Genomic DNA, 56,660 nt, shown 5'->3' on the forward strand with positions numbered 1-56,660 from the left:
GAAACAGCTTATGGAGAAAGCCTGGGAGCATATAGAAGAAATCGAAGAGCTTGGCGGAATGACGAAAGCGATCGAAACAGGACTTCCGAAGATGAGGATCGAGGAGGCAGCAGCGAAAAGGCAGGCAATGATAGATTCAGGTAAAGAATCGATCATCGGAGTGAATAAGTACCGTTTGGATAAAGAGGATGATATTGAAACACTCGATATTGATAATACAGCTGTAAGGCAAAAACAGATAGAGAGAATACAGAAGTTGAAAGAAGAGAGAAACGAAGAGGAAGTTGTTAAAGCGCTGGACGCATTGACGAAAGCCGCGGAAACGGGCGAAGGAAACCTTCTTGAAAAGGCTGTAGAGGCTGCACGGGTAAGAGCCACGCTTGGTGAAATCTCTGATGCAGTCGAAAAAGTATCAGGCAGACATAAAGCGACTATAAGGAGTATCAGCGGCGTGTATAGCTCAAATTTTTCGAATGAAGACGAAATTTCAGTCGTACAGGAAATGACGGAGGAATTCTTGGAGAATGAAGGGAGAAGGCCTCGTATCCTCATTGCCAAGATGGGTCAGGATGGGCACGACAGAGGTGCGAAAGTAATCAGCACGGCCTTTGCCGATCTGGGATTTGATGTTGATATCGGTCCGCTGTTTCAAACACCGGAGGAAACAGCTCTTCAAGCGGTCGAGAATGATGTTCATGTCATCGGATTCAGTTCACTTGCAGCCGGCCATAAAACCCTCTTGCCGCAGTTGGCGGCCGAGCTCAGAAAACTTGGAAGAGAGGACATACTCATTGTAGTAGGAGGCGTCATTCCGGCAAAGGACTATGAATTCCTGCTGAACAACGGTGCGTCGGCCGTATTCGGGCCGGGCACGATCATTCCGGTCGCCGCACAGAAAGTGATAGAGGAGATTTACGAAGTACTCGGTTATGAGGAAGTGACCGAATAATGGACGCACAACACCCGGAGAAAAAGAGGAGATTTGTGAAGAAAAACCAGGATCCGATTTCCATCCCAACATTGAAGGAAGGGATTCTGAATGGAAATCGCAACTCACTGGCAAAGGCCATCACCTTAATTGAAAGCAATGCCGCCCATCATTATGAATGCGGGCAAGAGCTTCTCGGGGAAGTGATGCCCCATACAGGGAACAGCCTCCGGATCGGTATCACGGGAGTCCCGGGGGCCGGAAAAAGCACATTTATCGAGGCGTTTGGAGAGATGCTGTGCAACCAGGGGCATTCTGTAGCGGTTCTTGCAATCGATCCAAGCTCTTCCTTATCCGGGGGCAGCATTTTAGGGGATAAAACAAGGATGGAGCAGCTGTCAAAGAACCCGAGAGCCTTTGTCAGGCCGTCACCGACAGCGGGAACGCTCGGAGGTGTTCACCGTAAAACGAATGAAACCCTGCTTTTGTGCGAGGCGGCCGGTTACGACATCATCATCATTGAAACTGTAGGTGTCGGGCAAAGTGAAGTCATGGTCAGACAAATGGTTGACTTCTTCCTTTTGCTCGCCATCACCGGAGCGGGAGATGAGCTGCAAGGGATGAAAAAAGGCATCATGGAACTAGCCGATGCTATGGTCGTCAATAAAGCGGATGGAGACAATAAGCCACTCGCCGAAAAAACGAGACGGGAACTCAACCAGATTCTCCACTTTCTCGTACCGGCGACAAAAGGATGGACTTCAAAGGCATATACATGCTCAGCCCTTGAGAATAGAGGTCTGATTGAGTTGTGGGGTGTCATAAAAGAATTTGAGAAGACTACAAAAGAAATTGGCAGTTTTCAGGACAGGAGGACCTTTCAAAAGAAAGAATGGTTCTACACCATGCTAAAAGACCGTATCCTATCAGATTTCTTCCTCGATGAAAAAATAAAGCCTGCCGTTCCGCATATGGAAGAAAAGGTGAAAATCGGTGCCCTTACCACTTCGAAGGCAATCGAGGAGCTGCTACATCTTTACAGGCAGTCTTGATACTGTTAATTAGTTGAAGTCAATGCCTAAGTTCCAAGATATTCTATGGATTTATTGAAAAATTGCAGATGATTAGAGAGGACATAATTTATTACTCTCTATTTTGGATCTCTACAAAACTTTATCTTAACTCGTTCCAGCTGTAGATTGGAGTGCAAGACGAAGACTCCTGCGGGGAAAGCGAGACTGGTGAGACCCCGCAGGAACGCAGTGACGAGGAGGCTCACCAACCGCCCGCGGAAAGCGAAGTCTTGCACGGAAATCACCAATGGTATTAACAGAACTATTTTATAAAGCATTCAATTGTTTACGAGAACAATCATTTTCAATTGAAAATAAAGGCCAAAACTTGTTATGATGGTGGTACATCAAACTTCGTGAACAGTGGAGAATGATAAAGAACAAAGAGCAGTGAAAAGGAGAGTCCAACAATGGATATGGATTTCAATTTATTTATGAACGATATCGTCCGCCAGGCCCGTCAGGAAATGGAGACATCTGGTTATTCACAAATAACAACAGAAGAAGAGGTGGACCAAGCTTTCGCTAAGCCTGGTACGACACTTGTCATGATCAACTCAGTTTGCGGATGTGCCGGGGGCATTGCCCGTCCTGCAGCGGCTCATGCCATTCATTACGATAAGAGACCGGATCAATTGGTTACAGTGTTCGCAGGCCAGGATAAAGAAGCAACGGCTAAAGCGCGCAGTTATTTTACCGGCTACCCGCCATCCTCACCATCTTTCGCTTTATTAAAAGATGGTAAGCTTATGACGATGGTAGAAAGACATGAAATCGAAGGTCACGATCCAATGTCGGTTGTGAACAAACTGCAATCCTACTTTGACGAATATTGTGAAGAAGTGTAATAAATAGACAAAAAACCTGTCAGCGCATTCTCTGGCAGGTCTTTTTTGTTAATGCTTCTATATGGTATTCTTAAAGAATCATTTTAACTGTTAGGAGAAAGAAGCATGTTCCGTATAGGATATCGAACACTTAAAACCGGGATCGGGACTGCCCTGGCGATCAGTATCGCCCAACTGTTTCAGCTTGATAATTTCGTATCAGCGGGAATTTTGACCATCCTTTGCATTCAAAACACAAAGAAAAAATCCGTGCAGGCATCCTCCAGCCGCTTTATCGCTTGTGTAATCGGGATGTTATTTTCTGCAGCATTCTTTGAATTCATTGCCTACCACCCGATTGTTATCGGTCTCTTGCTTCTCGTCTTCATCCCTGTAACGGTTTCACTGCGGATAAAAGAAGGAATCGTTACAAGTTCAGTCATCATCCTCCATGTGTATTCCGCGGGAAATGTAACACTGGGACTCTTCAGGAATGAGATGGGGATCATTGTGATCGGTATCGGCATCGCACTGATTATGAACCTGTATATGCCGAGTGTGGAAAATAAACTGGCTGAGTATCAGGAAAAAATCGAAGAGAACTTTTATAAAATTTTTTGTGAACTGATCAACCATCTTAAAACCAATCGCAGTGACTGGGATGGAAAAGAAATCACCGAAACAGAAAATTTATTAAAAGAAGCAAAAACCCTTGCTTTCAAAGATGTGGAGAACCATTTTCTTCGTCATGAAGACTTGTATTATCTTTACTTTAAAATGAGGGAGAAGCAGTTCGAGATTCTGCAGCGTATTCTCCCGATTGCTGCCTCGATCTCGATAAGAGTCGAGCAAGGTAAGAAAATAGCCCAATTTCTGGAAGAGTTGAGCCAGCATATACACCCAGGTAATACCGCACTTTTTTACCTGAAGAAACTATATGATTTAAAAGTGGAATTTGAGCAAATGGATTTGCCGAAAACTCGGGAGGAATTCGAAGTACGTGCGGCCCTTTATCAGTTTGTGCAGGAGATGGAACAGTATCTGTTGATAAAAAGCTCCTTTAAAGGCATTCAAAAGAATGAGAAAAGCAAAAGAGAAGTACACTACACCTAAGATCGAATATAAAGGGTGATACGAGCAATGCGCATACTTCTTGCCATTTTGCTGATGGCTTCTCCAATCTGGCCGCTGGGTAGAAATCCCCTGCCCGGGGATCCGTTTCTCATCGTAAATAAAGAAACCAACCAGCTGGCTTTTATCAACGATGGAAAGATTGCCGGTACATATGGCGTAGCAACCGGCAAAACCACCGACTTAACACCAGAAGGCCTTTTCAACGTAACTGTCAAAGCGAAAAATCCATATTATCGCAAGAAAAACATCCCGGGCGGCGACCCCAGGAATCCGCTGGGGTCAAGGTGGATCGGTTTTGATGCGGAAGGAACGGATGGAAGGATTTACGGCGTCCACGGCACAAATCAGCCTTCAAGCATAGGGAAGTACATTTCCAACGGATGCATCAGGATGCTGAATGAAAATGTAGAATTCATCTATGACAGGGTGCCCATAGGCACGAAGATTTTAGTGGTGAAAACATCAAAATCATTTCAGGAATTAGGGAAGGAATATGGTGCATTGAAATAAAAAAAGGATTTGCTCTTCGACAATGTCGGCGGGCAAATCCTTTTTTTGTTTAGCTCCCAGCTTATAGTAAAAATGTTAGGCCAGCCATTATTGTGGAGGCAATCATCGCAAATAACATTAAATATACAACAATCTTTTGCATCTTTTTATTACCCAATAGAATCTCTCCATTCTTTCAGTAGAACATAGAATTGTTTTATAAGAATATTTTATCGTTTATACCTCGAGAATACAACCTGTCCCTTTTAAGAAAACGCTTTAATAATTCGTTAAATAAGGAGGATTTTCGACATCCCGAATCGAATTATTAGAGAGTGGGAAGCAGAACATAGTTAGGGGATGGTAAGAATGAACAAAGTGGATCACATCGGGATAGCGGTATCATCAATTGAACAAGTTCTTCCATTTTATGAACAAACGCTTGGATTGAAGCTGCTGAAACTTGAAGAGGTTGCATCCCAGGGAGTTAAAGTGGCATTTATTGATGGAGGAAATATTAAACTCGAATTACTGGAACCACTACATAAAGAAAGTCCCATTGCGAAATTCATCGAAAAAAGAGGCGAAGGAATTCATCACGTTGCTTTCGGAGTACAAGGAATCGAGGAACGAATCCGGGAATTGCGTGACAAAGGTGTGAAAATGATCAATGAAACCCCGAAACAAGGGGCAGGCGGTGCGATGGTCGCCTTCATGCACCCAAAATCATCAAATGGCGTGCTGTACGAACTTTGTGATAAATCATACATCAAGGAGGATCATGCATAATGGATATTTATGAAAAGATTAATGAATTGTATGACCGCAGAAGAGAAGTAGAACTTGGAGGCGGGGACGCAAAAATCGATAAGCAGCATGAGAAGGGGAAGCTGACAGCAAGGGAAAGAATTGACATCCTGGTAGATCCGGGGAGCTTCGTTGAATTGAACCCATTCATTGAGCACAGATGTTCGGATTTTGGGTTGAATGGAGTGAATGGACCAGGGGACGGGGTAGTCACCGGATATGGGAAAGTAGGCGGGAAGCCAATTTATCTATTTTCTCAGGATTTCACCGTATTTGGAGGGGCACTTGGGGAAATGCATGCGAAGAAAATTGCCCATGTCATGGATTTGGCCGTCAAAAACGGTGCACCTTTTATCGGATTGAACGATTCAGGAGGGGCGCGTATCCAAGAGGGAGTGGTCTCACTTGACGGTTACGGACATATCTTCTACCGTAATTCCATCTACTCCGGAGTGATTCCCCAAATTTCAGTCATCATGGGGCCTTGTGCAGGCGGAGCCGTGTATTCCCCTGCGATTACGGATTTTGTATTCATGGTCGATGATACAAGCCAGATGTTCATCACAGGTCCCAAGGTGATCGAAACCGTTACGGGGGAGAAAATCAGTTCTGAAGACCTGGGTGGTGCGAAGGTCCACAATACGATAAGCGGAAACGCACATTTCAGAGGAAAGACTGAAGAAGAGGTCCTTCTGGAGGTGCGCAGGCTATTAAGTTATTTACCGCAAAATAACGAGGAAAAGCCTCCTCGCCTTGAAGCATCCGAAGAAGATGATTACCGGGCCGATTTAACGGACCTCATCCCTTTCGATGCAATCCGTCCATATGACGTCCGTACAGTCATCAATGAAATCGTGGACGAAGACAGCTTCATGGAGGTTCAAAAGGAATTTGCCAAGAATATCGTGGTAGGCCTGGCCCGCATAAAAGGTGAAGTGGTAGGACTAGTTTGTAATCAGCCGAAGTTCATGGCAGGAGGATTGGATATTGATTCTTCCGATAAAGCGTCCAGATTCATCCGTTTCTGTGATTCCTTCAATATCCCCCTCATTACATTTGAAGACGTTACAGGCTTCTTCCCGGGGATCAAGCAGGAGCACGGAGGGATTATCCGCCACGGTGCCAAAATCCTATACGCCTATTCAGAAGCTACCGTGCCAAAGATGACGGTCATTTTAAGGAAGGCATACGGAGGGGCTTATGTGGCTCTTAACAGTAAGTCGATCGGTGCCGATCTAGTATTTGCCTGGCCGAATGCAGAAATTGCCGTCATGGGTCCGCAGGGAGCTGCAAATATCATCTTTGCACGGGAAATTGCCGGTAGCGAAAACCCTGAAGAGCTTCGTGAGCAGAAAATCGAAGAATATCGTGAAAAGTTCGCAAACCCTTACGTGGCAGCGTCCCGCGGAATGGTTGATGACGTCATCGACCCGCGCGAAACGCGCATCAAGCTTATCCAGGGTCTTGAAATGATGAGAAACAAAAAAGAAGAAAGACCTGCGAAAAAACACGGCAACATCCCTCTTTAAGGAAGTTTATTTGTCCGGTTATCACATTCACGATATACTAGAACAGTGAATACATATTGTGGAGGTCTATCGAATGATAAATCAAGAACGTTTATTGAATGAATTTCTCGAATTGGTTCAAATCGATTCGGAAACGAAAGATGAAGCAGAAATTGCAAAGGTATTGACGAAAAAGTTTACAGACCTGGGTGTCGATGTGTATGAAGATGACACCATGGGTGTGACCGGACATGGTGCTGGCAACCTGATCTGTAATCTGAAAGGAAACAAAGAAGGCGTCGATACAATTTATTTCACTTCTCATATGGATACGGTTGTTCCTGCCAAAGGGGTCAAACCAACGGTCAAAGAAGACGGTTATGTTTATTCAGACGGAACGACGATTCTAGGAGCGGATGATAAAGCAGGACTTGCAACGATGCTTGAAGCGATCACTGTCTTGAAAGAACAGGATATTACTCACGGCGATATCCAATTCATCATAACTGTAGGGGAAGAGTCAGGCCTTGTAGGTGCAAAAGCTCTGGATTCTTCTCTTGTAAAAGCTAAATATGGATTTGCCCTGGATTCTGATGGTAAGGTCGGTAATATTATCGTTGCCGCTCCTACCCAGGCAAAAATCCTTGCAACGATCTTCGGTAAAACCGCTCATGCTGGGGTTGCACCAGAAAAAGGTGTTTCCGCCATTACGATTGCGGCTAAAGCGATCGCTAAAATGCCGCTTGGCCGCATCGATGAAGAAACAACGGCCAATATTGGACGTTTTGAAGGCGGTAAAGCAACAAACATCGTTTGCGAGCAAGTTGATATTTTAGCGGAAGCACGCTCATTAGTCCCTGAAAAAATGGAAAAACAAGTAGAAAAAATGAAGAGTGCATTTGAAACAGTTGCAGAAGAAATGGGCGGAAAAGCTGAAGTTGAAGTTCAGGTAATGTATCCAGGATTCAAATTCAGTGACGGAGACGAAGTCGTTGAAGTTGCCAAACGTGCTGCCAAGAAAATCGGGCGCCCGAGTGAACTGCTGACAAGCGGAGGCGGAAGTGATGCAAATGTCATCGCAGGCTTCGGTGTACCAACCGTAAACCTAGCAGTAGGATACGAAGAGATTCATACAAAAAATGAAAGAATGCCGGTGGAAGAACTGAATAAACTTGCTGAAATGGTCGTAGCGGTCATCCAGGAAGTAGCTGAATAAGAGAAAGAGCCCGTTAACAGTCATAACTGTTAACGGGCTCTTATTTTATAAATCAAACTCTTAAACGCTCCAAACTTGTTTAAATATGGTACATTAGAAGTAACATAAACAAAGAGTTGAGAGGGGACATCACCAATGATGACAAAAGTAGTCGTTTTCCATGCCGGCAGGGAAGAGTATGCACTGCCGATAGAACATGTCGTTTCAATCGAAAAACTTGGTAACATAAACCCGATTCCACACCTGCCTTCATACGTTCTCGGTTTAGTTAAAGTTAGAAATGAACTTATCCCGGTAATGGATCTGGCCTCCATTCTATACAATCAAACATTAAACACCGAAGAAGGATTATTCTTGATTGTAGTACATACTGAAACCCTTCAAATCGGACTCTTGGTAAAAGAAGCAAAAGAAATCCTTGAAGTTGCAGATGCCTCCATTACAGACGTCGGCCTGCTTGCTTATTCAAAGACCAAATATTTCAATGGTGTGATCAATCTGGAAAATCGTATGATCACAAAGATTGATCCGGAGGTTTTAGTGGACAGCCTGGAAGGTATTAAAGAAATAAAGGAATATGTTCACAATCAAAAAATCTCACAAAACTAATGAAATGAAAGACGCGATAGCATGAATTCACATTATCCCAAGAATGGCAGAGTCATTCTTCACGTCGATATGAATAGCTTTTACGCATCGGTTGAAATGGCTTTCGACCCCAGCCTTAAAGGAAAGCCTTTGGCGATTGCCGGCAACCCCAAGGAGAGAAAAGGCATTATCGTTACATGCAGCTACGAAGCAAGAAGCTTCGGGGTAAAAACGACTATGCCTCTTTGGGAAGCCAAGAAACTCTGCCCCAACCTGATCATAAAAACTCCTAATTTCGATCGTTACCGGGCTGCATCGAAAGGTATGTTCGATATTTTAAGACAATACTCTGACCTAGTAGAGCCGGTTTCCATCGATGAAGGCTATATGGACATTACAGATTCATATGAAAAAGGCACCCCGCTGGAAATAGCATCCTCCATTCAAAACCAAATTAAGAATCAATTGGACCTCCCTTGTTCTATCGGGATAGCTCCCAATAAATTTCTTGCAAAAACCGCTTCAGATATGAAAAAACCCATGGGGATAACTGTTCTTAGAAAACGGGATATACCCATGAAGCTATGGCCGCTCCCAGTAATCGAAATGCATGGAGTCGGTTCGAAAACAGCTGAAAAGCTGAACGGTATTGGTCTGAAAACGTGTAAAGATTTAGCGCAGGCAAACGATATCCAGCTTAAATCCTTATTGGGAATCAACGGGCTGCGTTTAAAAGAACGTGCAAATGGCATTGACAGAAGAGTGGTCGACCCTGATTCGATTTATGATTATAAGAGTGTAGGGAATTCGACAACCCTCCCAAAGGATACCACGAATCAAAGTGAACTCCTTTCCACCATTGACAGGCTATGCGCCAAAGTATCCCAAAGATTGCAGCAGAAGGATGTTGTAGGGATGACAGTCCAGATCATGATACGTGATAAATACCGGAAAACCATTACAAGGAGCAGGAAGGCGGAAAACCCTGTCATAAAAAAAGAGGACCTCTTCCTTTACTCCAAGGAATTGTTTGTCAAACACTGGAATGGAGATCCCGTCCGGCTCCTTGGAGTGACCGTACAGGATTTAATGGAGAAAAATGAAGCAACAGAGCAGCTGGATCTTTTCTCTTTTGAAAGCGCCGCAAAAGACGAGCCGTTATACAACGTCCTTTCTCAATTGCAGGAAAAGTTCGGTAAGGATTCCATTTCTAAGGGAGTTAAAGGGAAAGGGAAGAAAGCTTCCTATGACTCAAAGCAGGATACAAGTTTTAATAAGGACTTTTTAAGGGATTAATGGGCATTCTAACATATGGAGACGATCAAGTAAGGGATCAGAGAAACGGATTATTTGCATCGGCAGCGTATTCTTGTTAGATTGAAAGGGATTGTCTACCGTGTTTAAGAAATAATAAATGATTTCTATAAACAACAAAACTCGCACAGAAAGGACGTTGACTGAAATGTCTCAGCAAGAAATCGGTGTTATTGGATTAGCAGTAATGGGAAAAAACCTTGCATGGAATATTGAAAGCAGAGGATATTCTGTGTCTGTTTATAATCGTTCCCGTGAAAAAACGGATGAAATGGTAAATGAATCAAACGGAAAGAAGATTGTCCCTACATACACAATTGAAGAATTCGTAAATTCCCTGGAAAAACCGAGAAAAATACTTCTTATGGTAAAAGCGGGTAAAGCAACGGATGCCACAATCGATCAATTGAAACCTTTCCTTGAGAAGGGAGATATCCTGATTGATGGAGGTAACACATTTTTCGAAGATACAAGAAGACGCAATCATGAATTAAGTGAATCCGGTATTCACTTTATCGGCACAGGTGTATCAGGCGGGGAAGAAGGGGCATTAACCGGCCCGTCAATCATGCCTGGCGGTCAAAAGGAAGCCTATGAGCTTGTGGCTCCAATCCTGAAAGATATCGCTGCTAAAGTAAACGGTGAAGCTTGTACAACTTATATCGGTCCCGATGGTGCGGGTCACTATGTGAAAATGGTCCATAACGGAATTGAATATGGTGATATGCAGCTGATTGCAGAATCTTATTTCCTTATGAAAAACGTTCTCGGACTAAGCGCAGAAGAACTTCACGAAGTTTTCGCTGAGTGGAATAAAGGAGAACTGGACAGCTATCTGATTGAAATCACAGCCGATATCTTCACGAAAAAAGATGATGAAACAGGCAAGCCGATGGTCGATGTCATCCTTGATAAAGCCGGTCAAAAAGGTACTGGTAAATGGACAAGCCAAAGTGCCCTTGATCTAGGGGTAGCCCTGCCAATCATCACAGAGTCCGTATTCGCACGCTTTATTTCAGCTATCAAAGATGAGAGAGTCAAAGCGAGCAAAATATTAAAAGGTCCTGACACATCTGCTTTCACAGGTGATAAAGAAGCTCTTATTGAATCCATCCGCAAAGCCCTTTATATGAGCAAGATTTGTTCATATGCTCAAGGATTTGCTCAAATGCGTTCAGCTAGCGACGAATATGACTGGAACCTTCAATACGGTGATATCGCAATGATTTTCCGGGGAGGCTGCATCATCCGCGCTCAATTCCTTCAAAAGATCAAGGAAGCCTATGACCGCGAATCAAGTCTGGCAAATCTATTATTGGATCCTTACTTCAAGGAAATCGTGGAAAGCTATCAGTACGCGCTTCGCGAGGTCATCTCTGTTGCCGTTCAAAACGGTGTACCGGTACCTGGCTTCTCAGCGGCGCTTTCTTATTACGACAGCTATCGTACTGAAACACTGCCTGCCAATTTGATTCAGGCGCAGCGTGACTACTTTGGTGCGCATACGTATCAGCGTGTCGATAAAGAGGGTACATTCCATACGGAGTGGATGAAATAAGAATACAAGCAAAAGCCCCGCTGATTCAGCGGGGCTTTTTGTATGATTTATAACACTTTCATTAGCATTGTTCTACATCTAAATTGGCGATTGGCCACCAGTAATATCCATCTTTCGCCAATAGATTATCGGCAGCCTTAGGTCCCATCGAACCTGAATCATAGTTAGGGAACTGTTCATCACGCGTCGTTTCCCATACTTCTGAAATTTTATCAACGAACGCCCAGGATAGTTTCACTTCATCCCAGTGAGTGAAATTAGTGGCGTCACCACGCATGCAGTCATGCAGAAGTTTTTCGTATGCTTCAGGTGTATTCATTCCATCTACACTTGTATTGGCAAAATTTAATTTAACCGGCGTCGTTTCAATGTTCTGGCCGGATTTCTTCACATTCAGATGAAGGGTGATGCCTTCTTCCGGCTGAATGTGTATAACCAGCAGGTTCGGCGCTAATGGCTTGTCTGTATTATAATAAAGGTTCATCGGGATATCTTTGAATTGAATCACGATTTTCGTCGACTTGGTAGCCATACGCTTCCCTGTCCGGATATAGAACGGCACACCTGCCCAGCGGAAATTATCAATCATCAGTTTACCGGCTACATATGTTTCAGTATTGGAATAGTCGTCCACGTTTTCAGCTTCACGATATCCATCCACAGTTTGATCTTTTGAAGTGCCCGGTCCATATTGTCCGCGTACAAAATAATCCTTCACTTCTTCTGATTCAAATGGACGAAGAGCTCTCAAAACACGGACTTTTTCACTTCTGATTTCGTCGGTTGTCAATTTGATAGGCGGTTCCATGGCCAAGAGAGCAACCATTTGAAGCATATGGTTCTGCACCATGTCTCTCAGCGCGCCGCTTTTTTCGTAATATCGTCCGCGTTCTTCAACACCCAATTCTTCAGAAGAAGTCACCTGGATGTTTGAGATATACCGATTATTCCATAACGGCTCGAACATTGCATTGGCAAAACGGATCACTTCGATATTTTGCACCATCTCTTTACCAAGGTAGTGGTCGATACGATAGATTTGATCCTCTGTAAAGGATTCACGAATTTGACTGTTCAGCTTTTCAGCCGATGGCAAATCATGACCGAATGGCTTCTCGATCACTAAACGCTGGAATCCATTCGTATCTGTCAACCCTTGAGTCTTTAATTGTTCCGTGATGGTCCCGAAGAATTCAGGAGCCATTGCCAAGTAGAAAATGCGGTTTCCTTCGAGTTGATAATGTTCATCCAATTTTTCCGACAATTGTTTTTGTGCCTGATAGGATTCACTGTTTGATAAATCATTTTGCTGGTAGTAAAAATGAGAAACGAATCCATCGATGTTTTCATCATTACCTAAAGCGTTATGTACAGATGTTCTAACATGCTCTTGAAAATCTTCATTTGACCAGTCACGGCGTCCGACACCAATGACAGCAAATCGTTCAGAGATTTTTCCTTTACGGAATAAGTGATAAAGAGATGGATATAGTTTTCTTTTTGCTAAATCCCCTGTAGCTCCGAAAATAGTGATCAGAGAAGAGGGTGTATTAGTATTTTTCACAGTCATGACCTCACTTTATCTTGTTGCTGATCTGTTTTAAAAGAATGTTTCTTCCTATTTATTATCTATTACAATTATATAATTTTAAAGATTAACCGAGCATTTAGCAAATCATATGCTGATAAACTTTTTTTCTGAAGGTGATCTTATCGAAATCATGAATGATTTAGGTTTTAACCACTCATTTCACAAATTCACGTTCTAATCTGACGAAAGATCGTCGTCTTTATGTTGGCTTAAATCTTTAATCTTATAACCTGATCGCAAAAATGTATGTAAGAGTGGAACTTTCACATATGAATATGCCACCTAATGCTTCGCTGCGCTAGGTTCGCGGATAAATATGCTATGATAGATGTATCACCGACTGCAGTAGGAGTGAAGAAATGTGGAATTGTTATTTTTGGGCACGGGAGCTGGAGTACCGGCTAAGCTCCGCAATGTGACAAGTATCGCTTTGAAATTATTGGAAGAAAGAGGTGCCGTTTGGCTTTTCGATTGCGGGGAAGCAACGCAGCACCAGATTTTACATACTAGTTTGAAACCTAGAAGAATCGAGAAAATCTTTATCACCCATCTTCATGGGGACCACATTTACGGGCTTCCTGGTTTGCTTGGAAGCAGATCGTTTCAGGGAGGGGAGTCAGAGCTTACAGTCTATGGACCAAAGGGCATCAAAGAGTTCATCGAAGTCTCTTTATCAATCAGCCAAACCCATCTGAAGTATCCCCTTCGAGTAGTGGAAATAGAAGAAGGAATTGTCTTTGAAGATGAAGGCTTCAGAGTGGAAGCGAGGGAACTTGAGCATGGACTCCCGACCTTCGGCTTCAGAGTTGAGGAAAAAGATAAGCGCGGGGAGCTTCAGGTGGACCGCCTTCAGGAAAGAGGGGTAAAACCGGGACCCATTTATAAAAAATTGAAGGCTGGAGAAGAGGTAGTACTTGATGATGGAAGCATCGTGAATGGAAATGACTACATTGGGCCATCTATCCCAGGACGTGTTGTCACGATTCTCGGCGACACCCGCACGTGTGAAAATGCTTACGAGCTTGCACGATCCGCGGATGTACTGGTTCATGAAGCTACATTCAATAAAGAACAGGAAGAGATGGCATATGAATACTTCCACTCAACGACCAAGCAGGCAGCAGAAACTGCGCTGGGAGCCGGAGTAAATGTCCTGTTCCTGACTCACATTTCTTCAAGGTTCGCTAAAGAATCGTGGCCGGAGCTGCAAAAAGAAGCTAGAGAAATCTTTCCTGACAGCTATATTGCAAAGGATTTTATGGAGCACACCATCCCTTTGAAAAAATAGGAGAGAGGAGATCAGTTCATGAAAACCATCTATATTGTACGTCATGCCAAAGCTGAAGGCCAGCCGTATCAGGCATCATTGACTGCAGAAGGAGAGGTGCAGGCACACCGCCTTGCTTCTTTCTTGGAGAAATACCAGGTTGAAGCGATCTATTCAAGCCCTTTTAAAAGAGCCCGTCAAACGATTACACCATTTGCTGAACGGACCGGCATATCAATTCAAGAAGATGACCGGCTGGGTGAGAGAATATTGAGTGGAACAGATTTTATCGACTGGAAGGAAAAGCTCCGGAAAAGTTTCGAGGATTTTTCTCTTGCCCTTCAAGGGGGAGAGTCAAATGAACAGGCAATGGGGCGTGCTGCTTCTTTTATAAGGGATGTGGTCAAAAGAAAAGAAGATCACATCGTCGTTGTGAGCCATGGCAACCTAACTACTTTATTTCTCCGTTACTTTGACGAAAAATATGGATTCGAAGAATTGTTTGCTTTGACCAACCCGGATGTGTACCGGGTGAAGGTGGATGAGGGCAGGGTGGAACGAGTTTGGGAGTCTTGACGAACCATTGATTATAAGATAGTTTGATTTTGATATTTCTGATTCATTAATGAAGCATGCTTGATGGGCAAAGACGGCCTTCAAGCATGCTTTTTTGGATGATTGAGTTTGAAATCAGAAGATCGGGAATATATATGCGTCTATTTTACAGTCTTTAATTGGTTTTTTAGGTTTTTTCACAGAGTGGAAGTTGAATGGAGTGGGGCGGGGAAGCAGTTATGATCTTCTTTCCGGATTTATGATCTTTTTTGGAAATATATGATCCCGTTTCAGGATTTATGATCCTATCTGTAAATATATGATCCTATTTCCAGATTTATGATCCTAAACTGAAATTTATGATCTTTTAATAATGATTCTAAATAAGCCTATGTTTCAAATACTTATCCAAAGAAAAAACCGAGCATACCTGCTCGGTTTATAACGAGGCCGCTTCGTGTGCCACCCGGCTCTGACCAAAGCGCTTCCGCTTTTCTATTTGTCCAGCTCCAGGGCTTAGAGGCACATGTCATAAGCCAAACCGTCCAAGAAGGCAAAGAGCGCCTTCCCGGCCGCTTCGTCTTATGCCACCCTCCTCTGACCAAAGCCCTTCCGCTTTTCTATCTGTCCAGCTCCAGTGGTCTGCTCCCGTTTGAAAATTTACCTTCGTCTTTTGAGGCAAAAAGCGCCTCTAAAGCCGAAGAACATTTTTCAAAGGGAGCAAAACGACCACTTCCGCTTTTCTATCTACCATCCACGCTCATACTGTTTCGGAGCCTGGATCTCTACCTTCAATTCTTTCGCGGCGCTGCGAGGCCAGTATGGGTCTCTAAGCAGCTCTCTGCCGAGCAGGATCAAGTCAGCACGTTCATTCTGAAGGATCTCTTCTGCTTGAAGTCCTGACGTGATTAGTCCTACAGCTCCAGTAGGGATGCCGGCATCTTTCTTTATGGTTTCAGCAAGTTTAACCTGATAACCAGGGTAAACCGGTATTCGTGCTGGGACGACTGCTCCCGAGCTGACATCGATAAGGTCGATTCCCTGCTCTTTCATCCATCTGGCAAATGCAACATAATCTTCAACATCCAACCCGTCCCCGTGGTAATCTTTTGCTGACACACGAACGAGAAGAGGACCCCCCCATACGTCTTTTATTCCGTCGATCACTTCACGAAGGAAGCGGTAGCGGTTTTCGGCTGAACCTCCATATTCGTCGGTTCTTTTATTCGATAGCGGGGAAAGGAATTCGTTGATGAGGTACCCGTGGGCACCGTGTATCTCGATGACATCGAATCCTGCTTTCTTTGCTCTTTCTGCTCCTTTCACGAATGCCGTAATGGTTTCTTGAATATCCTCAGAAGTCATTTCAAGAGGAGTCTTCATGTCATCATTAAAAGGGATCGGAGAAGGAGCGATGATGTCACCCTCCAATACTGCTTTTCTGCCGGCGTGGGCTAATTGGATCCCGGTTTTTGCTCCTTGTTCCTTGATCAAGGCTACTAGCTTGCTTAACCCTTCGATGTGGTCGTCGCTCCAAATGCCGAGATCCTGAGGTGAAATCCGGCCCTGCGGGGTGACCGCGGTTGCTTCTTGTATAATCAATCCTGCACCGCCGACGGCCCTGCTTATATAATGCGTACGGTGCCAGTTTTCTATTTTTCCATCTTCATTGTGGGAAGAGTACATGCACATAGGTGCCATCACAATACGGTTTTTAAGGCCAACATTTTTTAGGGTATATGGTTCGAACAATTTTGTTTTCAACAACGTATCTCCTTTCGGCAAGTTATTTCGAGTTCCTAAATACTCGTGCTATTTGATTATATCAACCTGAAATAACAGGTGAAAAGAAATCTGCTTTTCAAGATTTTACTTCATTTGATTTACAATCAATTCTTTTCCCATTTCCTGAGAACGGTTCATGGCAGAATCCACACATTTTGAAAATGCCTCACTGACACCGTATTCTTCAAGAACGGATATGCCTGCTTCTGTCGTGCCTCCTGGACTGGTCACATTTTTGCGCAGTGTCGCGGCTTCCAGGCCTGAATCTTCAAGCATTTTGGATGCACCCGCAATGGTTTGCGTAATCAATGCCCGGGCAAGCTCCTTCTCAAGTCCGAGATCCGTTGCCGCTTTTTCAAGCAGCTCTGCGACATAATAAATATAAGCGGGACCGCTGCCCGATACCGCTGTGATCAAATCCATCTGCTCTTCTGGAACCTCAACGGATAAGCCGACGGAACGAAAAAATGTCAGTGTCCATTCTTTTTGCCGGTCTGAAAGAAAGTCATTATAGGTGACGGCGGTTGCTGACTTTCCGAGTGCAGCACTCGTATTTGGCATGGCTCTGGCAATGGCCCCGTTAAACGCAAGAGTTTCCCGAATATGCTTGATTGATATCCCGGCTAATACAGAGATGATGAGTGTGCCCGGGGAAAGGAAACTCCTTATTGCCGGTCCTGCATCGTGGAAATCCTTTGGCTTCATGGCCAGGATGACCACATCAAATTCTTCATTTGAAGGGAGACGGCCTTTTACCCCGTTTACACCAAAATGTTCAATTACCTCTGTTAATCGCTGGTGGTTGGCCCGGTTTATAATATACACTTCTTCTTTTTCCAAAACCTTAGCATCAATGGCTCCGCTTAATAAAGCGTATGCCATCGAACCGGCTCCGATAAACAATGTTTTCATTTTAACGTTCCCTCCTTTTGAAAAATAAAAGACCCCTTCATCCATAAAGGACGAAAGGGTCATGCTTCCGTGGTACCACCTTGTTTTATCCATCCAGAACAGCTGAATGAATACACTTGATTTCCATGTAACGCTGGAAACGTTCTTTTTTAAGACGCTCTAAAGGCAGGTTCACAGACAGAGAGGGCGACAGTGCTTTCCAGCCTATGAGCACTGCTCTCTAGCGCCATTTATCTGTTACTATTCTTTATCATCGCTTTAACTTTATATTATAGGTGATTATCTTAAAAAAGCAGCTTGTCTGTCAAGTATTTATTTCTGTATATTCACAAGATAAGAAAAATGACAAAGAAAGGAATTAGCTGTACACTATAAAATGAAGGACCATTCATTTTTTGGTCCCATCCAATACACTGGAATGTGGTGAACTAATGTCAACAACTGGTTTCGTGGATAATATCGCTAAAATCACATTGTCAACTCCGTACGCTGTGGGGGATGTCAATGTCTATTTAATAAAAGGGGATGTGCTTTCCTTGGTGGATGCCGGCCCGCTTACGGATACCGCCTGGTCTCAATTGACCAGCGGGCTGGCTGCGTTAGGCTATTCCGCTGATGATATCGAACAAATCATCCTAACCCATCATCATCCTGATCACGCTGGAATGCTGCAGCGATTTTCGGAATCTGTAAAAATAGTCGGCCACAAGTATAATCAATACTGGATCAACAGAGATGACTATTTTCATAAGGTATATGACCGTTTTTTCTATCAATTGGGTCTTGAATCGGGGCTTCCTCAAGCCTATCTTTCAGCGATTCCCAAATTTAAAAGCCCATTGAAATACATGGGATACAGAAGCTTGGATGATGCTATAAAAGAAGGAAACTCCTTACCTGGGCTACCCGGATGGAGGGTCATCGAAACCCTGGGACATGCTCAAAGTCATCTTTCTTTCTACCGGGAAAGTGACGGAGTAATGATCGCTGGTGATCATATTCTCGCCCATATCTCGCCCAATCCGATTATCGAGCCCCCTTTTGAGGGCGGTACCAAGCGCACAAAGCCGCTCCTTCAATACAATGATTCGTTGAAAAAGCTATTGGACATCCCCATTTCATATGCTTATACCGGGCATGGGGAAGAAGTTGAAAATGTCCATGACTTGATTCCGAAGAGACTGGCTAAACAGGAAGGAAGGGCAAAGGCTGTCCTTGGGATGATCCAGGGTAAACAACAAACGGTTTTCGAAATCTGTAAGCTCTTATTTCCTTCCGTTTATAAAAAGGAGCTCGGGCTTACATTGTCAGAAACAATCGGCCAATTGGATTATCTTGAATCTCTTGGGTCGATCAGGAAAGAAAAACAAGATAGCACTTACTACTACCATGCGTAATCGAGGTGAGAGAGTTGAATCATAGAATTAAAGGAAAGAATATTGTCATTACAGGTGCTTCAGGGGGAATCGGTGAACAAATGGCTTTAAAAGTAGCTGAAAGCGGAGGGAATCTGGCCTTGATTGCCCGCCGTCTTCATTTGCTGGAAAAGCTGAAACAAACTGTGGAAAGTAAATTTCAAACGAAAGTGGAAATTTATCCACTGGATGTTGCCAGATACGAAGAGGTACCAGGCGTATTTCAAGCGATCCTGAATGATTTCGGAGAAGTGCATGGCTTAATCAATAATGCGGGGTATGGCGTTTTCAAAGAGGCACATGAAGCTCCTTTTTCAGAAGTGAAGGGAATGTTCGAAGTGAACGTCCTGGGTCTGATGGCATGTACAGGGGAAATCCTTCCACATATGCGTGAACAGGGATTTGGGCATATCATCAACATCGCTTCACAGGCAGGTAAATTTGCATCTCCTAAATCCAGTGCTTATTCAGCATCCAAACATGCCGTCCTCGGATATACCAACAGCCTGCGGATGGAAGCTGCAAGATATGGGGTGCGTGTGACAGCTGTTAATCCCGGACCAATCGCCACCGATTTTTTTTCGATTGCCGATGAATCTGGTACGTACGTGAAGAATGTTGAGAAATGGATGTTGAAACCCCATTTTGTAGCAGAAAAGGTTGTTGATTCGCTCTTTACAAATAGAAGGGAAATCAATCTGCCACGCTGGATGAATGCAGGCAGCGTTGTGTATCAATTATTTCCAACATTTGTAGAAAAAGTAGGAAATAAACTTTTTTTCAAGAAATAGTGAAACCAAATAGTACTTTAGTACGTCTAATCTTATAAGGAGGGAGTCTATGAAAAAACAATCCATCTTATTCATGCTGTGTGTCTTTTTTCTTATAGGCGGTTGTGATTCGACTGCGGTCAGCAAGCCTCAGCACAATGAAAATTTCATAGGCTTTGCGACTGATATAGATCTTGAGAATAATAAAGTACTGATTAATGATGTGTGGTTTTCATTTGATAAACAAACAGAATTCAAATCTGATAAAAAGAAATCCTTACATAGTGAAGATATAAAAATCGGTCAGAAGATAAAGGTCAAGTTTGACGGCGCCTCTTCTGAATCTTTTCCTGCCAGTGCAGCTGCATATCAGTTCATTTTGCTGACCGATGAACAAAGCGTGAAACAAGGAAACGCGGTGGAACTTGTCGTGAATGATCCCCGTTTTTCCCAAGTGGTCATGCAGTCAATGGAGAAAAATCCGACAGGCATGTATTCCTTGCGCTTTAAAGACTTATCCCTCAATAGGGATGTCCACGTGCTTGTCAATATTGAGAACGAACGCGTCATCGTTCCCATTTCTACATCTGCCCATTAATGAAAGAGCGGTCAATATCGATCCGCTCTTTTTGGTAGTTGCAGATGGCTGTTTTTCGTATGTCCTTGTAAATTAAAGATGTTTCAGGATGGCTTCCGCCACGAGTTCGGGATTTTCCATGTGTATATTGTGTCCATGAGTTGTCTTTATTTCCGTCACATCGTCTGAAAGGGCCTTTAAACCTTCCTGATACCCGGTCCATTCCGGGGATTGATTTCCCGATCGAATGACAGTCAGGGGAAGCGACCGTTCAATTCTGCGGCTGTTCATCACCTGCTGAGCGGTAATGCCGCTGTCTCTTAATTCTTTGAAAACCGCTTCATAAGCTTTTGGGCTGTATCCGACGAAGGAATGGTACTTCTGAAGCTCGGGGAAAAGATATCTTCCGCCTACCTTCATCTTCAATAGACGGGGCAGTCCAGTATAAGCAGTGTAATGACCAAATTTCATCATCCGAATACTTTTCTGCCACTCCTTCTTCCTCTTCGAATCGAATTCATCTGTCTTATATCTTTGTTCACCAACAGCATCAACGAAGACGATTCCCTTCACTTTTTCCCTGTTTTCGCTTGCAAATAAGCGCACGTTCAGACCTCCATAAGAATGACCTGCGAGCACCAGCGGGGAACTCACGTCTAATGCGGCAAAAATGGCTTCCATATCTTTCACGGTGTTCAATCCGTCCCCATACTCCCTTCTGCTGCTCCACCCATATCCTTTACGGTCGAAAGAAATGGTATGGGTACAGGAGCTCAGTATTTCCTGAACCCTGTGCCAGTGCAGGGACTGTCCTGATAAACCGGCATCCATCAAGACCGTGACAGGGCCTTTTCCTTTCTCGATTACATGAAACGTACCTCTTTCTGTCTGTACCAACTTACCTGGCGGGGGCTGCTTTTCATTCATTCTTAAAATGGCGTTTGTGATGCTTGCCGGGAATAAGAGGGAGGTGATTGCAGCTTGTATCCAATGATCCACTTGATTCCTCTCCTTTTCATTCTTACATTATTCGTCAAAAAAAGAAAAAACCCTTCAACAGAAGGGTTATCCCACAAGGTACTCATACACAATATCTTCAAATATTTCATGCATCTAGTTTTCAGGTTCTTCTTTCATCCGGTTAAGTATTTCCCCATACAAATCACTATTACTAAGGGTCACCGTTTTCCTGTCATGCTCATATAGAAAAAAGGTCTTTTCAATCTTCTTACATTCATTATTTTTCCATTCTTCCACCTAGAGCGATTATACAAAACCAAATATGGGTATGCATCATTGAACAAGGAAAATGCGGATCTTATTAAAATATATGCCTACTTTTTTCCTTCAGAGGGAAACTATTGTTATCTATGTTAAAAGGGATGTGAATGTATGACGGGAATATTGTTAGCCCTGATCCCCGCAGTCGCATGGGGGAGTCTTGTGTTTGTAAGTGTAAAGCTCGGGGGGAATGCCTACAGTCAGACGGTCGGGATCACGATCGGGTCGCTGCTGTTTGCCGTTGGTGTTTTCTTCTTTAAATCTCCCGAATTATCAATGCTTGTCTGGGGTGTCGGTTTCATTTCAGGCGTGTTTTGGGCGGTGGGACAAGTCAACCAGCTCGCAAGTGTCAACTTTATAGGCGTTGCCAAAACCGTGCCCATTTCCACCGGGATGCAATTAATCGGAACGACTCTATTCGGCGTCCTGGTGTTTAAAGAGTGGACGACAACTGAAACCATAATGCTTGGAAGCGGAGCGGTCATCGCGCTCATCATTGGCGTTATCTTAACTTCCTATACACAAAAATCCGAAGACAATGACAATCAACAGTTGAAAAAAGGGCTTCTTACATTGTTAATTTCAAGTCTTGGTTACATAGCGTATGTCGTCATTGTCCGCTGGTTCAAGGTCGACGGCTGGGAAGCCATTTTACCGCAGGCCATCGGGATGTTTATCGGGGCGGTCGCCATCACCATCAGGCATAAGCCCTTCACTAAATACACAGTCAGGAATATTTTAACCGGCCTCATGTGGGCAGCTGGAAATCTTGGGTTATTGCTTGCCTTGCCGAGGATCGGGGTGGCTACAAGCTTTTCTCTCTCACAAACGGGAATAGTCATTTCGACAATAGGAGGGCTCTTCTTCTTAGGCGAAAAGAAATCGAAAAAACAAATACTGCTTGTTATTGCAGGGTGTATTCTCATCATTATCGGCGGAGTGCTGCTCGGCTATACAAAAAAATAGGACGGGCAGGCCATCAACTCTTATGTTCATGACAAGAGCGCTGCATTATAGTACTGAAAAAATAAAGGAGGAAATCCCATGTATTCAGATTTAGAAGGAAAAGTGGTTATTATCACAGGCGCTGCAACCGGAATCGGCAAGGCGATAGCCAAAAGGTTTGCCGAAGAAAAATGCAAGGTGGTCATCAACTACTTCAATGAAGATGAAAATCCACGGGAATTATTGAAGGAAATCGAACAGAGCGGCGGCACTGCTTCCATCATCCAGGGGGACGTGACCAAAGAGGAGGATGTCGAAGCCTTTGTCAAATTCGCCCATGATACATATGGGAGCCTCGATATTTATGTGAATAATGCAGGAATTGAAAATGAAGTGCCATCTGAAAGATTGTCCCTCGAAGATTGGAACAAAGTCCTGAATACAAATCTGACCGGTACCTTCCTCGGCTGCCGGGAAGCGGCGGAGTACATGTTGAAGAATAGCATCAAGGGCTCGATCATCAACATTTCATCTGTCCACGAAATCATTCCCTGGCCGCATTTCGTTCATTATGCTGCCAGCAAAGGCGGAGTGAAACTGTTGATGGAAAGCCTGGCTTTGGAGTTCGCCCCCGACGGCATCCGGGTCAACAACATTGCCCCGGGCGCCATCGATACCCCCATCAATGCAGAGAAATTTTCCGACCCCGAAAAGAAAAAAGGGGTCGAAAAACTGATACCGCTCGGCTACATCGGCGAACCTGAACAAATCGCTTCCTGTGCAGCATTCCTTGCATCAGAACAGGCAGGCTACGTAACCGGAACGACCTTGATCGCAGATGGCGGGATGACAAAGTATCCGGGGTTTCAGGCCGGAAAAGGGTAATGAAGTGAAGGAGTCTGCTCTGTGACGGGGCGGGCTCTTTTTTGCAGGCAGGAGCGAATTTGAAGGGAAGGGCTCCAGCAGAAGATGTGGAGGAGGGTTTCATCCTTTTATTAGAGGAAAACGGGATATAGTTACAGCTATATGTAAAAAAAGGTTGCTTTAAGGAAATGCCCATCTCTATATTCCTCTTGGGACTCGGGTAATGAGGATAATTGCGCCACTAATTTGAAGTATTGCGCCGGATTTTTATTAATTGCGCCAGTTCAGGGATAATTGCGCCCCTTTTCAATTTAATGCTCCACTTTCCCGATAATTGCGCCGCTTAGAATCATTCTTGTTTGTCCCGTCGTTCACTTTAATCGTTTTATGCTGCGGTTCCCCAGAGCCAGCCTCGTCCGCTTTTCTATTGTCCAGCTGCAGGGCTTAGGCACATGTCATAAGCCAAATTGTCCAAGAAGGCAAAGACCCGCCTTCATGGCCAATTCGTCTTATGCCACCCGCCTCTGATCAAAGCCCTTCCACTTTTCTAGTGTCCAGCTCCGGCGGCTAGAGGCTCGAGACATAAGTCATGCCATCCAAAAAGGCAAAGAGCGCCTTTATGGCTGCCCTGCCTTATGCTTGTCGCCTCTGAACGAGCCGACTCCGCTTTTCGGTCTCCCAATATTTTAACTCCATTCCCAGTAATTTAAGTTGAAAGCGAACGTATATTCGTATACAATCATAGATATAATAAATAAGAACGAATGTTCGATTTCGCAAAGGGAAGGAGTGAGAAGGATGACTGTCGATTACAGCAGGCTGCCGCACCACAAGATTTTATGCATCGATATGAAGAGCTTTTATGCCAGCTGTTCGGCTGTCATGCTCGGGCTTGATCCGCTCCAGTGTCACTTAGCGGTGGTCGGGGACCGGGAGCGGCAGGGGAGCATTGTACTGGCTGCGTCTCCCAAGTTAAAGAAAGACTTCGGGATTAAAACCGGGTCGCGGATGTTCGAAATTCCAAAGGATCCCCGTATTCAACTTGTAGAGCCGAAAATGGCTACCTATGTACGCATTTCCACTGAAATTACCCGCTTGTTTCATCGTTACGTTCCAAAAGACGCCATTCACACGTACAGTGTCGATGAAAGCTTCATCAAAATTGACGGGGCCACCCATCTGTGGGGGGACGCCATGACCATCGCCCGTAAAATAAAAGATGATATGGAAAGGGAGTTTCAGCTTCCGTGTGCGATTGGAATCGGACCCAATATGCTTCTGTCCAAACTCTGTTTAGATCTTGAAGCAAAGAAGGAGGGGATTGCAGAGTGGCGGTATGAGGACGTGCCGGAAAAGCTGTGGCCTCTGTCCCCCCTCAGTGAAATGTGGGGAATCGGCCGCCGTCTTGAAAAGACGCTCAACCGGATGGGAATCTTCTCGGTCGGGCAGCTGGCGCAGTATGAGCTCGAAAAACTCGAAGCGAAGTTCGGGGTGATGGGCAACCAGCTGTATTATCATGCCTGGGGTGTGGATTTATCGGAAATCGGGGCTCCGATCATGGAAGGGCAGATCAGCTTCGGAAAAAGTCAGATTCTCCTCAGGGATTATAAGGAAAGGAAGGAAATCAAGTCTGTCATTCTCGAGATGTGTGAAGAAGTGGCAAGGAGGGCAAGGACGCATAAGAAGGCTGGAAGAACCATCAGCTTTGGGATCGGGTACAGTCAGGAAGAATTCGGAGGCGGGTTCCACCGCTCCAGGACAGTGGAAGAGCCGACCAATATCACAATGGACTTGTACAGAGTCTGTCTCGAGCTTTTTGAAGAGAATTATAACGGAAAGACCGTCCGGAAAATATCCATAGCCCTTTCAAATATTGTGGAGGATGAAACAATGCAAATTTCCTTATTTGATCCCAAACGCTGGGAGAAGCGGGAATTGGGGTATGTGGTGGATAGGATTCGCCGCAAGTATGGGTCGGCTTCCCTGCTCAGGGCGGTATCCTATACAGAAGCAGGAACGGCGAGACACCGTGCGCGGCTCGTCGGAGGACACAAATCGTGATGAATCCGGGAGGTGAGCAAGTATGATTCGTGACCGCGGAAGAATCAAATGGACGTCCATGATGCTGCCGGAGCATGTGAAATTACTACGGGACTGGGCGAAGGAAGATACGTATGAAAAAAGAAAAGAGCTTGATGAACAAGAATTAGAAGTATTGAACGAAGTAGTGGCGGAAGCGATGGAGTTTGGTAAAGCCGTATCGATCACTCATTATGTGAATCATCGGCATGAGCTGCTTGTCGGAGCCATTCACCATGCGGATTCTTTGGAAGGGAAGCTGCATGTGGTGGACCGGGATGAGAAAGTTCACTATATTCCTTTATCGGGGATCACGGATATCCGCTTTTTTGAAGAGTGAGAAGGCCACTGGCACCAATAAAAAGAGAGACTTTGCAAAGTCTCTCCGCTTTCATGATTATTCCTCATCCAACACTTTCTCCGCACGCACACAAGATTCGAATTTCCCCTTGTGAGAAGCGTCGCAGAACGGCATTTTAGTAGATAAACCGCAGCGGCAAAGTGAGAAGACTTGCTTCGTAGGAAATACATTTCCGTCTGCATCAATCAATTCGACATCCCCGGTCACCCGAAAAGAACCGTTGTCATTGACTTTGATTTGAGCTTTTGCCATGAAAAACCACCCTTTCTATAAAATACAAAAGTTTCCCCATTATGATAGTAAAGTGAAAAATGGAAAAACGCAATATAATAAAAGAAATCAGAAAAAATATGATAGGATGGAAGGGAGGAGGAAGTCACATGAAAATTCAATTTACAGATGCAGCCACAGAAAAGATCAACGATAAAATAGCAGGCCGGGAAGGCTATTTAAAACTGAAATATGATATAGACGGATGCGGTTGTGTAGTAAGCGGCATTCCGACCTTATGGTATGTGACAAAACCGGATGAAATTGATGATATGAAAGTCGAAACCAATCGTTTTCCGATATTAGTGGAGAAGTCGAAAACGGTTTTTCTTGATGAGGAATTGAAAATCGATTTCTCAACAAGCAGTAATACCTTTCAACTGAAAAGTCCGGGACAGATCTTAAACGGAAGAATGAACTTCATCCTGTACCCTGGAGAATAGAGAAAAAGCCGGTCCTCAAGAGGAGCCGGCTTTATTTTCGTTCATGAGTCTCTCATACATTTCCGCAATGGCCGCCCCGTTTTCCCAGCAGTCGCTCCCGTCCTCAGTACACCAGCAGGCAGACAGGACGGAGTGACAGAATCCGTAAGCAATGAGCCTTTCATAGGAAAGGGAAAGCAGGGAAGATAAGGTCAGAGTCCTGAATTTTAAAAGTTCATAAGGCTCATCATGGTCCTTCCAGTGATTCAAGGTGTACTGGATGCAATCATATTCCCGCTCGCCGACCAGGCCTTTGGGATCGATTGCGGTCCAGCCCGACGCTTCTGAATACAAGATGTTTTCGTGATGCAAATCACCGTGAAGTAAATACTGTTCGTTTGAAGAGACGAGAAGCTGAGGGAACAGCGATTCTGCTTGTGCGATCATTTTTTCCGGCAAGGGACCGGTACCGTCATTAAAACGGGTTCTGTATCGCCCAATTCCTTCTGACCAGGCTTCGACATCAGGGAATGAATAAGAAGATGAAGGCTTATGCCATAACTGCCGGGCGACCGATGCAAAGATCTCCAGCCGGGCTTTTTCATCGCGTAAAGAATGCAAAGCATGACCGGGCTGTAAATGCGACAGGAGTATCCAGCCTGCTTCCTCATCCAAATCGATTACTTTCACCATAGCATCACCGGTGAACTCCCGGAGTGCGTGAAACTCATTTGAAAAATCTTTATTGGGGTACCCCATTTTTAACACCGCAGAAGTACCGTCTGTAAGTAAGACAGGGACAACGAAATTATAACTTAATGAAAAAGGCTCGCCGAATGTCAGGTTATATTTTTCCTTGAGGGAGAGAATTGTCTGTTCGGCCAGATTTGTCCAGACCAAACCCGACTCTCCATACATCGCTTTCATTTTTGAACGAAAGTAATCCGGAATCATCACGCTCCCTCCGTTCGGACGACGACTTCATCCAGAAACTGTTGAATGACATGGTCATATTTCTCTGGGTCCTCGTTGTATGATTGGGCATGGGTGCCGCGGAAATCCAGATGCATCATTTTGTCCCCCTGCTTATTATGAAATAAGTCTTCTGTCATTTTCGGCAGGATGTAGTCATCCTCCATACTGTGGATGAACAGGACAGGCTTTTGGATATTTTGAATGACCGAAATGGGGGACAGCTCTTTTAACGAATAGCCCTCGCGTAATTTCAAGGTGCGATTTACCAGCGGCAGCAGAAATCTAGCAGGTACTTTAAGTTCGACACTCATCCGGTAGGCAAGTTGTTCGCCAAAATCGGAATAAGGACAATCTGCAATGTAAAAGTCGGCCCGATCCTCGACGCTTCCTCCGTAGAGCAGCATGGTGGCTGCGCCCATGGACTCACCATGTATGCCAAAAAAGACATCATCACCCTCCCGGCGGATCAATTCATCAACGACGGCTTTCAAATCGAATTTTTCGTAATATCCGTAGCTGGTCGTTTTGCCTCCGGATCCTCCATGACGGCGATGGTCATAGATGATGGCATTGAATCCCTTCTTTATAAATAAATTCATGTATTTGATGGAATTAAGTTTGTTTTCAGTGACGCCATGCGCAAAAATCATATATTTCTTATGAGGATGGGGTGTTACGAAAATAGAGTTGAGATGATATCCATATGGGGAAGGGATGGTCACCTCTTCTTTCGGGAGTTCGTCATACTCCTCCTGAATGAGACGGAGGGCATTGATTTCCCGTGTTCGAACGAGTTCATCATCTTTCTTGGGAAGGTAGAGAAAGGTATTCGTAATGAAATATCCCAACCCGCCAATTCCGAGAGCGGAAAGGGCACCTCCTAAAAAGAGAGATCTTTTTTTCATACATTTCACCTCATTGTCTTTCAGTAATGCTTACATTTTATCATTAAGAGGAAAGAAGTGGAATTTAAATACTGAGGGACCGTTGGGAGATAAAGACAAAAGAAGAGCCCCCGATACGGGGCTCTTCTGAAGGTGAATCAAGATTTGGCATTTTGACGTTTAGTCGGGTGAATCGCTTTATCAAGCTCTTCCGCAGATAGGGTATTCGAGACTGTATCACTGTTTGGCTTTCCTTTTTGACTAGACCCTTTTTCACGTTTCTGACTCATGTTTTCATCTCCTCTTAGCATTAGATTAATCTTAGAATGCTCGAGGGGATAAGCTGATATTCAGCAATTATTGATTCAATTCATAAAGTCTGTAATAGCCGGTATCGATCGGCCGGCTGATGTGAGGCTTCACAACATCAATCGCTTGTGAAAGCTTTTCTAAATCGATCCCGGTGGACACTCCCATTTCTTCAGCCATGTATACAACGTCTTCCGTTGCAACATTTCCTGTGGCTCCCGGAGCAAAAGGGCATCCTCCCAGTCCGCCGGCAGAAGCATCAAAGCGATCAACCCCAGCCTGCATGGAAGCGAGGATATTAGCCAGGGCAAGCTTCCTGGTGTCATGGAAATGTGCAGTCAAGAGTATGTCCGGCATCTCCTTTTTTAGTAAAGTAAATAGGGTATACGCTTCAAGGGGATTCGCACGCCCCACCGTATCCGCAACACTCAACTCGTCGACGCCCATCCCGACGAACCTCTTGCAGAGGGAAAGTGTAGCTCCAGGCTCGATTTTTCCTTCATAAGGACAATAAAAAGCTGTCGAGATACACGCTCTCACAAAATATCCCCGGTCTTTTAACTGAGCAATGAGAGGCTCAAGATCTGCAAGCGCCTCTTCTGTTGTTTTATTGATATTTTTTTGATTGAACGTACTGCTTACCCCTACAAATACAGCTACAGCCTTGCAGCCGGTTTCGTATACGCGATCGAGCCCCTTTTTGTTCGGAGCAAGAACGAAGTCACGCGAGTCACTCGTTAAGCAGGAATCAACGATATCCCCGGCATCCTGCATCTGAGGGACCCATTTAGGAGACACAAAGGATGTCAACTCCATTTCCTTGATGCCGGATTCCTTCAGGCGTAATATAAATTCTTTCTTCGTATCGGTCGGTACGAAGTTCTTCTCATTTTGTAAGCCGTCGCGCGGACCCACTTCGATAATTGTGATATTTTTAGGTAATTTCATCATTTCCCGCCCCCTTGTTTTTATTGTAGGAAAATTTCGACAACAAAATCAACTAAATTTTTTAAGAAAGAGAAAGGAAAATGAAGCGTTTACATCGAAAATGTTAAAGTGGAGATATTTTTGCCTATTCTCTAGAGGGTAGAAAATCATTCAAATCAGTCAGTATGGAATGGGAGGAAGAGAAATGTCGAATGAAGTTGTAATCGTAAGCGCTGTACGTACAGCGATTGGGAGCTTTAACGGCTCATTGAAGGATGTTTCAGCTCCTGAGCTTGGAGCGATCGTCATTAAAGATGCTCTTGAAAAGGCCGGTCTGAAAAAAGAAGATGTAGATGAAGTCATCATGGGGAATGTCCTGCAGGCAGGATTAGGTCAAAACCCTGCCAGACAGGCATCCATAAAAGCAGGATTACCCGAAAGCGTACCTGCTATGACGATTAATAAAGTATGTGGTTCCGGATTGAAAACCGTTCACTTGGCAACTCAGGCTATTCTTGCAGGAGATGCCGATATTATAGTTGCAGGCGGAATGGAAAATATGAGCCAGGCTCCATATTTATTAAAAGGAGCAAGAAATGGATTCAAAATGGGAGATCAGAAGGTAGTGGACAGCATGATTTCCGATGGCTTGTGGTGTGCTTTCAATGATTATCATATGGGAGTGACAGCTGAAAACCTGTGTGACCGCTATTCCTTATCACGTGAAGAACAGGATGAGTTTGCAGCGTGGAGCCAGGAGAAAGCAAGTGCTGCCATCGAGTCAGGCAGGTTCAAAGATGAGATCGTCCCTGTACATATCCCTCAATGCAAAGGTGATCCGGTTGAGTTCAGCCAGGATGAATTTCCTCGCAAGGGCTCAACTGCAGAGAAATTGTCCGGACTTCGTGCGGCATTTAAGAAGGATGGCAGTGTGACAGCCGGCAATGCTTCCGGAATCAACGACGGAGCGGCTGCTGTTGTAGTCATGTCAAAGAAAAAAGCAGATGAGCTGGGGATTACTCCTCTTGTTACAATAAAAGGAAATGCAAATGCCGGTGTCGATCCTAGTGTAATGGGGATTGGTCCGGTAGCAGCCGTCAAGAAGGTGCTGGAGAAAACAAAGCTGACGATCGAGGATATGCAGCTGATCGAAGCCAATGAAGCGTTTGCTGCACAATCCCTGGCCGTTGATAAAGAGCTTCGCTTCACACGGGATGCTCTCAATGTAAATGGGGGAGCCATTGCTTTGGGTCATCCGATTGGAGCTAGTGGAACAAGGATTCTGGTGACCCTTATCCATGAGATGAAGAAAAGACAGGTAGAGCATGGGTTAGCTACTTTATGTATCGGTGGAGGCCAAGGTGTAGCGACAATCGTAGAGTTGCATCAATAAAAAGGCTGACTGAAAAAGAACTGAGGAGGGAATACAATGAAGCAAGTTTATACTTCATACAGTGAAGCAGTGGCGGATATACAGGACGGAGCCACTCTTATGGTAGGGGGATTTGGCCTTTGCGGAATTCCGGAGAAATTGATTCTTGCCCTGGTGGATAAAGGCGTCAAGAACCTGACAGTCATCTCTAACAACTGCGGTGTGGATGACTGGGGACTCGGATTATTATTGAAAAATAAGCAGATTGATAAAATGATCGGTTCTTACGTAGGTGAAAACAAAGAGTTCGAAAGACAGGTGCTGTCAGGAGAGCTTGAAGTGGAATTGGTTCCTCAGGGAACTTTGGCGGAGAAGATCCGTGCAGGCGGCGCCGGCATCCCGGCATTCTATACACCGGCAGGAGTCGGGACACCGGTTGCGGAAGGAAAAGAAACGCGTACCTTTAATGGTAAAGAATATCTATTGGAAGAAGCATATACAGCTGACTTCTCGCTGGTCAGAGCCTGGAAAGCAGATAAGATGGGGAACTTGGTATATAACAAAACGGCACAGAACTTCAATCCGATGATTGCCGCTGCAGGGAAGGTAACCATTGCAGAAGCGGAAGAAATAGTAGAAATTGGAGACATTAATCCGAATGAAGTACACACTCCAAGCATCTATGTTCAACGATTGGTTCAGGCAGAGCAGGAAAAACGTATTGAAAGAAGAACAGTCAAAGCCTAGAAGGGAGAGTGGAAAAGGATGGATCGTGCAAAAATGCGTGAAAAGATTGCCAGAAGAGCGGAAAAAGAAATTCAAGATGGTTTTTATGTGAATTTAGGAATTGGAATGCCGACCTTGGTCGCTAACTATATCACAGAGAATAAACAGGTTGTGCTTCAGTCGGAGAATGGGCTGCTCGGAATCGGTCCTTATCCGACAGAAGAAGAATTGGATGCAGATTTGATTAATGCAGGGAAAGAAACGGTCACTGCCATCCCCGGTTCCTCTTACTTTAACAGTGCGGAATCCTTTGGGATGATCAGGGGAGGCCATATCAATATCGCCATCCTGGGAGGAATGGAAGTAGCCGAAAACGGTGATCTTGCCAACTGGATGATCCCTGGAAAAATGATCAAAGGTATGGGCGGCGCAATGGACCTTGTCCATGGTGCCCAAAGGATCATCGTCATCATGGAGCATGTGAACAAAGCTGGTGAAAGCAAAATCCTTAAAGAGTGCACGCTGCCTTTAACAGGTCAAGGAGTAGTCGATCGAATTATCACCGACCGTGCCGTCATGGATGTAACAGAAAACGGCCTGCTTCTACGCGAAGTGGCGAATGGATTCACAGTCGAAGATATTCTATCTTCCACAGCAGCCGAGCTGGAAGTGGCAGAAGACGTGAAATTGGAAGCATACTAATAACATCATTTACCATCCGATAAGAAAAATCTCTTTTCTTTCGGGTGGTTTTTTATTTAGTATTGATATATTTTAAAAGAGAGTTCGTTGTTATTATACTGTTCCAGCTTTTGATTGGAGTGCAAGACGAAGACTCCTGCGGGAGAAGCGAGTTAGGTGAGACCCCGCAGGAGCAGCGCGACGAGGAGGCTCAACAACCGCCCGCGGAAAGCGAAGTCTTGCACGGAAATCAAAAGCGGCGGAGAGAAGTATAATACAATTATTTAGTCAGGGGGATTTCCAATGTCCAAGAAAAAGAAACAAGAAGCAGAGTTGACGTTAAAGAACTCAATAAATGCAGACTTATTCGAACAGCTCAAAAACAAGAAAAAAGAGCTGGAACAAGTGGAAGAAGTGAAAAAAGAAGAAGAGCGTCAGCGAAAAGCGGAGGAAAGAAAACAAAGAGAGAAGAATAAATCGTTTGAAGAATTATTGAATGAAAGTGATATGAATTGGGAGAATTATAAGAAATAAAGTTTTCCTACAGATAGAAATAGCTGCAGTGAGTATTAACTGCAGCTATTTCTATGTTGATTATTTTACACATACTCTTCGCCCATGATGAAAAATTAATATTTTTATAATTCGACTCACTTATGGGCGGTGATTTCAATATATAGGCGGAATTTCGAATATAAGGGCGATATTTTCGATATAAGGGCGATATCCCGAATATAAGGGCGATATTTTCGAAATAAGGGCGATATCCTGAATATAAGGGCGAAATATCAACTATTCGATAAAAACCGCCACCCTGCCCAACTTCAATCAATATCCCCCTCACTTCGAACCCAATCCAACTCCGAACCCATCAAAAAACCACCGGCAAAGGCCGGTGGTGAAACAACCTGACATATTTTCTTGCCTGGACTAGGAACACCGTTTAGTCCCGGTGCTGCTCATATCGAGAAATCTTCGTCAAATGAGTCAAGACCCCGAGCTCTTCCGGAGAAAGAGGAGGCTGATTAACTGCCTGGATATTTTCCTGCAGCTGGCGGGTCGAACTGGCCCCGGGAATGACCGAAGCGACCGAATGATGAGCAAGGTCATATTGAAGGGCCAGCTCATTCATACTGCGCTGATCCGCTGCTTTGCCACGAATGGAGTGCAGGACTTCTTCAAGCTCTGCAAATGTATAATCCAAGTATCCATTCTCTTTTATTTTCTCAGAAGCCTTCGAAAGCATTTTTTCACTAAGAAGACCTTTTGCAAGGGGACCTCGTGCAATGATGCTCACATGGTGCTCATCCAGAAGGTCCATCCATTCCTCGGGACGGCGGTCCAGCAGGCTGTACTGCATCATCACGCTTTGCATGGATGATTGGGGCAATACTTTTTTAATGACATTCGGGCGTATGGAAGAAATCCCGTAATGGCGGATATAGCCCTCTTCCTTCAATTCTTCAAATGCCTCTATACTGTCCTCGAAATTGTCTTCAATGGTTCCGCCGTGCAGCTGATATAAATCGATGTAATCCACTTTAAGTCTGGCAAGGCTATCCTTAACAGCGGACTTTATATATTCCTTGGACGGGTCCCATCGCCAACCCTCTTTGACATCATTCCACCGGTTTCCAACTTTCGTGGCGATGATCACCTTGTCCCTGACTTCTTTCAGAGCATTGCCGACGATATCTTCATTCGTGCCGAAATCATATAAATCGGCTGTATCAAAATAATTAATGCCGTTTTCCAGGGCAGTTTGAACGATTTCTTTCGCTTTCTTCTCATCGGTGCCAAGCGACATACAGCCAAGGCCCATTTTTGAAACATACAGGTCAGAGTTGCCAATTTGTCTTTTTTCCATGATAACCGTCCTTTCGATTCATTCATTATCTATTATTTTAACGAAAGCAGGGACGGTTAAACAAAAGATACGATTTTTGATTACGTATTTTAATGCAGCTCTGATAATCACCGGTGTTGAGACCCGTACAAGATTTGGCTTTCCACCGTCTATTCTTTTATGGATGTACTCGTCCACTCCTTGACGGTATTATATTTCTTGCTGTATTCCTTCAGCTTTGCCCTGACTTCCCATGCTTTCCCGGCAAGAACGACTCGGTTTTTCTCTACGATTACCTGCAATATCGGTCACCTCATCCTTTCTATGAAATATGGTAAAATGTATGAAGAAAACGTGATTGTGAGAACAAGGAGAGTTGTATAGTGAAAAAATTCGAAGAGAAGACGCTAAATAGTGAAACGATTTATCAAGGAAAGATCATTGATCTGCAAGTTGATGAAGTTCAGCTCCCGAACGGAAAGACGTCCAAAAGAGAATTGATCAAACATCCGGGGGCCGTTGCGGTCATCGCTTTGACACCGGAAGGCAAGATCGTGATGGTGGAGCAGTATCGGAAGGCTCTGGAAAAATCAATCGTTGAGATTCCTGCAGGTAAGCTTGAGCCAGGCGAAGAACCGGTCATAACGGCTGCAAGGGAGCTGGAAGAAGAAACCGGGTACGGTTGTGAAGCACTTGAGCACCTAATTTCCTTCTACACGTCCCCAGGGTTTGCAGACGAACTTGTGCATCTATACATAGCAAAGGATATTACTCGTATAGAAGAAGCAAGAGAACTTGATGAAGATGAGTTTGTTGATCTAATAGAGGTGACGGTGGAAGAAGCTTTAGGGCTGATTAAAGAGAGAAGGATCTATGATGCCAAAACTGCCTATGCCGTTCAGTATCTCCAACTCCAGAAATTTTATAAATGAACACTTAAGAGACGCCGCTCTTTAACCTTAAAGCGGGCGTCTCTTTTTTAGATTGGCTTTGTATGGTCCATTAAGTGTGTGAGTATGAAAAGTAGTTAAAAGATATCCGGCCGCATATCCTTGTCCCATCCTGCATATATTCTACTAATCGATATCTAGGAGGAGCATTGTGATGCGCAAAAAATTATCAAATTCAAATCCACTCGTTCAACATGTACAAGCACATTCCTCAATCTATTTATTTATCATTACGCTGTTTTTAATGGGAATAATCTTTGGGGCAATCGTGGTGAATTCATTGTCTTTTGCTCAAAAAGAAGATTTATTATTTTACTTGAATAAGTTTTTCGGTGAGATTGAAGGGGGAAGAATTACATCGGCAGAAGAACTGTTCAGACAAAGCTTCCTTCATAACGTAAAATATCTTGGCCTGATTTGGATATTGGGTATTTCAATCATTGGTCTGCCCCTGATTTTTGTGCTGCTTTTCATGAAGGGGGTCGTAGTCGGATTTTCTGTCGGCTTCCTTGTAAATCAAATGGGATGGAGCGGGTTTCTTCTATCTTTTGTCAGCGTATTGCCTCAAAACATCATCATCATTCCGGCATTCATCTTCATCGGTGTGATCAGTGCCGGTTTTTCTCTTACGCTAATACGTAAAATTTTTATGAGGCACAGTGCATCCATGCAATTTCAAATTATCCCCTTTTTATCAAGATATGTTATTTTCTTCGTCATTGCAGTGGGGATTGTGACGGTTGCGGCCAGTATAGAAGCATATCTCTCTCCTAATTTAATGGAAGCCGTCATTACCAGATTAAAATAATCGTTATTATATAATAATGATTTCATTTTCTTCATTATAATAATTTTATTTTGCTTATTCCTCCCTTTTTGATATAATAATAAAGACATTGACGAGGGAGGGAAGGACTATGGAAAGTCGTATTGAACGAATTAAAAAACAGCTTCATTCCGCTAGCTATAAGTTGACTCCGCAGCGTGAAGCTACTGTACGTGTGCTGCTAGAGCATGAAGAAGATCACCTGAGTGCCGAAGATGTATACCTCCTCGTTAAGGAAAAATCTCCGGAAATTGGACTGGCGACTGTGTATCGTACACTCGAGTTGCTTTCTGAACTGAAAATCGTTGATAAAATCAATTTTGGTGATGGGGTATCCCGATATGACCTGCGTCAAGAAGGAGCCGCCCACTTTCATCATCATTTAGTGTGTATTGAATGCGGAGCGGTGGATGAAATACAGGATGATCTGCTTGAAGACGTTGAAAAGATTGTTGAGAGAGATTGGAAATTCAAAATTAAAGACCACCGATTAACCTTTCACGGCATCTGTTCAAGATGTCAGGATAAAGAGGAAGAATCTGAATAGTAAATGAAAAAGCCCTGAAGAAGCTGGTTATTGTTTCATCCTGAAACGATTTTATACATATCTTTAAGGGCTTTTTTTAATCAGCCTCCGGGTCACCGCGGAAAGCGAAGACTTACACGGAAATCAACTGCGGTGTTTAACAGACCAAAAAAGATGAAAAATTACGTCCCCCTTGGTATAAAACAGCCCAAAAACGTCATAGCTTGTATTATAGAGACGGATGGACTGTGGAAATATCATATTTATATGGAGGACAACCCTATGAAAAAAGGACTTGGAGTGGTCTGGCAGACCATTAAGGTATTTATATTATTTACTGGATCTACGATATTATTTTATTATGGAATCATATGGATAAGCGAAGAATACGAAGGTTATCACAAGTACGATGAGCCAGAGGGAGCCGCGGTTAAAGTGTTTTCTTCAGTCACAGATGAAGAAAGTCATTGGTACGATCGATTACTATTTTTTTATATGAACGGGGAGTAATGCAATTTGGAAGACGAGATTAAAGATTATTTGCATTTTTTGATTGTTGAGAAAGGTCTCGCTAAGAATACGATTGAATCCTATCAGCGTGACTTAAGGAACTATGCACTGTACTTAACCAATGTAGAAGAGATTGCAAAGCTCAATGAGGTCACCAGAGTGAATATCGTCCAGTTCTTGGGACATCTGAAGGATCAGGGGAAATCCTCCAAAACCATTGCCAGACATGTGGCTTCGATTCGATCATTTCATCAGTTCCTACTCAGGGAAAAGAGTACGGAGCAAGACCCGACCGTGCATATTGAAACGCCAAAGACAGAGAGGAATTTACCAAGGATATTAAGCATAGAGGAAGTGGAAGCGCTGCTTGAAGCTCCGGAGGAATCTACTCCTTTGGGGATGAGGGACAAAGCGATGCTGGAAATACTCTACGCAACAGGTATACGTGTAAGTGAACTCATTTCTCTTAAAATGGAGGATGTCCATCTGACAATGGGGTTTGTCCGCTGTATCGGTAAAGGGAATAAGGAAAGAATCATCCCGATCGGAAAGACTGCCATGTCTGTCCTGGAAAAGTATTTGGAAGATGCAAGGCTGAAATTGAGGTCGAAAAAGCATAAGGATGATCACCTGTTCTTAAATCACCATGGTAAAGGCTTAACAAGACAGGGATTTTGGAAGAACCTGAAGGCGCTTGCTAAAAAAGCAAATATCGAAAAAGACTTAACTCCTCATACATTGAGGCATTCATTTGCCACGCATTTATTGGAAAACGGTGCCGATTTGAGGGCCGTCCAGGAAATGCTCGGCCATGCTGATATATCTACGACTCAAATTTATACACATGTAACCAAAACCCGCTTGAAAGATGTTTATTCGAAATTTCATCCGAGGGCATAATGAAAGAGAGAGACTTCTTAAAGAAATTGTCATAACTTTAAGGGGTTCTCTCTTGTTTTTTTTATTAGGGATAAGTAGAATATAGATGTCAGACTTCTGACGTGAATCTCTTTCGATTGATACGTCAAGGTTAGGGGTAAGATACGCTTAGGGATACAAAATGTAACCGCTTTTTTAGTGCCTTACCGAAGCTGAAGCGGAACACCCGTCTTTTCCAGATGCTAAAGTGGCATCTGAAATGTTTTCTAATACAGGCTTAATCGTATTGTACAAATAAAGCAGCTATAATAGGAGGATTTTAAATGAGTAGCTATACATATAAGAGAGTTCACTTGATTGTAATGGATTCAGTGGGAATCGGGGAAGCTCCTGATGCTGAACTGTTCAATGATCAAGGGACGGATACTCTGGGGCATATCGCTGAACATATGAATGGGTTGAATATGCCGAATATGGCAAAATTGGGACTTTCGAATATCAAGGAAGTGAAAGGGGTGGAAAAAGCAGAATCTCCACTCGCTTATTTCACGAAAATGCAAGAATCGTCTGTAGGGAAAGATACGATGACGGGTCACTGGGAAATTATGGGACTTCATATCGATACTCCATTCAAAACGTATCCTGACGGCTTTCCTGAGAAACTGATTCAAAAGCTTGAGGCCGAGACAGGCAGAACAGTGATCGGAAACAAGCCGGCAAGCGGAACGGCCATTATTGAAGAGCTTGGAAAAGAACACATGGAAACAGGGGCGCTGATTGTTTATACATCTGCAGATCCCGTCCTGCAAATCGCAGCACATGAAGACATCATACCAATTGAAGAACAATATAAAATTTGTGAAATTGCACGTGAAATTACAATGGATGAAGAATTCCTGGTAGGACGTGTCATCGCCCGTCCATTCGTTGGCGAGCCGGGAAGCTTTAAGCGCACATCCAACCGCCACGATTATGCATTAAAGCCATTTAACCGCACTGTAATGAATGAATTGAAGGATTCCGGATTCGATGTCATTGCACTTGGTAAAATTTCCGATATTTATAACAATGAAGGCGTAACGAAAGCAATTCGTACGAGACATAATATGGACGGGATGGATGTTTTCATTAAAGCGTTCGATGAATCGTTTACGGGGCTCAGTTTCTTGAATCTGGTCGACTTCGACGCCTTATACGGTCACCGCCGGGATCCGGAGGGCTATGGAAAAGCACTGGAGGAATTCGATGCACGCCTTCCGGAGGTTTTTGAAAAGATGACAGAAGATGATCTCCTCCTCATCACTGCCGATCATGGAAATGATCCGACAGCTCCAGGAACAGATCATACGAGGGAATATGTACCGCTTCTGGCATACTCAAAACGCTTCAGCAAAGGAAATGAACTTCCTGTAAGAGAAACCTTTGCAGATATCGGTGCGACGGTAGCGGATAACTTCAATGTGGAAATGCCGAAATTCGGAAAAAGCTTTTTATCAGAATTGAAATAAAAGATCATAGACAATAAAACAGTATAAGAGATGAATGGAAAATGCAGATTCTCCATCTCATCTCCTCTTTCTGTTTAGACTATTAAAAAGGAGTTATTTAAAATGAATTTTGAAACGATACAAAATGCTGCAAGTCATTTAAAAAATCAATACACAGGTCAGCCGCGGATCGGTCTGATCCTGGGCTCGGGATTAGGTGTGCTGGCGGATGAAATCCAAAATGCCGTGAAAATTCCTTACAAAGAGATACCGGATTTTCCTGTTTCAACAGTGGCAGGTCACGCAGGACAGCTTGTGTTCGGTCAATTGTCAGGTCAGGAAGTCGTTGCCATGCAGGGACGTTTCCATTACTACGAAGGATACGGATTCGATAAAGTGACATTCCCTGTTCGAGTTATGAAAGAACTTGGTGTGGAAATCCTCATCGTGACCAACGCGGCGGGCGGAGTGAACGAAAACTTCGAAGCGGGAGATCTGATGTTGATTTCTGATCATATCAACAATATGGGAGGAAATCCTCTAATCGGAGCGAATGATTCCCGACTTGGAGCAAGATTCCCTGATATGTCGCAGGCTTATGATAAAGAACTGCGTCAGAAGGCAAGAGAAATTGCAGATGAACTTTCCTTGAACATTCAAGAAGGTGTTTATGTAGGAAATACTGGTCCTGTATACGAGACACCGGCAGAAGTGAGACTTGCCCGTACATTAGGCGGAGACGCTGTAGGGATGTCCACTGTACCTGAAGTTATTGTTGCCCGCCATGCGGGTATTAGAGTACTGGGGATTTCCTGCATTTCAAATATGGCAGCCGGAATATTGGATCAGCCCCTATCACATGATGAGGTAATTGAAACAACCGAAATGGTTCGTGCTAACTTCCTGTCTTACGTAAAGGAAATTGTTAAGTCAATTTAACGTATGAATGTCCTGGTAAAAAGGACGGGAACTGATTAAAATTTATAGAAGCAGGTGATCGGAAATGAGAATGGTAGATCTGATTGAAAAGAAACGTGATGGTAAAGAACTGACAACAGAAGAAATCAAATTTATTATAGATGGATATACAGACGGATCAATTCCTGATTATCAAGTAAGTGCCTTGACGATGGCAATTTTCTTCAAGGATATGAGTGAAAGGGAACGTGCTGATTTAACGATGGCTATGGTAGAGTCTGGGGATCAGATTGATTTATCGGCTATTGAAGGTATAAAGGTCGACAAGCATTCAACAGGCGGGGTCGGGGATACGACCACTCTTGTACTTGGACCATTAGTGGCATCTGTCGGTGTACCTGTCGCTAAGATGAGCGGGAGAGGACTCGGACATACCGGAGGAACCATTGACAAGCTTGAAGCAGTTGAAGGGTTTCATGTAGAGATTGAAAATGATGAGTTCATTCGATTGGTGAATAAAAATAAGTTAGCCGTTATCGGACAAAGCGGAAATCTGACACCAGCGGATAAAAAGCTCTACTCATTACGTGATGTGACAGCAACTGTTAACAGTATCCCGCTTATTGCAAGCTCTATCATGAGCAAGAAAATCGCTGCAGGAGCAGACGCGATTGTCCTTGATGTCAAAACGGGTGCAGGAGCATTCATGAAGACACTTGAGGATTCTGAAAATCTTGCCAAAGCGATGGTGAACATCGGTAATAATGTTGGAAGAAAAACAATGGCCGTCATCTCGGATATGAGCCAGCCGCTCGGATATGCGATCGGGAATGCTTTAGAAGTAAAAGAAGCGATTGATACACTTAAAGGTGAAGGTCCTGAAGACTTAACTGAATTATGCTTAACACTTGGAAGTCATATGGTATATCTTGCAGACAAAGCTTCATCATTAACAGAAGCAAGAGAATTACTGCAAAAAGCAATAGAAGACGGATCAGCTCTCGAAAACTTCAAAGTATTCCTTGAGTCGCAGGGAGGGGATGCATCTGTAGTCGATAATCCATCCAAGCTTCCTCAAGCTCAATATAAAGTAGAACTTGGGGCCAAAGAAGATGGCTATGTATCAGAGATCATCGCCGATTCAGTAGGTACTGCAGCAATGTGGCTTGGAGCGGGAAGAGCTACCAAGGAATCTGTAATCGACCTGGCAGTAGGTCTTGAATTAAGAAAGAAAATCGGGGACGAAGTAAAAGCTGGAGATTCCCTAGTGACAATCTACAGTAACCAGGAAGACATTGAAGAAGTGAAAAACAAACTATATGAAAGCATCAAGGTTTCTTCTGAGAAAGTGGATGCTCCAACCTTGATCCATACTGAAATCACAAATTAATCACAAACACTAAATGCCTTTGTGAAAGGATTCGTCCTTTTGCAAAGGCTTTTTTGTTTATTATTTGCTGAATACAAACCTGACCAAAGAAATGCTCAGCACCTCCGATAAATTTAAAATTTAATTGTATAAAAATGGTTCCGATGGAAAAAATGGTTCTATAAGTATTGATTAAAATGAGAGATTTTGATTGGAGGACAGGTAAATGAAACGTGTTACGTGTATAATGGCAGCATTTTTTCTTATAGCTTCTCTTTTGCCTTCGATTGGTTTTGCCCAGGAAAATAAATCTGAGCTTGCCCAGGCAGCAAAGTCAGCAATATTGATTGAACGGGATACAGGAACAGTTCTATATGATAAGAATAGTCATGAGAAATTAGCACCTGCTTCGATGACAAAGATAATGACCATGCTTTTGATCATGGAAGCCCTTGAGAAAGGTCAAATCAAATGGGATGACGAGGTTCGGACTAGCGAATATGCAGCTTCAATGGGAGGCTCTCAGATTTTCCTGGAGCCTGGGGAATCTATGACTGTCAAAGAGATGCTGACAGGCATTGCGATCGGCTCTGCAAACGATGCGTCAGTTGCGATGGCTGAACATATTGCGGGCAGTGAAGAGGCTTTTGTAGAGAAAATGAACAAAAAATCTGAAGAAATCGGTTTGAAGGATACGAAATTCCAAAATCCGACCGGCCTGCCTGCTAAAGATCATTACAGCTCAGCGCACGATATGAGCATGATGGCAAAAGAACTGCTGAAATATAATGAAATCACTAAGTACACCGGTACTTATGAGTCTTACCTGAGGGAAGACACGGAAAATAAATTCTGGCTGGTAAATACGAATAAGCTGGTCCGTTTTTATGATGGAGTGGACGGATTAAAAACAGGCTTCACGAACGAAGCGAAATATTGTTTAACGGCTACCGCGAAAAAAGGAAACATGAGAGTCATTGCAGTCGTATTCGGGGCTTCCACTCCGAAAGAGCGGAACAGTGAAGTGACCAAGATGCTTGATTACGCCTTCAATCAATATCAAACCAAACCTATGTTTAAAAAAGGCGAACCGCTTTCTCAGGTGAAAGTATCCAAAGGGCAAGAAAGTAAAGTGCAGGCTGTAACAGACGAGCCAATCTCCATCCTTGCCAAAAAAGGTGAAAAGCTTGATAAGGTGGAACAAAAAGTAACACTTTCTAAAGACTTAAAAGCTCCGATTAAAAAAGGTGATAAAGTAGGAACCCTGGTGATCGAGAATAAAGGGAAAAAAGTTCTTGAAAGCGAGCTTGTAGCCAAACAGGATGTAAATGAAGCAAGCTGGTGGCAGTTATACAAGCGTTCATTCGGAATGTTTACTAAAGTTGGTAACTGATACGAAAAAAAACACATATTCTGGCGAATTTCTTCTAGTTTTGTCACAGAGAAGGATATCGGCATCATAATAGCGAAATGACTCACTATACGACAGAGAAGGAGGCTTTCTGATAGTGAGTCTTGCTATTAACCTTGAAGTGAAAAAAGATGTGTTGTGCATCCGTCTAAGTGGAGAGTTGGATCATCATACGGCAGAAGAATTAAGGGAAGAATCTTCAAAGATTATCGAGAGTGAGAATATCAAACATATCATTCTGAACTTGGAAGAACTGGGCTTCATGGACAGCTCTGGTCTGGGTGTTATTTTAGGGCGATACAAACAAATCAAGCAAAAGCATGGAGAAATGGTCGTTTGCGCGATTTCCCCTGCAGTCAACCGATTATTTGAAATGTCCGGATTGTTTAAGATCATCCGTCTTGAACCATCTGAGGAAAATGCATTACAAAGATTGGGGGTCGCCTGAATATGAGAAATGAAATGAACATTCAATTTAGCTCCCTGAGCCAGAATGAATCATTTGCCCGAGTGACAGTGGCGTCTTTTATCGCGCAGTTAGATCCAACGATGGATGAATTGACGGAAATCAAGACAGTTGTTTCTGAAGCCGTTACGAATGCCATCATTCATGGATATGAAAACAATCCTAATGGGATTGTGTATATTTCAGTTGTAATGGAAGATGATGGATTCATCGACATGACGATTCGGGATGAAGGAGTCGGCATTGGTGATGTGGAAGAAGCCAGACAGCCTTTATATACGTCAAAGCCTGAACTTGAACGATCAGGAATGGGCTTTACCATAATGGAAAATTTCATGGACGAGGTAGAAGTGTCATCACACCCGGGTACAGGCACCACTGTTAGACTGAAAAAGCACTTGACCAATAGTAAAGCGCTATGCAATTAAGGAGTCGTGCCTATGGATGTCGAAGTGAAAAATGAAAAATCCCAGCCTTTTTTGAAGGATCATGAAGTAAAGGAACTCATAAAGAAAAGCCAGACAGGCGACCAGGCTGCCAGAGATACCATAGTGCAGAAAAATATGAGACTGGTATGGTCCGTTGTCCAGCGCTTTCTTAATAGAGGGTATGAACCTGATGATTTGTTTCAAATAGGCTGTATCGGGCTGCTGAAATCAGTGGATAAGTTTGACTTAAGTTACGATGTGAAATTCTCGACCTATGCTGTGCCGATGATCATTGGCGAAATCCAGCGTTTCATCAGGGACGATGGCACTGTAAAAGTAAGTCGTTCCCTAAAAGAAATGGGGAATAAAATCCGTAAGGCGAAAGATGAGCTTTCGAAGAAGTTCGGAAGGGTGCCGACTGTAAGTGAACTGGCCGATCATCTTGAGTATTCGGTCGAGGAAGTCATCATGGCCCAGGAAGCCAGCCGGGCACCATCATCGATACATGAGACAGTCTATGAAAATGATGGGGATCCCATTACATTACTGGACCAGATTGCCGACAATTCGGACCATAAGTGGTTCGATAAGATTGCTTTAAAGGAAGCCATTCGTGAATTGGATGACAGGGAGCGTCTGATCGTCTATCTAAGGTACTACAAAGATCAGACTCAATCCGAGGTTGCCGACCGGCTCGGTATATCCCAGGTTCAGGTATCGAGGCTTGAAAAAAAGATATTACAGACAATGAAGGAACATATGTATACTGAATAAAATATCCTTACCCTTTTTTCTCGAAGATCCTGGGACAAAAAAGGGTAAGGTTATTTTTTTATGGGTTTTTTAAACTCAAAGAAAGTCAAAGCGATTAGTGGAACGTTAATAGAGACTATATGTCGATTTCACAACTTACATAAATTATTTCCGTTTATCCATACTATTGGTACAAGGGGAAAATCATGTTTTCAGGAAGTGAACAGCATGGAAGGAATTGTGTACATTCGGCTGAGGCATCGTGTTCAAGTTAAATCAGATAGTTTGGTAAATCTCGGTCAATTGGCGCAGATCATCGCCCCGGAAGCTGTACTCGGCCAGCTGAAAAGCATAAGTATTCACCAGGTGACACCTTCTGATAAGAATATTGTCGTCATTGATGTTATGACTGTCATCAATAGGATTTCCAAGAACCATCCTCTCCTGGATATCCAAACGATTGGTCCTGTACAAAGCATCATTGAAGTCATTTATGAGAAAAAGAAAGTATCTCTGCCATTATTCATTGGCGTGTGGCTGCTCTTGTTTGTCGGTGCGGCGATGGCAATCATGAACTTTCATGAAGATGTCAGTATGAGACAGGTTCATCAGACACTCTACCACTTTGTAACCGGTGAAAAAGACCCGCATCCTTTACTGTTTCAAATCCCATATTCTTTTGGCCTTGGTCTGGGGATGATCCTTTTCTTTAATCATATCTTTCGTAAGAGGTTGAACGAAGAACCGAGTCCGTTAGAAGTCGAAATGTTCAATTACCAGCAGGACTTGGATCAATATGTGATCATGCATGAAAACAAAGAAAGTATGAAGCGATTAGATGACAATTAGTGTAATCCTGACATTATTTATTGGTTTTGCGGGTGGTTTGGCAGTAGGGTCTGGCTTTGTTGCTTTTTTAACAGTCCTCGGGATCATTCCAAGACTGACACAATTGACCAAAACGATGAAAATGATTCACTATTATGAAATTGCGGTAATCACCGGGGCGCTGACCGGGGGATTTATCAGTTTGAACAATTACACGATGCATATGAATCCAATCGTATTGATACCGATAGGGCTTGCCAGCGGGGTTTTTATTGGGCTTTTGGCAGCAGCATTAACGGAAGTTCTGAATGTCTTTCCCATCCTTGCGAAACGGATTGGAATCGAGGGACAAATTGTCGTGTTAATCATGGCCATTGTATTTGGTAAGATATTCGGCTCCCTTTTTCATTGGCTGTATTTGGTTTATCAATAAGGCTCGAGGGGTTTTTCTATGGGTAAAAAAAGAAATGTAGTTCTGATAACAGATGGAGATGAATATGCGAAGAGAGCAATTGAGAGGGTGGCAAAAGATTATGGAGGACGCTGTATTTCAAGTTCTAAAGGAAATCCTTCCGTACTTCCAGGCCCTGAACTTGTAAAACTCATAAAAAGAGCTAAAAATGATCCTGTCTTTGTCATGTTTGATGATAGTGGATATATCGGTGAAGGCGCAGGTGAAACGGCATTAAAATATGTCGCGAATCACCCGGACATCAAGGTTCTCGGAATCATTGCAGTAGCGAGTAAGACTCGTCAAGCTGAGTGGACAAGGGTGGATGTCTGTATTGATAAGTTTGGTGAATTAACGCCATACGGAGTAGACAAATTTGGTGTACCCGAACTTGAAATAGGGAGAATGAATGGAGACACCGTATATTGCTTGGATGAATTAGACGTTCCCGTCATTGTCGGAATAGGTGATATAGGGAAGATGGCTAAAAGAGACGACTATTCACAAGGAGCTCCCATTACAAAAAAAGCGGTGGAAATCATCTTTGAAAGGAGCGGTTATCGTGCCTGAAATTAAAAAAACACCCATTCCAAAGGACCCGGCTGTTTTAGAAGAATACATGCAAAAAAATGTCGGCTTGAATAAAAGCTTCGACCTTGGCGTCAGAAAATTAAAGATCCTTAGGAAAAATGTTCATTTTTACTATATCAATGGTTTGACAGATGCGGGGTATATCATTGAACTTGTGGAAGAGCTTGTTGCGATAAATGATAATGAACGTCTGTCCACCCATTTATTCGATATCGTTCATAACCGGTTGGTTCATCAATCAGTGGAACCGGTTAAAACAATTGAGGAAGCGGTCGATGAAGTATTATCAGGGTTGATCGCTGTAGTCGTCGAAGGATATCCCGAGGCCCTGGTTGTTGATGTAAGAAGCTATCCTGGCCGCCAGCCGATGGAACCGGATACGGAAAAAGTTGTGCGTGGATCCCGTGATGGTTATGTGGAGAATATAATCATTAACACGGCTTTGACGAGACGCAGAATCAGAGATCCGAGGTTGAGATTCGAGATTTTCCGTATCGGGGAACGTTCGAAAACAGATATTTCGATTGCGTATATTGATGATGTGGCCAACCCGAGCTTGATTGAAGTAATCAAAAAAGAATTAAAAAGCATTAAGATTGATGGTTTGACCATGGCTGACAAAACGGTGGAAGAGTTCCTGGTGAAGCAGGGCTATAATCCTTACCCTCTTGTACGTTATACAGAAAGGGCAGATGTTGGAGCCACTCACTTATTGGAAGGTCATGTCCTTATTTTCGTGGACACTTCCCCTAGTGTCATAATCACGCCGACCACTTTCTTTCATCACCTTCAGCATGCGGAAGAATACAGACAGTCTCCAGCTGTCGGGACTTTTGTAAAATGGACCAGATTTTTTGGGCTGTTAGCTTCCCTGTTTCTGCTGCCGCTATGGTATTTATTTGTTCTTGACCCGTCATTGCTGCCAAAGGGGCTGGAATTTATCGGACCGAACGAACAGACGAATATCCCGATCATCGCTCAGTTATTCATTGCGGACATAGGAGTGGAAATGTTCAGGATAGCCGCCATTCATACTCCTACACCTCTCTCCACCGCCATGGGTTTGATTGCAGCGGTATTAATAGGACAAATCGCCATCGATGTCGGCTTGTTTCAGCCTGAAGTCATACTTTATGTAGCAGTGGCTTCGATCGGAACATTTGCTACACCAAGCTATGAATTGAGCGTCGCCAATAAGATGGCAAGGCTGATGCTTCTTGTGGCTGTGGCATTCTTCCATATTCCCGGGCTTGTCATCGGCTGTACACTCTACATCCTGTTTGTAACAAATATCAAATCGCTTAATACACCTTACTTATGGCCGTTGATTCCGTTCAGTCCGAAAGCGTTCGTCCAGATTCTTATCAGACGTTCGATGCCGGGTGCAAAGATCCGCCCAAGTATTGTACAGCCGCGTAATAAATATAAACAGCCGGCTAAATCGTAAGAATATTGCAACACCTCTTGATCTGTGTTAAATTACTTTTAATTAGCAGGCTTGTTAAACACTTATTGATTTAGACCGTCTCTAGCTTTTGGTTGGAGTGCAGGACGAAGACTCCTGCGGGAGAAGTGACTAATGTGAGACCCCGCAGGGAGGTACGAGCGAGGAGGCTCACGGGTCACTCGCGGAAAGCGAAGTCTTGCACGGAAATCAACAGCGGTGCTTAGCAGGTCCAATCAATATAGGATCAAAGAGGGGAATGAGTTGTTTCATGCATCTTCATGGTTCAGCAGAAATCAATCACAATGGGCATTTAATGATAGGCGGGGTAAGTACAATCGATCTTGTAAAACAGTACGGCACCCCCCTTTATGTCTATGATACAGCCTTAATCAGAGAAAGAGCGAGAGGATTTAAAGAAACATTTCAGGAACTGGGAGTGAAAGCGGAAGTAGCATACGCCAGTAAAGCATTTTCAAGCATCGCGATTTTCCAATTAATGAAAGAGGAAGGAATGTCGCTGGATGTAGTATCGGGCGGAGAGCTGTTTACGGCTTTAAAGGCTGAATTCCCTTCAGAACGAATTCATTTTAACGGAAATAATAAGTCGCGTGACGAACTCGTGATGGCCGTGAAAAATAATATTGGCTGTATTGTAGTCGATAATTTCCATGAGCTTATGCTTATTTCTGGAATCACCTATGAAATGAAGCAGAAGACAAAAGTGTTATTGAGGGTGACACCAGGAATTGAAGCGCATACCCATGACTATATCTTGACAGGTCAGGAAGATTCGAAATTTGGTTTTGATCTCCAGAATGGCCAGGCAGAAGAAGCGATGAAACAGTCCATGAAATCAGAATACATAGAGTTATTGGGGCTGCATTGCCACATCGGATCGCAAATCTTTGAAACGACAGGATTCATCCTCGCTGCAAAGAAAATCATCGAGAAGGTTGCAGAGTGGAAGACGGCTTACGGCTTCGAACCTAAAGTAATCAATCTTGGAGGGGGATTCGGCATTCGGTATACACAAGAGGATGACCCGATTCCCCCGTCGCAATATGTGAAGGAAATGATTCATGCAGTCAAAGAAGAAGCATCCAGATTTGGTTTGGGGATGCCTGAAATCTGGATTGAACCAGGACGCTCGCTTGTAGGTGATGCAGGAACAAGCTTGTATACGGTAGGATCAAGCAAAGAGGTACCCAATATCCGTAAATATCTCGCTGTCGATGGGGGAATGAGCGACAACATCCGCCCGGCTTTATACAATGCCGAGTATGAGGCCGTCATCGCCAATAAGGCAGATGCCGATCCGCAGGAGACAGTGTCCATTGCGGGTAAATGCTGTGAATCCGGCGACATGCTCATTTGGGATCTGCCCCTTCCGGAGGCGGAAGCGGGAGATATATTGGCCGTCTTCTGCACCGGGGCATACGGATACTCGATGGCAAACAACTATAACCGAATTCCCCGTCCCCCTGTCTTATTCGTAGAGAATGGTAAGTCAAAACTTGTTATCCGCCGTGAAACCTACGAAGACCTGATCACACTCGATGAATCACTGACTAAATAAGCAAAGCAGTTTGAAAGTGATACGTTAACTTTCAAACTGCTTATTTTATTTGCATAATCAATAATGAGCATCAATTCAGGCTGATTTAATAATAGATATTATGTGGCAAAGATTGTACGATTGCAATGTTTAACTGGCTCAAGCTGTTGATTGGAGTGCAAGACGAAGACTCCTGCGGGAAGAGCGAGACAGGTGAAACTTGTCTAGCTGCGGGGCTTAGAGGCACATGTCATAAGTCAACTCGTCCAAGAAGGCAAAGAACGCCTTCGTGGCCGATTCGCCTTATGCCACCCGCCTTTGAGCAAAGCCCCTCCGCTTTTCCGTGCTACCCGCGGAAAGCGAAGTCTTGCACGGAAATCAATAGCGGTATTCAAAGAGCCTATCTATTTTCATTTACTGAAGAAAGTGCATTGTACAGTCGGACTTTCAATATTGCCTAGTTTTTTATACAATAAACAAAGATAATTTACATCATATAATAGTGAAGGTGAAGGACATGAAGCTGAATAATGGAGTATTGTTCTTGATACTGTTGATCCTGGGTTTCTTGGGTGGATTGCTGTACTGGTTAGTATTGGCTTAATACGGAAGAAAATGAGGTTGAATAAACAAACTAATTTTAGTAAGATATATAAACATTCATCTTATTGACGTGATTTAATTCTTGAACGGAAATCAATCTCTATTGATTTAAAAATTATTGTTTTTGTCTATAATGATAATAATAGCCATTATAGGTACAAAACGTAACGAGGGGTAATTATGTTAATTCGGTATAAAAAGGCATTTGAAAAGATTGCAATGGGTCTATTATCTTTCATGCCAAATGAAAAAGATTTGAAAAAACTTCAACAAACAATGAAGCAATATGAAACGGAAGATAATTGGCAGCTTTTTTTATGGAAAGAAGAGGATATTGTTGGGTTAATCGGAGTGTTTAAAACAGACAGCACTTTGGAGGTTCAGCATATATCGGTTAACCCTTCCCACCGTCATGAAGGGATCGGGAAAGCTATGGTCAAACAGTTGAAAGAAATGTATTCGGAGTTAACGGTAAAACCGAATTCGGAAACAGCTTCTTTTTTCGAAAGATGCGATGAAGAGAATATCGTTTAATACTATAAAGAGACTAACCAGCAGCTTCAACCTGCTAAGTTAGTCTCTTTTTCTTGAGCGCATTCAGTCTTTCGGTAATTACAGGGGTGCGGTCCCTCCTTGAATGCCGATGGATAAGCTCCAAATTTGACAGGTCACTCGGCATGCACCACTTATATCCTTCTTTTTCGCATAACTCTTCGGCCATTTTCAAGAGGTCAGGGTCTTTTATTGGAAGGTCAAGGCTGTTGTATGGCAAGTGTTCATCGATATCTTGTATCGTTTTTTCAAGGGTTTTGATCAGGGTCGAGGATTCCAATCCAAGTTTATTAAGAAGTTCCTTATTTTCCTCCAGGTTTATTAAAGCTTTTGCAAGCATTCTTTTGGCACCATTTACATTGTTTCTTCTGTAATGATATAAACCGACTGCTATTTGGATGAGGCCAACCCAATGTGAGGAACGATTTCCCGGATCGACTTCCTTCCAATATTCCTCCAATACCTCGTGACACTCAAAATAGTCCCGATTTCCATGGAAATGGACGAGATATTGAACATATGCTTGAGGATACTGCATAATATCCCTCCTTTTCAACTAGTGTATCATATTCAGTCTGTACTTAAAAAAGTGTATCAAAAGAGATCAGAACGATTCAAAAAATTACTATTGGAGATTAGAGTCTAATCTACTATACTTATAGAGATAGCTCATAGGAATGAATGGAATAGAAATTGGTGATATAGTGGAATACAATGTAAAGATCGATGCGTTTGAAGGTCCACTCGATCTTCTTTTGCATCTTATCAATTCTTTAGAAGTGGATATATATGATATCCCGATGGCTCAAATCACGGAGCAGTATTTATTATACGTACATACGATGAAGAACCTCCAGCTGGATGTTGCGAGTGAGTATTTAGTCATGGCAGCAACGCTCCTTGCCATTAAGAGCAAGATGCTCCTTCCAAAGCACGATGATGGCATCACGGATGAGGATATAGAATTCGAAGAAGAAGATCCGCGTGATGAATTAGTTGAAAGACTGATAGAGTACAGGAAATTTAAAGAAGCGGCAAACGAGCTTAAAGCCCGTGAAGAAGAAAGAGGACAGGTCTATACTAAGCCGCCGAGCGACCTTACGGAGTTTACTGAGGAAGCGGACTTGAAAAACGCTGAAATCCAAGTGTCATTATATGATATGCTTGGTGCTTTTCATAAACTGTTAAGACGTAAAAAGATTCAGAGACCGGTTCAGACGAGAATAACAAAGCAGGAAATATCCATAGAGAAACGTATGGATGAAATCATAAGCAGTTTGCGAAAAGTAAAGAAAAGAACGCTGTTCACATCTCTTTTTCCTTCAGATGACAAAGAGCATTTGGTCGTTACCTTCCTGGCTGTTTTAGAATTGATGAAAAGAAAGCAGATTGTCGTGGATCAAGAAAATAATTTCAAGGACATATTTGTAGAGTCATGCGAGGAGGTGGGACTTGTTGGACAACAGTAACTGGAAGGGAATCTTGGAGAGTCTTCTCTTTGCAGCGGGAGATGAAGGCCTTTCTTTGAAACAAGTCTGTTCAGTTCTTGAACTGAGCGAGGCTGAAGCAAAAGACACCCTTCAGGATTTAAAAAAAGACTATGATGAAAATGATGAACGTGGTATTTACATCACTGAACTTGCCGGCACGTTCCAGCTTGTGACAAAGAAATGTAATGCCGATTATTTAAAGAAGCTGGTGGAATCACCAAATGTCAGCTCATTATCGCAGGCTGCATTGGAAACACTAGCGATCATTGCTTATAAGCAGCCGATTACAAGAGTGGAAATTGAACAAATAAGAGGAGTCAAAACAGAACGTCCGATCCATACCCTTACGTCAAAAGGCCTTGTTAAGGAAGTCGGGAGAGCGGAAGGGACAGGACGAGCTTATCTGTTCGGTACAACAAAAGAATTTCTGGACTATTTCGGCTTGAACAATCTTGATGAACTCCCTCCGCTACCTGAGAACATCCAGGAAGATTTCGCTCAAGATGAGGCCGACTTATTTTTTGAAAAGTTTCAGGAAACGATTGATTCAAGTGAATAACAAAGTATCATTCAACACGGCTAGGTTCTCGGACCGCCGTGTTTTTTTATTATAAGGTGAAGCATCCGGGCCTGTGCTCCAAAGGCAGAGAAAGTTCATGTTTGATTCATATTAGCGCTTGTCCTGCATAAACTTGTACAAACACTTCAAAGTACTATTAAAGGGGTAGATGAGTGTGCGCAGGAAGAATACGAAATTTTACATATATTATATGCTTGTATTTGCTTTATTGTTTGTTTTGGTCTCAAAGGAAGCCCAGGCCGCACCATCAGTAAGTGCTCAAAGGGCCATCCTGATGGACGGGGAAACAGGGAGGGTATTGTTTGAAAAGGATGCTCACAGTAAAAGCAGAATTGCCAGTATCACGAAAATTATGACCGCGATCATTGCGATTGAGTCAGGTAAGATGGAGGAAGAAGTGACTGTTTCCTCAAATGCCTCTGGAACAGAAGGGTCATCACTCTATTTAAAAGCAGGAGAAAAGATAAAACTTGAGGATTTGGTGTACGGTTTGATGCTCAGATCCGGAAACGATTCTGCCGTTGCCATTGCAGAGTCAATAGGTGGAAGCCTTGAGGGATTTGTGCATTTGATGAATCAAAAGGCTGCTGAAATCGGAATGAAGAATTCACATTTCTCTAACCCGCATGGTTTGGATGATCATGACGATCATTTTTCTACTGCCTATGACATGGCATTATTAACCAAATATGCAATGGAAAACGATCTCTATAAAAAGATTTCAAGTACAAAAGTCCATACCGCGCCTAATCCTGAAGAACAATGGGATCGCAAATGGAAAAATAAAAACAGGCTGGTGACCGAGCTTTATAAACATAGTACAGGCGGTAAAACCGGATATACGAAGCTGGCTAAAAGAACGCTTGTTTCCACCGCATCAAAGGACGGTGAAAACTTAATCGCAGTAACTCTGAACGCACCGGACGATTGGAATGACCATATCGGCATGTTTGAATATGGATTTGACCAATTCGAATACAAAACCGTTCTGGAAAAAGGAACCATTGAGAAGTTTGATGATGAGTTTTATGCAGGCCATGTGTACGTGAAACGGGATGTGATCATGACTCTGCGGAATGAAGAAGAAGAATCAGTAAGAATTGAATTCAAAATGTTAAAACCGGAACAAGAGTGGAAGAAGAATAGAAATGTCCCGGAAGTTGTCGGTAAGGCTGTCATTTATTTAGAGGACAGAGAGGCAGATTCATTGCCTGTTTACTTTAAGGGAGAAGATGAGCCTGAAAAAGAGAAAAGCTGGTGGAAATTTTGGGCATATTCAATGGAAACCTTCCTGGGAGTAAGTCAAAATGGTTAATCTGATCTGGGTGGGTATGACCATAATCGGGCTTATATTTGCCATCATCAACGGAAGAATGGAAGAAATTAATGAAGCGATTTTCAAATCAGCCAATGAAGCGGTAACCCTCTGTATCGGATTGATCAGCGTACTGGTATTCTGGCTGGGAATCATGAGGATTGCCCAGGAAGCGGGTCTCCTTGATAAGCTGGCCAAACTGTTCAGGCCATTTGTAAAACGTTTATTTCCTGAAGTTCCGGATGACCACCCTGCCATGGGGTATATCCTCTCAAATATGATCGCAAACATGTTCGGACTCGGAAATGCAGCAACTCCCCTTGGAATTAAGGCAATGGAACAGTTAAAGAAGTTAAACGGTGGAAAGGATTCAGCCAGTAGATCCATGATTACATTCTTAGCCATTAATACATCAAGCCTGACGATCATTCCGACAACTGTTATTGCGATACGAATGAAATATGATTCAGCATCACCGACCGAAATTGTAGGACCCACATTAATTGCAACCCTGTTATCCACAATAGGCGCTATTTTAATAGACCGATATTTTCATTACAGACGTACTCGTCGCGAGGTGAAATAAATGCAATGGATCTCTACTATATCACTGTGGCTGATACCGATCATGATTGGATTTATATTAATCTATGGGACTCTTAAGAAAGTCCCGACTTATGAAGTGTTTGTGGAAGGCGGTAAAGAAGGAGTTAAGATTGCCATCTCCATCATTCCTTTTTTGATAGGTATGCTTGTTGCTATCACTGTGTTCAGGGAATCAGGCGCATTGGAATTCTTTGTTGACCTTATACGTCCGGCACTGCTTGCGCTGGGCATCCCCCCGGAAATTGTCCCGCTTGCGATCATCAGGCCGATCTCAGGTACGGCGGCTCTTGGGATGATGAGCGATATTGTTGCAGCATATGGACCTGATTCCTTCATCGGAAGACTTGCATCCACCCTTCAGGGAAGTACCGATACAACCCTCTACGTCCTGACCGTTTACTTCGGTGCAGTAGGTATAAAGAAGATGGGCGATGCACTCAAAGTAGGACTGCTCGCAGACCTCGTCGGCATCGCAGCAGCCATCTTCATCGTCACTATCATGTTTGGATGATGCTCAATTGAGAAATTTTAATAACGTGTAAATTAGGAGGTATATAAAAGGTAAATATATGAAAGTAGTGGATCAGTGTAAAGATATTGGAAGAAACTACACTCCCGTTGGAGGTAGTGGGGTTGTTCTAATGGATTCTAGCTGTTGGTTGGAGTGCAAGACGAAGACTCCTGCGGGAGAAGTGGCCTATGTGAGACTTGTCCAGCTCCGGCGGCTAGAGGCTCGAGGTCATAAGTCAAGCAAGCCAAAAAGGCAAAGAACGCCTTTCCGGCTTGCTCGCCTTATGCTTGTCGCCTCTGGGCAAGCCCCCTCCGCTTTTCTATTTGTCCAGCTCCAGGGCTTAGAGGCACATGTCATAAGTCAACTCGTCCAAGAAGGCAAAGAACGCCTTCGTGGCCGATTCGCCTTATGCCACCCGCCTCTGAACAAAGCCCCTCCGCTTTTCTTCCCGGAGGCGAAGCCGAGGAGGCTCACGGGTCACCCGCGGAAAGCGAAGTCTTGCACGGAAACCAACAGCGGTGTTTGAACCGTCAACAATTGTCATGAATTTATAAGGCATATCAATATGAGTGAAGAATTAAGAAAAAACAGCCACCCGTGCTGTTTTTTCTTTTTGCCTTTCTATTTTGTCCCGATTATGTAATAATTCATGAAGACAAAAGTATTTGAAAATCAGATGAGGTGAAATACCGTGGAACGTTTACAAAAAGTAATTGCTCACAGCGGCGTGGCATCAAGACGGAAAGCCGAGCAATTAATCATAGAAGGTAAAGTGAAAGTGAATGGACAAGTCGTCAAGGAACTGGGAACAAAGGTCTCATCCTCCGATAAAGTGGAAGTGAATGGCGTACAGATTGAAGGAGAAAACAAAGTATACTTTATGCTATACAAACCAAGAGGCGTCATTTCGGCTGTGGCAGATGATAAAAATCGTCAGGTTGTAACTGATTTCTTCCCTGAAATTGAGGAAAGAATTTATCCTGTCGGACGTCTTGATTATGACACATCGGGGTTATTGCTGCTTACAAATGATGGTGAGTTTGCTAATCTGCTCATGCATCCAAGCAGTCAGATTGAAAAAACCTACGTAGCAAGATTGAAAGGGATCCCTCCTAAGTTTAAGATCAGGGAACTTGAAAAAGGAATCAAACTGGAGGATGGGATGACTGCCCCGGCAAAGGTGAAAGTGCTCAGCATCGATAAAAAGCAAGGCAAGTCAATTGCTGAAATCACCATTCATGAAGGAAGGAATCGTCAAGTCCGCAGAATGTTCGAAGCAATCGGGTTTCCAGTACAGAAGCTGAAGCGGGAAAGATTTGCTTTTCTTACACTTCACGGGTTGAATGCAGGTG

At 43.5% G+C, this 56,660-nt stretch carries 62 protein-coding genes, 1 pseudogene and 1 other annotated feature (2 of these 64 cut by a window edge); of the genes and pseudogenes, 50 read left to right on the forward strand and 13 right to left on the reverse strand.

The window, feature by feature from the left end; genetic code table 11:
- From scpA to ACXAFV_RS08895, 5 genes are all read left to right on the forward strand, one after another.
- Window positions 1–949, forward strand: the end of a protein-coding gene (gene scpA / locus ACXAFV_RS08875; protein ID WP_475126109.1) for a methylmalonyl-CoA mutase. 1,184 nt of this gene lie to the left of the window's left edge; 949 of the gene's 2,133 nt are visible here — the last part of the coding sequence; its start codon lies beyond the left edge, outside the window; the stop codon is at window positions 947–949.
- Window positions 949–1,980, forward strand: a complete 1,032-nt coding sequence (gene meaB / locus ACXAFV_RS08880) for a methylmalonyl Co-A mutase-associated GTPase MeaB (protein WP_475125814.1) — start codon at window positions 949–951, stop codon at window positions 1,978–1,980. The genes scpA and meaB overlap by 1 nt, the downstream gene beginning before the upstream one ends.
- A gap of 431 nt (window positions 1,981–2,411) precedes the next feature.
- The gene (locus ACXAFV_RS08885; RefSeq protein ID WP_475125816.1) at window positions 2,412–2,849 is read left to right on the forward strand and encodes a BrxA/BrxB family bacilliredoxin; all 438 of its coding nucleotides are present in this window, start codon (window positions 2,412–2,414) and stop codon (window positions 2,847–2,849) included.
- A 105-nt stretch (window positions 2,850–2,954) separates the two neighbouring features.
- Window positions 2,955–3,941 carry an aromatic acid exporter family protein gene (locus ACXAFV_RS08890; RefSeq protein WP_475125818.1) on the forward strand — a complete coding sequence of 329 codons (987 nt, stop codon included), beginning with the start codon at window positions 2,955–2,957 and terminating at the stop codon, window positions 3,939–3,941.
- Window positions 3,942–3,968: 27 nt separating this feature from the next.
- Window positions 3,969–4,472: a L,D-transpeptidase gene (locus ACXAFV_RS08895; RefSeq protein ID WP_475125820.1), complete on the forward strand. Its 504-nt coding sequence runs from the start codon at window positions 3,969–3,971 to the stop codon at window positions 4,470–4,472.
- Window positions 4,473–4,533: 61 nt separating this feature from the next.
- Here ACXAFV_RS08895 and prli42 read toward each other — a convergent pair whose 3' ends face one another.
- The gene (prli42, locus tag ACXAFV_RS08900) at window positions 4,534–4,614 is read right to left on the reverse strand and encodes a stressosome-associated protein Prli42 (RefSeq protein WP_341982788.1); all 81 of its coding nucleotides are present in this window, start codon (window positions 4,612–4,614) and stop codon (window positions 4,534–4,536) included.
- A gap of 206 nt (window positions 4,615–4,820) precedes the next feature.
- Between prli42 and mce the strand changes: the two genes are divergently transcribed.
- The 6 genes from mce to gndA all read left to right on the forward strand — a co-directional run bounded on the left by mce (window position 4,821) and on the right by gndA (window position 11,442).
- On the forward strand, window positions 4,821–5,240 hold the full coding sequence (gene mce, locus ACXAFV_RS08905; protein WP_475125822.1) for a methylmalonyl-CoA epimerase: 420 nt from the start codon (window positions 4,821–4,823) through the stop codon (window positions 5,238–5,240).
- On the forward strand, window positions 5,240–6,787 hold the full coding sequence (locus ACXAFV_RS08910) for an acyl-CoA carboxylase subunit beta (protein ID WP_475125824.1): 1,548 nt from the start codon (window positions 5,240–5,242) through the stop codon (window positions 6,785–6,787). The genes mce and ACXAFV_RS08910 overlap by 1 nt, the downstream gene beginning before the upstream one ends.
- A 73-nt stretch (window positions 6,788–6,860) precedes the next feature.
- Window positions 6,861–7,982, forward strand: coding sequence for a M20/M25/M40 family metallo-hydrolase (locus ACXAFV_RS08915; RefSeq protein ID WP_475125825.1), 1,122 nt, complete (start codon window positions 6,861–6,863; stop codon window positions 7,980–7,982).
- Between the two features lie 135 nt (window positions 7,983–8,117).
- Window positions 8,118–8,591 (forward strand): chemotaxis protein CheW, encoded by a 474-nt coding sequence (locus ACXAFV_RS08920; protein ID WP_475125826.1) that lies wholly within the window; start codon window positions 8,118–8,120, stop codon window positions 8,589–8,591.
- Window positions 8,592–8,612: 21 nt separating this feature from the next.
- On the forward strand, window positions 8,613–9,866 hold the full coding sequence (locus tag ACXAFV_RS08925) for a DNA polymerase IV (protein WP_475125828.1): 1,254 nt from the start codon (window positions 8,613–8,615) through the stop codon (window positions 9,864–9,866).
- Window positions 9,867–10,032: 166 nt separating this feature from the next.
- Window positions 10,033–11,442, forward strand: coding sequence for an NADP-dependent phosphogluconate dehydrogenase (gene gndA / locus ACXAFV_RS08930; RefSeq protein WP_475125830.1), 1,410 nt, complete (start codon window positions 10,033–10,035; stop codon window positions 11,440–11,442).
- Between the two features lie 61 nt (window positions 11,443–11,503).
- On the opposite strand, the gene zwf is transcribed toward gndA, so the two are convergent.
- Complete coding sequence (gene zwf / locus ACXAFV_RS08935; RefSeq protein WP_475125832.1) at window positions 11,504–13,006, reverse strand: glucose-6-phosphate dehydrogenase; 1,503 nt, start codon at window positions 13,004–13,006, stop codon at window positions 11,504–11,506.
- A gap of 388 nt (window positions 13,007–13,394) precedes the next feature.
- Here zwf and rnz point away from each other — a divergent pair, with 388 nt between their 5' ends.
- Window positions 13,395–14,321 (forward strand): ribonuclease Z, encoded by a 927-nt coding sequence (gene rnz / locus ACXAFV_RS08940; RefSeq protein ID WP_475125835.1) that lies wholly within the window; start codon window positions 13,395–13,397, stop codon window positions 14,319–14,321.
- 18 nt (window positions 14,322–14,339) lie between these two features.
- Window positions 14,340–14,876 carry a histidine phosphatase family protein gene (locus ACXAFV_RS08945; RefSeq protein WP_475125837.1) on the forward strand — a complete coding sequence of 179 codons (537 nt, stop codon included), beginning with the start codon at window positions 14,340–14,342 and terminating at the stop codon, window positions 14,874–14,876.
- Window positions 14,877–15,602: 726 nt separating this feature from the next.
- Here ACXAFV_RS08945 and namA read toward each other — a convergent pair.
- Window positions 15,603–16,619, reverse strand: coding sequence for an NADPH dehydrogenase NamA (namA, locus tag ACXAFV_RS08950; RefSeq protein ID WP_475125841.1), 1,017 nt, complete (start codon window positions 16,617–16,619; stop codon window positions 15,603–15,605).
- A gap of 105 nt (window positions 16,620–16,724) precedes the next feature.
- Window positions 16,725–17,552 carry a pyrroline-5-carboxylate reductase gene (gene proC / locus ACXAFV_RS08955; RefSeq protein WP_475125844.1) on the reverse strand — a complete coding sequence of 276 codons (828 nt, stop codon included), beginning with the start codon at window positions 17,550–17,552 and terminating at the stop codon, window positions 16,725–16,727.
- 43 nt (window positions 17,553–17,595) lie between these two features.
- Window positions 17,596–17,815 (reverse strand) — a binding site (T-box leader).
- 168 nt (window positions 17,816–17,983) lie between these two features.
- Between proC and ACXAFV_RS08960 the strand changes: the two genes are divergently transcribed.
- Genes ACXAFV_RS08960 through ACXAFV_RS08970 form a run of 3 tightly spaced genes read left to right on the forward strand, consistent with a single transcriptional unit; the run spans window position 17,984 to window position 20,335 of the window.
- Complete coding sequence (locus ACXAFV_RS08960; protein WP_475125846.1) at window positions 17,984–18,949, forward strand: MBL fold metallo-hydrolase; 966 nt, start codon at window positions 17,984–17,986, stop codon at window positions 18,947–18,949.
- A 14-nt stretch (window positions 18,950–18,963) separates the two neighbouring features.
- Window positions 18,964–19,758, forward strand: a complete 795-nt coding sequence (locus ACXAFV_RS08965) for an SDR family NAD(P)-dependent oxidoreductase (RefSeq protein ID WP_475125848.1) — start codon at window positions 18,964–18,966, stop codon at window positions 19,756–19,758.
- A gap of 49 nt (window positions 19,759–19,807) precedes the next feature.
- Window positions 19,808–20,335, forward strand: a complete 528-nt coding sequence (locus ACXAFV_RS08970) for a DUF3221 domain-containing protein (protein WP_475125850.1) — start codon at window positions 19,808–19,810, stop codon at window positions 20,333–20,335.
- Window positions 20,336–20,407: 72 nt separating this feature from the next.
- Here the strand turns inward: ACXAFV_RS08970 and ACXAFV_RS08975 are convergent, their stop codons facing one another.
- The gene (locus ACXAFV_RS08975; protein ID WP_475125852.1) at window positions 20,408–21,313 is read right to left on the reverse strand and encodes an alpha/beta fold hydrolase; all 906 of its coding nucleotides are present in this window, start codon (window positions 21,311–21,313) and stop codon (window positions 20,408–20,410) included.
- A 393-nt stretch (window positions 21,314–21,706) separates the two neighbouring features.
- On the opposite strand from ACXAFV_RS08975, the gene ACXAFV_RS08980 reads away from it, so the two are divergent.
- The 4 genes from ACXAFV_RS08980 to ACXAFV_RS08995 all read left to right on the forward strand — a co-directional run bounded on the left by ACXAFV_RS08980 (window position 21,707) and on the right by ACXAFV_RS08995 (window position 25,823).
- Entirely contained in the window at window positions 21,707–22,561 is an 855-nt protein-coding gene (locus ACXAFV_RS08980; RefSeq protein WP_475125854.1) for a GRP family sugar transporter, read from the forward strand.
- Window positions 22,562–22,639: 78 nt separating this feature from the next.
- Window positions 22,640–23,425 carry a glucose-1-dehydrogenase gene (locus ACXAFV_RS08985; RefSeq protein ID WP_475125856.1) on the forward strand — a complete coding sequence of 262 codons (786 nt, stop codon included), beginning with the start codon at window positions 22,640–22,642 and terminating at the stop codon, window positions 23,423–23,425.
- Window positions 23,426–24,202: 777 nt separating this feature from the next.
- Window positions 24,203–25,465 (forward strand): Y-family DNA polymerase, encoded by a 1,263-nt coding sequence (locus ACXAFV_RS08990; protein WP_475125859.1) that lies wholly within the window; start codon window positions 24,203–24,205, stop codon window positions 25,463–25,465.
- A 22-nt stretch (window positions 25,466–25,487) separates the two neighbouring features.
- Window positions 25,488–25,823 (forward strand): YolD-like family protein, encoded by a 336-nt coding sequence (locus ACXAFV_RS08995; RefSeq protein ID WP_475125862.1) that lies wholly within the window; start codon window positions 25,488–25,490, stop codon window positions 25,821–25,823.
- A 57-nt stretch (window positions 25,824–25,880) separates the two neighbouring features.
- Here ACXAFV_RS08995 and ACXAFV_RS09000 read toward each other — a convergent pair whose 3' ends face one another.
- A complete protein-coding gene (locus tag ACXAFV_RS09000; protein ID WP_475125863.1) occupies window positions 25,881–26,096 on the reverse strand; it encodes a CDGSH iron-sulfur domain-containing protein in 216 nt (71 codons plus the stop codon).
- Window positions 26,097–26,224: 128 nt separating this feature from the next.
- On the opposite strand from ACXAFV_RS09000, the gene ACXAFV_RS09005 reads away from it, so the two are divergent.
- Window positions 26,225–26,557, forward strand: coding sequence for an iron-sulfur cluster biosynthesis family protein (locus ACXAFV_RS09005; protein WP_475125865.1), 333 nt, complete (start codon window positions 26,225–26,227; stop codon window positions 26,555–26,557).
- A gap of 15 nt (window positions 26,558–26,572) precedes the next feature.
- Here ACXAFV_RS09005 and ACXAFV_RS09010 read toward each other — a convergent pair whose 3' ends face one another.
- The 4 genes from ACXAFV_RS09010 to ACXAFV_RS09025 all read right to left on the reverse strand — a co-directional run bounded on the left by ACXAFV_RS09010 (window position 26,573) and on the right by ACXAFV_RS09025 (window position 29,652).
- On the reverse strand, window positions 26,573–27,490 hold the full coding sequence (locus tag ACXAFV_RS09010; RefSeq protein WP_475125867.1) for an aminoglycoside phosphotransferase family protein: 918 nt from the start codon (window positions 27,488–27,490) through the stop codon (window positions 26,573–26,575).
- Window positions 27,490–28,416 carry an alpha/beta hydrolase gene (locus ACXAFV_RS09015; protein WP_475125869.1) on the reverse strand — a complete coding sequence of 309 codons (927 nt, stop codon included), beginning with the start codon at window positions 28,414–28,416 and terminating at the stop codon, window positions 27,490–27,492. Before ACXAFV_RS09015 ends, ACXAFV_RS09010 begins: the two co-directional genes overlap by 1 nt.
- A gap of 137 nt (window positions 28,417–28,553) precedes the next feature.
- Window positions 28,554–28,685 carry a hypothetical protein gene (locus ACXAFV_RS09020; RefSeq protein WP_475125871.1) on the reverse strand — a complete coding sequence of 44 codons (132 nt, stop codon included), beginning with the start codon at window positions 28,683–28,685 and terminating at the stop codon, window positions 28,554–28,556.
- 67 nt (window positions 28,686–28,752) lie between these two features.
- Window positions 28,753–29,652 carry a hydroxymethylglutaryl-CoA lyase gene (locus tag ACXAFV_RS09025; protein WP_475126110.1) on the reverse strand — a complete coding sequence of 300 codons (900 nt, stop codon included), beginning with the start codon at window positions 29,650–29,652 and terminating at the stop codon, window positions 28,753–28,755.
- A gap of 184 nt (window positions 29,653–29,836) precedes the next feature.
- Here ACXAFV_RS09025 and ACXAFV_RS09030 point away from each other — a divergent pair, with 184 nt between their 5' ends.
- The 5 genes and pseudogenes from ACXAFV_RS09030 (at window position 29,837) to ACXAFV_RS09050 (ending at window position 32,944) form a co-directional block, all read left to right on the forward strand.
- The gene (locus tag ACXAFV_RS09030; RefSeq protein ID WP_475125874.1) at window positions 29,837–31,024 is read left to right on the forward strand and encodes an acetyl-CoA C-acetyltransferase; all 1,188 of its coding nucleotides are present in this window, start codon (window positions 29,837–29,839) and stop codon (window positions 31,022–31,024) included.
- Between the two features lie 36 nt (window positions 31,025–31,060).
- Window positions 31,061–31,750: a CoA transferase subunit A gene (locus ACXAFV_RS09035; RefSeq protein ID WP_071618544.1), complete on the forward strand. Its 690-nt coding sequence runs from the start codon at window positions 31,061–31,063 to the stop codon at window positions 31,748–31,750.
- Between the two features lie 18 nt (window positions 31,751–31,768).
- Entirely contained in the window at window positions 31,769–32,431 is a 663-nt protein-coding gene (locus tag ACXAFV_RS09040; protein ID WP_475125876.1) for a CoA transferase subunit B, read from the forward strand.
- 110 nt (window positions 32,432–32,541) lie between these two features.
- Window positions 32,542–32,747: pseudogene (locus tag ACXAFV_RS09045) on the forward strand (hypothetical protein).
- A complete protein-coding gene (locus ACXAFV_RS09050; RefSeq protein WP_446243507.1) occupies window positions 32,714–32,944 on the forward strand; it encodes a YqkE family protein in 231 nt (76 codons plus the stop codon). The pseudogene ACXAFV_RS09045 and the gene ACXAFV_RS09050 overlap by 34 nt, the downstream one beginning before the upstream one ends.
- A 409-nt stretch (window positions 32,945–33,353) precedes the next feature.
- On the opposite strand, the gene ACXAFV_RS09055 is transcribed toward ACXAFV_RS09050, so the two are convergent.
- Together ACXAFV_RS09055 and mciZ are read right to left on the reverse strand one after the other, a co-directional pair.
- Window positions 33,354–34,277 carry an aldo/keto reductase gene (locus tag ACXAFV_RS09055; RefSeq protein WP_475125878.1) on the reverse strand — a complete coding sequence of 308 codons (924 nt, stop codon included), beginning with the start codon at window positions 34,275–34,277 and terminating at the stop codon, window positions 33,354–33,356.
- A gap of 149 nt (window positions 34,278–34,426) precedes the next feature.
- Window positions 34,427–34,558, reverse strand: a complete 132-nt coding sequence (gene mciZ, locus ACXAFV_RS09060) for a Z-ring formation inhibitor MciZ (RefSeq protein ID WP_475125879.1) — start codon at window positions 34,556–34,558, stop codon at window positions 34,427–34,429.
- Window positions 34,559–34,639: 81 nt separating this feature from the next.
- Here mciZ and ACXAFV_RS09065 point away from each other — a divergent pair, with 81 nt between their 5' ends.
- The 18 genes from ACXAFV_RS09065 to ACXAFV_RS09150 all read left to right on the forward strand — a co-directional run bounded on the left by ACXAFV_RS09065 (window position 34,640) and on the right by ACXAFV_RS09150 (window position 50,788).
- The gene (locus ACXAFV_RS09065) at window positions 34,640–35,188 is read left to right on the forward strand and encodes an NUDIX domain-containing protein (RefSeq protein WP_475125880.1); all 549 of its coding nucleotides are present in this window, start codon (window positions 34,640–34,642) and stop codon (window positions 35,186–35,188) included.
- 172 nt (window positions 35,189–35,360) lie between these two features.
- Window positions 35,361–36,014: a stage II sporulation protein M gene (spoIIM, locus tag ACXAFV_RS09070; RefSeq protein ID WP_475125882.1), complete on the forward strand. Its 654-nt coding sequence runs from the start codon at window positions 35,361–35,363 to the stop codon at window positions 36,012–36,014.
- Window positions 36,015–36,123: 109 nt separating this feature from the next.
- Entirely contained in the window at window positions 36,124–36,579 is a 456-nt protein-coding gene (fur, locus tag ACXAFV_RS09075; protein ID WP_172251411.1) for a ferric iron uptake transcriptional regulator, read from the forward strand.
- Window positions 36,580–36,840: 261 nt separating this feature from the next.
- On the forward strand, window positions 36,841–37,068 hold the full coding sequence (locus ACXAFV_RS09080; RefSeq protein WP_475125883.1) for a YqzK family protein: 228 nt from the start codon (window positions 36,841–36,843) through the stop codon (window positions 37,066–37,068).
- A 6-nt stretch (window positions 37,069–37,074) separates the two neighbouring features.
- Window positions 37,075–37,968, forward strand: coding sequence for a site-specific tyrosine recombinase XerD (gene xerD / locus ACXAFV_RS09085; protein ID WP_475125884.1), 894 nt, complete (start codon window positions 37,075–37,077; stop codon window positions 37,966–37,968).
- A 302-nt stretch (window positions 37,969–38,270) separates the two neighbouring features.
- A complete protein-coding gene (deoB, locus tag ACXAFV_RS09090; RefSeq protein WP_475125885.1) occupies window positions 38,271–39,455 on the forward strand; it encodes a phosphopentomutase in 1,185 nt (394 codons plus the stop codon).
- A 102-nt stretch (window positions 39,456–39,557) separates the two neighbouring features.
- Window positions 39,558–40,373, forward strand: a complete 816-nt coding sequence (locus tag ACXAFV_RS09095; protein ID WP_475125886.1) for a purine-nucleoside phosphorylase — start codon at window positions 39,558–39,560, stop codon at window positions 40,371–40,373.
- A 64-nt stretch (window positions 40,374–40,437) separates the two neighbouring features.
- Window positions 40,438–41,742, forward strand: a complete 1,305-nt coding sequence (locus ACXAFV_RS09100; RefSeq protein WP_475125888.1) for a pyrimidine-nucleoside phosphorylase — start codon at window positions 40,438–40,440, stop codon at window positions 41,740–41,742.
- 205 nt (window positions 41,743–41,947) lie between these two features.
- Complete coding sequence (locus ACXAFV_RS09105) at window positions 41,948–43,114, forward strand: D-alanyl-D-alanine carboxypeptidase family protein (protein ID WP_475125890.1); 1,167 nt, start codon at window positions 41,948–41,950, stop codon at window positions 43,112–43,114.
- Window positions 43,115–43,229: 115 nt separating this feature from the next.
- Window positions 43,230–43,580, forward strand: coding sequence for an anti-sigma F factor antagonist (gene spoIIAA, locus ACXAFV_RS09110; protein ID WP_446243497.1), 351 nt, complete (start codon window positions 43,230–43,232; stop codon window positions 43,578–43,580).
- A 2-nt stretch (window positions 43,581–43,582) separates the two neighbouring features.
- Window positions 43,583–44,026, forward strand: coding sequence for an anti-sigma F factor (gene spoIIAB / locus ACXAFV_RS09115; RefSeq protein ID WP_475125891.1), 444 nt, complete (start codon window positions 43,583–43,585; stop codon window positions 44,024–44,026).
- 12 nt (window positions 44,027–44,038) lie between these two features.
- The gene (gene sigF / locus ACXAFV_RS09120; protein ID WP_475125893.1) at window positions 44,039–44,800 is read left to right on the forward strand and encodes an RNA polymerase sporulation sigma factor SigF; all 762 of its coding nucleotides are present in this window, start codon (window positions 44,039–44,041) and stop codon (window positions 44,798–44,800) included.
- Window positions 44,801–45,007: 207 nt separating this feature from the next.
- Entirely contained in the window at window positions 45,008–45,628 is a 621-nt protein-coding gene (locus ACXAFV_RS09125; protein ID WP_475125894.1) for a stage V sporulation protein AA, read from the forward strand.
- The gene (locus ACXAFV_RS09130; RefSeq protein WP_475125896.1) at window positions 45,618–46,040 is read left to right on the forward strand and encodes a stage V sporulation protein AB; all 423 of its coding nucleotides are present in this window, start codon (window positions 45,618–45,620) and stop codon (window positions 46,038–46,040) included. Before ACXAFV_RS09125 ends, ACXAFV_RS09130 begins: the two co-directional genes overlap by 11 nt.
- 18 nt (window positions 46,041–46,058) lie before the next feature.
- Window positions 46,059–46,628: a stage V sporulation protein SpoVABEA gene (spoVAEA, locus tag ACXAFV_RS09135; RefSeq protein ID WP_475125899.1), complete on the forward strand. Its 570-nt coding sequence runs from the start codon at window positions 46,059–46,061 to the stop codon at window positions 46,626–46,628.
- Window positions 46,629–46,677: 49 nt separating this feature from the next.
- Window positions 46,678–48,096, forward strand: a complete 1,419-nt coding sequence (locus tag ACXAFV_RS09140) for a spore germination protein (RefSeq protein WP_475126111.1) — start codon at window positions 46,678–46,680, stop codon at window positions 48,094–48,096.
- A gap of 268 nt (window positions 48,097–48,364) precedes the next feature.
- Window positions 48,365–49,672: a diaminopimelate decarboxylase gene (gene lysA, locus ACXAFV_RS09145; RefSeq protein WP_475125901.1), complete on the forward strand. Its 1,308-nt coding sequence runs from the start codon at window positions 48,365–48,367 to the stop codon at window positions 49,670–49,672.
- A gap of 762 nt (window positions 49,673–50,434) precedes the next feature.
- Complete coding sequence (locus ACXAFV_RS09150; protein WP_475125904.1) at window positions 50,435–50,788, forward strand: GNAT family N-acetyltransferase; 354 nt, start codon at window positions 50,435–50,437, stop codon at window positions 50,786–50,788.
- Window positions 50,789–50,822: 34 nt separating this feature from the next.
- Here ACXAFV_RS09150 and ACXAFV_RS09155 read toward each other — a convergent pair whose 3' ends face one another.
- Window positions 50,823–51,344 carry a DUF309 domain-containing protein gene (locus tag ACXAFV_RS09155; protein WP_475125905.1) on the reverse strand — a complete coding sequence of 174 codons (522 nt, stop codon included), beginning with the start codon at window positions 51,342–51,344 and terminating at the stop codon, window positions 50,823–50,825.
- A 139-nt stretch (window positions 51,345–51,483) separates the two neighbouring features.
- Here ACXAFV_RS09155 and ACXAFV_RS09160 point away from each other — a divergent pair, with 139 nt between their 5' ends.
- The 6 genes from ACXAFV_RS09160 to ACXAFV_RS09185 form a co-directional block, all read left to right on the forward strand.
- Window positions 51,484–52,275 (forward strand): segregation/condensation protein A, encoded by a 792-nt coding sequence (locus ACXAFV_RS09160; protein ID WP_475125907.1) that lies wholly within the window; start codon window positions 51,484–51,486, stop codon window positions 52,273–52,275.
- The gene (scpB, locus tag ACXAFV_RS09165) at window positions 52,262–52,855 is read left to right on the forward strand and encodes an SMC-Scp complex subunit ScpB (protein WP_475125910.1); all 594 of its coding nucleotides are present in this window, start codon (window positions 52,262–52,264) and stop codon (window positions 52,853–52,855) included. The genes ACXAFV_RS09160 and scpB overlap by 14 nt, the downstream gene beginning before the upstream one ends.
- 169 nt (window positions 52,856–53,024) lie before the next feature.
- A complete protein-coding gene (locus ACXAFV_RS09170) occupies window positions 53,025–54,191 on the forward strand; it encodes a D-alanyl-D-alanine carboxypeptidase (RefSeq protein WP_475125911.1) in 1,167 nt (388 codons plus the stop codon).
- The gene (locus ACXAFV_RS09175; RefSeq protein ID WP_475125912.1) at window positions 54,184–54,777 is read left to right on the forward strand and encodes a nucleoside recognition domain-containing protein; all 594 of its coding nucleotides are present in this window, start codon (window positions 54,184–54,186) and stop codon (window positions 54,775–54,777) included. Before ACXAFV_RS09170 ends, ACXAFV_RS09175 begins: the two co-directional genes overlap by 8 nt.
- Window positions 54,778–55,308 (forward strand): spore maturation protein, encoded by a 531-nt coding sequence (locus ACXAFV_RS09180; protein ID WP_475125913.1) that lies wholly within the window; start codon window positions 54,778–54,780, stop codon window positions 55,306–55,308.
- 691 nt (window positions 55,309–55,999) lie between these two features.
- Window positions 56,000–56,660, forward strand: the 5' portion of a protein-coding gene (locus tag ACXAFV_RS09185) for a pseudouridine synthase (RefSeq protein ID WP_475125914.1). Its footprint extends 71 nt past the window's final position; only the first 661 of its 732 coding nucleotides appear in the window; its start codon is at window positions 56,000–56,002; its stop codon lies beyond the right edge, outside the window.

This window comes from Rossellomorea sp. ABR4_012 (assembly GCF_056159545.1).

Coding starts and splice junctions, on each gene's coding strand:
- meaB (WP_475125814.1), top strand. CDS start 949: ATGGACGCACAACACCCGGAGAAAAAGAGGAGATTTGTGAAGAAAAAC.
- ACXAFV_RS08885 (WP_475125816.1), top strand. CDS start 2,412: ATGGATATGGATTTCAATTTATTTATGAACGATATCGTCCGCCAGGCC.
- ACXAFV_RS08890 (WP_475125818.1), top strand. CDS start 2,955: ATGTTCCGTATAGGATATCGAACACTTAAAACCGGGATCGGGACTGCC.
- ACXAFV_RS08895 (WP_475125820.1), top strand. CDS start 3,969: ATGCGCATACTTCTTGCCATTTTGCTGATGGCTTCTCCAATCTGGCCG.
- prli42 (WP_341982788.1), bottom strand. CDS start 4,614: ATGCAAAAGATTGTTGTATATTTAATGTTATTTGCGATGATTGCCTCC.
- mce (WP_475125822.1), top strand. CDS start 4,821: ATGAACAAAGTGGATCACATCGGGATAGCGGTATCATCAATTGAACAA.
- ACXAFV_RS08910 (WP_475125824.1), top strand. CDS start 5,240: ATGGATATTTATGAAAAGATTAATGAATTGTATGACCGCAGAAGAGAA.
- ACXAFV_RS08915 (WP_475125825.1), top strand. CDS start 6,861: ATGATAAATCAAGAACGTTTATTGAATGAATTTCTCGAATTGGTTCAA.
- ACXAFV_RS08920 (WP_475125826.1), top strand. CDS start 8,118: ATGATGACAAAAGTAGTCGTTTTCCATGCCGGCAGGGAAGAGTATGCA.
- ACXAFV_RS08925 (WP_475125828.1), top strand. CDS start 8,613: ATGAATTCACATTATCCCAAGAATGGCAGAGTCATTCTTCACGTCGAT.
- gndA (WP_475125830.1), top strand. CDS start 10,033: ATGTCTCAGCAAGAAATCGGTGTTATTGGATTAGCAGTAATGGGAAAA.
- ACXAFV_RS08945 (WP_475125837.1), top strand. CDS start 14,340: ATGAAAACCATCTATATTGTACGTCATGCCAAAGCTGAAGGCCAGCCG.
- proC (WP_475125844.1), bottom strand. CDS start 17,552: ATGAAAACATTGTTTATCGGAGCCGGTTCGATGGCATACGCTTTATTA.
- ACXAFV_RS08960 (WP_475125846.1), top strand. CDS start 17,984: ATGTCAACAACTGGTTTCGTGGATAATATCGCTAAAATCACATTGTCA.
- ACXAFV_RS08970 (WP_475125850.1), top strand. CDS start 19,808: ATGAAAAAACAATCCATCTTATTCATGCTGTGTGTCTTTTTTCTTATA.
- ACXAFV_RS08980 (WP_475125854.1), top strand. CDS start 21,707: ATGACGGGAATATTGTTAGCCCTGATCCCCGCAGTCGCATGGGGGAGT.
- ACXAFV_RS08985 (WP_475125856.1), top strand. CDS start 22,640: ATGTATTCAGATTTAGAAGGAAAAGTGGTTATTATCACAGGCGCTGCA.
- ACXAFV_RS08990 (WP_475125859.1), top strand. CDS start 24,203: ATGACTGTCGATTACAGCAGGCTGCCGCACCACAAGATTTTATGCATC.
- ACXAFV_RS08995 (WP_475125862.1), top strand. CDS start 25,488: ATGATTCGTGACCGCGGAAGAATCAAATGGACGTCCATGATGCTGCCG.
- ACXAFV_RS09000 (WP_475125863.1), bottom strand. CDS start 26,096: ATGGCAAAAGCTCAAATCAAAGTCAATGACAACGGTTCTTTTCGGGTG.
- ACXAFV_RS09005 (WP_475125865.1), top strand. CDS start 26,225: ATGAAAATTCAATTTACAGATGCAGCCACAGAAAAGATCAACGATAAA.
- ACXAFV_RS09010 (WP_475125867.1), bottom strand. CDS start 27,490: ATGATTCCGGATTACTTTCGTTCAAAAATGAAAGCGATGTATGGAGAG.
- ACXAFV_RS09015 (WP_475125869.1), bottom strand. CDS start 28,416: ATGAAAAAAAGATCTCTCTTTTTAGGAGGTGCCCTTTCCGCTCTCGGA.
- ACXAFV_RS09020 (WP_475125871.1), bottom strand. CDS start 28,685: ATGAGTCAGAAACGTGAAAAAGGGTCTAGTCAAAAAGGAAAGCCAAAC.
- ACXAFV_RS09025 (WP_475126110.1), bottom strand. CDS start 29,652: ATGAAATTACCTAAAAATATCACAATTATCGAAGTGGGTCCGCGCGAC.
- ACXAFV_RS09030 (WP_475125874.1), top strand. CDS start 29,837: ATGTCGAATGAAGTTGTAATCGTAAGCGCTGTACGTACAGCGATTGGG.
- ACXAFV_RS09035 (WP_071618544.1), top strand. CDS start 31,061: ATGAAGCAAGTTTATACTTCATACAGTGAAGCAGTGGCGGATATACAG.
- ACXAFV_RS09040 (WP_475125876.1), top strand. CDS start 31,769: ATGGATCGTGCAAAAATGCGTGAAAAGATTGCCAGAAGAGCGGAAAAA.
- ACXAFV_RS09050 (WP_446243507.1), top strand. CDS start 32,714: ATGTCCAAGAAAAAGAAACAAGAAGCAGAGTTGACGTTAAAGAACTCA.
- ACXAFV_RS09055 (WP_475125878.1), bottom strand. CDS start 34,277: ATGGAAAAAAGACAAATTGGCAACTCTGACCTGTATGTTTCAAAAATG.
- spoIIM (WP_475125882.1), top strand. CDS start 35,361: ATGCGCAAAAAATTATCAAATTCAAATCCACTCGTTCAACATGTACAA.
- fur (WP_172251411.1), top strand. CDS start 36,124: ATGGAAAGTCGTATTGAACGAATTAAAAAACAGCTTCATTCCGCTAGC.
- ACXAFV_RS09080 (WP_475125883.1), top strand. CDS start 36,841: ATGAAAAAAGGACTTGGAGTGGTCTGGCAGACCATTAAGGTATTTATA.
- deoB (WP_475125885.1), top strand. CDS start 38,271: ATGAGTAGCTATACATATAAGAGAGTTCACTTGATTGTAATGGATTCA.
- ACXAFV_RS09095 (WP_475125886.1), top strand. CDS start 39,558: ATGAATTTTGAAACGATACAAAATGCTGCAAGTCATTTAAAAAATCAA.
- ACXAFV_RS09100 (WP_475125888.1), top strand. CDS start 40,438: ATGAGAATGGTAGATCTGATTGAAAAGAAACGTGATGGTAAAGAACTG.
- ACXAFV_RS09105 (WP_475125890.1), top strand. CDS start 41,948: ATGAAACGTGTTACGTGTATAATGGCAGCATTTTTTCTTATAGCTTCT.
- spoIIAB (WP_475125891.1), top strand. CDS start 43,583: ATGAGAAATGAAATGAACATTCAATTTAGCTCCCTGAGCCAGAATGAA.
- sigF (WP_475125893.1), top strand. CDS start 44,039: ATGGATGTCGAAGTGAAAAATGAAAAATCCCAGCCTTTTTTGAAGGAT.
- ACXAFV_RS09125 (WP_475125894.1), top strand. CDS start 45,008: ATGGAAGGAATTGTGTACATTCGGCTGAGGCATCGTGTTCAAGTTAAA.
- ACXAFV_RS09130 (WP_475125896.1), top strand. CDS start 45,618: ATGACAATTAGTGTAATCCTGACATTATTTATTGGTTTTGCGGGTGGT.
- spoVAEA (WP_475125899.1), top strand. CDS start 46,059: ATGGGTAAAAAAAGAAATGTAGTTCTGATAACAGATGGAGATGAATAT.
- ACXAFV_RS09140 (WP_475126111.1), top strand. CDS start 46,678: ATGCAAAAAAATGTCGGCTTGAATAAAAGCTTCGACCTTGGCGTCAGA.
- lysA (WP_475125901.1), top strand. CDS start 48,365: ATGCATCTTCATGGTTCAGCAGAAATCAATCACAATGGGCATTTAATG.
- ACXAFV_RS09150 (WP_475125904.1), top strand. CDS start 50,435: ATGTTAATTCGGTATAAAAAGGCATTTGAAAAGATTGCAATGGGTCTA.
- ACXAFV_RS09155 (WP_475125905.1), bottom strand. CDS start 51,344: ATGCAGTATCCTCAAGCATATGTTCAATATCTCGTCCATTTCCATGGA.
- ACXAFV_RS09160 (WP_475125907.1), top strand. CDS start 51,484: ATGAATGGAATAGAAATTGGTGATATAGTGGAATACAATGTAAAGATC.
- ACXAFV_RS09170 (WP_475125911.1), top strand. CDS start 53,025: ATGAGTGTGCGCAGGAAGAATACGAAATTTTACATATATTATATGCTT.
- ACXAFV_RS09175 (WP_475125912.1), top strand. CDS start 54,184: ATGGTTAATCTGATCTGGGTGGGTATGACCATAATCGGGCTTATATTT.
- ACXAFV_RS09180 (WP_475125913.1), top strand. CDS start 54,778: ATGCAATGGATCTCTACTATATCACTGTGGCTGATACCGATCATGATT.